General features: G+C 64.7%; 55 protein-coding genes, 3 tRNA genes and 2 pseudogenes (1 of these 60 cut by a window edge). 31 read left to right on the plus strand and 29 right to left on the minus strand.

Translation table 11 applies throughout. The annotated features are described in order from the left end of the window. Positions 1–161 precede the first annotated feature (161 nt). The 3 genes from N5C28_RS20300 to N5C28_RS20310 are packed head-to-tail and all read left to right on the plus strand — an operon-like array spanning position 162 to position 3,730. Positions 162–824 carry a paraquat-inducible protein A gene (locus N5C28_RS20300; protein WP_279825081.1) on the plus strand — a complete coding sequence of 221 codons (663 nt, stop codon included), beginning with the start codon at positions 162–164 and terminating at the stop codon, positions 822–824. Beyond that, positions 811–1,434, plus strand: a complete 624-nt coding sequence (locus N5C28_RS20305) for a paraquat-inducible protein A (protein ID WP_279825082.1) — start codon at positions 811–813, stop codon at positions 1,432–1,434. The genes N5C28_RS20300 and N5C28_RS20305 overlap by 14 nt, the downstream gene beginning before the upstream one ends. After that, entirely contained in the window at positions 1,427–3,730 is a 2,304-nt protein-coding gene (locus tag N5C28_RS20310) for an MlaD family protein (RefSeq protein ID WP_279825083.1), read from the plus strand. The genes N5C28_RS20305 and N5C28_RS20310 overlap by 8 nt, the downstream gene beginning before the upstream one ends. A gap of 193 nt (positions 3,731–3,923) precedes the next feature. Here N5C28_RS20310 and mksF read toward each other — a convergent pair whose 3' ends face one another. From mksF to mksB, 3 genes are all read right to left on the minus strand, one after another. Further along, positions 3,924–6,761, minus strand: coding sequence for an Mks condensin complex protein MksF (mksF, locus tag N5C28_RS20315; RefSeq protein ID WP_279825085.1), 2,838 nt, complete (start codon positions 6,759–6,761; stop codon positions 3,924–3,926). After that, complete coding sequence (gene mksE, locus N5C28_RS20320) at positions 6,758–7,462, minus strand: Mks condensin complex protein MksE (RefSeq protein WP_279825087.1); 705 nt, start codon at positions 7,460–7,462, stop codon at positions 6,758–6,760. Before mksE ends, mksF begins: the two co-directional genes overlap by 4 nt. Before the next feature lie 96 nt (positions 7,463–7,558). Continuing rightward, positions 7,559–8,800 carry an Mks condensin complex protein MksB gene (gene mksB / locus N5C28_RS20325; RefSeq protein WP_279825089.1) on the minus strand — a complete coding sequence of 414 codons (1,242 nt, stop codon included), beginning with the start codon at positions 8,798–8,800 and terminating at the stop codon, positions 7,559–7,561. Between the two features lie 239 nt (positions 8,801–9,039). Between mksB and N5C28_RS20330 the strand changes: the two genes are divergently transcribed. From N5C28_RS20330 to N5C28_RS20425, 20 genes and pseudogenes are all read left to right on the plus strand, one after another. Further along, entirely contained in the window at positions 9,040–9,648 is a 609-nt protein-coding gene (locus tag N5C28_RS20330; RefSeq protein WP_279825090.1) for a hypothetical protein, read from the plus strand. Between the two features lie 351 nt (positions 9,649–9,999). Next, entirely contained in the window at positions 10,000–11,097 is a 1,098-nt protein-coding gene (locus N5C28_RS20335; RefSeq protein ID WP_279825091.1) for a carboxynorspermidine decarboxylase, read from the plus strand. 136 nt (positions 11,098–11,233) lie between these two features. Beyond that, positions 11,234–12,478 carry a saccharopine dehydrogenase family protein gene (locus tag N5C28_RS20340; RefSeq protein ID WP_279825092.1) on the plus strand — a complete coding sequence of 415 codons (1,245 nt, stop codon included), beginning with the start codon at positions 11,234–11,236 and terminating at the stop codon, positions 12,476–12,478. Positions 12,479–12,751: 273 nt separating this feature from the next. Beyond that, positions 12,752–13,552, plus strand: a complete 801-nt coding sequence (locus tag N5C28_RS20345) for an energy transducer TonB (RefSeq protein ID WP_279825093.1) — start codon at positions 12,752–12,754, stop codon at positions 13,550–13,552. Between the two features lie 78 nt (positions 13,553–13,630). Further along, positions 13,631–14,083, plus strand: coding sequence for a ribosomal protein S18-alanine N-acetyltransferase (gene rimI, locus N5C28_RS20350; RefSeq protein ID WP_279825095.1), 453 nt, complete (start codon positions 13,631–13,633; stop codon positions 14,081–14,083). A 214-nt stretch (positions 14,084–14,297) separates the two neighbouring features. Further along, positions 14,298–16,226, plus strand: a complete 1,929-nt coding sequence (locus N5C28_RS20355; RefSeq protein WP_279825096.1) for a bifunctional UDP-sugar hydrolase/5'-nucleotidase — start codon at positions 14,298–14,300, stop codon at positions 16,224–16,226. A 10-nt stretch (positions 16,227–16,236) separates the two neighbouring features. Then, positions 16,237–17,481: a C69 family dipeptidase gene (locus N5C28_RS20360; RefSeq protein ID WP_279825098.1), complete on the plus strand. Its 1,245-nt coding sequence runs from the start codon at positions 16,237–16,239 to the stop codon at positions 17,479–17,481. 75 nt (positions 17,482–17,556) lie between these two features. Then, positions 17,557–18,201, plus strand: coding sequence for a carbonate dehydratase (gene can / locus N5C28_RS20365; RefSeq protein ID WP_279825099.1), 645 nt, complete (start codon positions 17,557–17,559; stop codon positions 18,199–18,201). Between the two features lie 9 nt (positions 18,202–18,210). Next, complete coding sequence (locus tag N5C28_RS20370) at positions 18,211–19,116, plus strand: DMT family transporter (RefSeq protein ID WP_279825100.1); 906 nt, start codon at positions 18,211–18,213, stop codon at positions 19,114–19,116. 150 nt (positions 19,117–19,266) lie between these two features. Beyond that, positions 19,267–19,545 carry a type II toxin-antitoxin system RelE/ParE family toxin gene (locus N5C28_RS20375; RefSeq protein WP_037002684.1) on the plus strand — a complete coding sequence of 93 codons (279 nt, stop codon included), beginning with the start codon at positions 19,267–19,269 and terminating at the stop codon, positions 19,543–19,545. After that, complete coding sequence (locus N5C28_RS20380; RefSeq protein WP_279825103.1) at positions 19,545–19,832, plus strand: HigA family addiction module antitoxin; 288 nt, start codon at positions 19,545–19,547, stop codon at positions 19,830–19,832. Before N5C28_RS20375 ends, N5C28_RS20380 begins: the two co-directional genes overlap by 1 nt. A 103-nt stretch (positions 19,833–19,935) precedes the next feature. Further along, complete coding sequence (locus N5C28_RS20385; RefSeq protein ID WP_279825105.1) at positions 19,936–20,472, plus strand: CbrC family protein; 537 nt, start codon at positions 19,936–19,938, stop codon at positions 20,470–20,472. Between the two features lie 126 nt (positions 20,473–20,598). Next, complete coding sequence (locus N5C28_RS20390; RefSeq protein ID WP_279825106.1) at positions 20,599–20,913, plus strand: hypothetical protein; 315 nt, start codon at positions 20,599–20,601, stop codon at positions 20,911–20,913. 84 nt (positions 20,914–20,997) lie between these two features. Continuing rightward, positions 20,998–21,237 carry a hypothetical protein gene (locus N5C28_RS20395; RefSeq protein WP_279825107.1) on the plus strand — a complete coding sequence of 80 codons (240 nt, stop codon included), beginning with the start codon at positions 20,998–21,000 and terminating at the stop codon, positions 21,235–21,237. Between the two features lie 81 nt (positions 21,238–21,318). Next, a complete protein-coding gene (locus tag N5C28_RS20400) occupies positions 21,319–21,645 on the plus strand; it encodes an excalibur calcium-binding domain-containing protein (protein WP_279825109.1) in 327 nt (108 codons plus the stop codon). Between the two features lie 131 nt (positions 21,646–21,776). Continuing rightward, complete coding sequence (locus tag N5C28_RS20405; RefSeq protein WP_279825110.1) at positions 21,777–22,175, plus strand: VOC family protein; 399 nt, start codon at positions 21,777–21,779, stop codon at positions 22,173–22,175. 204 nt (positions 22,176–22,379) lie between these two features. After that, positions 22,380–22,670 (plus strand): annotated as a pseudogene (locus tag N5C28_RS20410) (hypothetical protein); the annotation flags it as partial. Next, positions 22,667–23,698: pseudogene (locus tag N5C28_RS20415) on the plus strand (tyrosine-type recombinase/integrase). The pseudogenes N5C28_RS20410 and N5C28_RS20415, both read left to right, overlap by 4 nt. Then, a complete protein-coding gene (locus tag N5C28_RS20420) occupies positions 23,695–23,865 on the plus strand; it encodes a YhfG family protein (RefSeq protein WP_156152798.1) in 171 nt (56 codons plus the stop codon). Before N5C28_RS20415 ends, N5C28_RS20420 begins: the two are co-directional and overlap by 4 nt. Continuing rightward, complete coding sequence (locus tag N5C28_RS20425; protein ID WP_279825111.1) at positions 23,865–24,461, plus strand: putative adenosine monophosphate-protein transferase Fic; 597 nt, start codon at positions 23,865–23,867, stop codon at positions 24,459–24,461. Before N5C28_RS20420 ends, N5C28_RS20425 begins: the two co-directional genes overlap by 1 nt. A gap of 83 nt (positions 24,462–24,544) precedes the next feature. On the opposite strand, the gene N5C28_RS20430 is transcribed toward N5C28_RS20425, so the two are convergent. After that, positions 24,545–24,621, minus strand: a tRNA-Met gene (locus tag N5C28_RS20430). A 620-nt stretch (positions 24,622–25,241) separates the two neighbouring features. On the opposite strand from N5C28_RS20430, the gene N5C28_RS20435 reads away from it, so the two are divergent. Together N5C28_RS20435 and N5C28_RS20440 are read left to right on the plus strand one after the other, a co-directional pair. Next, complete coding sequence (locus N5C28_RS20435; RefSeq protein WP_279825112.1) at positions 25,242–27,344, plus strand: heavy metal translocating P-type ATPase; 2,103 nt, start codon at positions 25,242–25,244, stop codon at positions 27,342–27,344. Positions 27,345–27,375: 31 nt separating this feature from the next. Continuing rightward, on the plus strand, positions 27,376–27,831 hold the full coding sequence (locus tag N5C28_RS20440) for an isoprenylcysteine carboxylmethyltransferase family protein (RefSeq protein WP_279825113.1): 456 nt from the start codon (positions 27,376–27,378) through the stop codon (positions 27,829–27,831). A 90-nt stretch (positions 27,832–27,921) separates the two neighbouring features. Here the strand turns inward: N5C28_RS20440 and ychF are convergent, their stop codons facing one another. The 9 genes from ychF to N5C28_RS20485 form a co-directional block, all read right to left on the minus strand. Next, entirely contained in the window at positions 27,922–29,022 is a 1,101-nt protein-coding gene (gene ychF, locus N5C28_RS20445; protein ID WP_279825115.1) for a redox-regulated ATPase YchF, read from the minus strand. Between the two features lie 33 nt (positions 29,023–29,055). After that, the gene (gene pth, locus N5C28_RS20450) at positions 29,056–29,646 is read right to left on the minus strand and encodes an aminoacyl-tRNA hydrolase (protein WP_279825116.1); all 591 of its coding nucleotides are present in this window, start codon (positions 29,644–29,646) and stop codon (positions 29,056–29,058) included. 59 nt (positions 29,647–29,705) lie between these two features. Further along, positions 29,706–30,320, minus strand: coding sequence for a 50S ribosomal protein L25/general stress protein Ctc (locus N5C28_RS20455; protein WP_279825117.1), 615 nt, complete (start codon positions 30,318–30,320; stop codon positions 29,706–29,708). A 115-nt stretch (positions 30,321–30,435) separates the two neighbouring features. Then, a complete protein-coding gene (locus tag N5C28_RS20460) occupies positions 30,436–31,377 on the minus strand; it encodes a ribose-phosphate pyrophosphokinase (RefSeq protein ID WP_279825118.1) in 942 nt (313 codons plus the stop codon). A gap of 46 nt (positions 31,378–31,423) precedes the next feature. Then, a tRNA-Gln gene (locus N5C28_RS20465) sits at positions 31,424–31,498 on the minus strand. A 50-nt stretch (positions 31,499–31,548) separates the two neighbouring features. Further along, positions 31,549–31,623 (minus strand) — tRNA-Gln (locus N5C28_RS20470). Positions 31,624–31,645: 22 nt separating this feature from the next. Then, positions 31,646–32,521 (minus strand): 4-(cytidine 5'-diphospho)-2-C-methyl-D-erythritol kinase, encoded by an 876-nt coding sequence (gene ispE, locus N5C28_RS20475; protein WP_279825120.1) that lies wholly within the window; start codon positions 32,519–32,521, stop codon positions 31,646–31,648. Continuing rightward, complete coding sequence (lolB, locus tag N5C28_RS20480) at positions 32,518–33,135, minus strand: lipoprotein insertase outer membrane protein LolB (protein WP_279825121.1); 618 nt, start codon at positions 33,133–33,135, stop codon at positions 32,518–32,520. The genes ispE and lolB overlap by 4 nt, the downstream gene beginning before the upstream one ends. Then, complete coding sequence (locus tag N5C28_RS20485; protein WP_279825122.1) at positions 33,135–34,862, minus strand: tetratricopeptide repeat protein; 1,728 nt, start codon at positions 34,860–34,862, stop codon at positions 33,135–33,137. Before N5C28_RS20485 ends, lolB begins: the two co-directional genes overlap by 1 nt. A 188-nt stretch (positions 34,863–35,050) precedes the next feature. Here N5C28_RS20485 and hemA point away from each other — a divergent pair, with 188 nt between their 5' ends. The 6 genes from hemA (at position 35,051) to N5C28_RS20515 (ending at position 40,520) form a co-directional block, all read left to right on the plus strand. Further along, entirely contained in the window at positions 35,051–36,331 is a 1,281-nt protein-coding gene (gene hemA, locus N5C28_RS20490) for a glutamyl-tRNA reductase (protein ID WP_279825123.1), read from the plus strand. Next, entirely contained in the window at positions 36,328–37,410 is a 1,083-nt protein-coding gene (gene prfA / locus N5C28_RS20495) for a peptide chain release factor 1 (RefSeq protein ID WP_279825125.1), read from the plus strand. Before hemA ends, prfA begins: the two co-directional genes overlap by 4 nt. Before the next feature lie 101 nt (positions 37,411–37,511). Then, positions 37,512–38,345, plus strand: a complete 834-nt coding sequence (gene prmC, locus N5C28_RS20500) for a peptide chain release factor N(5)-glutamine methyltransferase (RefSeq protein ID WP_279825126.1) — start codon at positions 37,512–37,514, stop codon at positions 38,343–38,345. A 7-nt stretch (positions 38,346–38,352) separates the two neighbouring features. Further along, positions 38,353–39,111 (plus strand): molybdopterin-synthase adenylyltransferase MoeB, encoded by a 759-nt coding sequence (locus N5C28_RS20505; RefSeq protein WP_279825232.1) that lies wholly within the window; start codon positions 38,353–38,355, stop codon positions 39,109–39,111. Next, a complete protein-coding gene (gene murI / locus N5C28_RS20510) occupies positions 39,101–39,889 on the plus strand; it encodes a glutamate racemase (protein ID WP_279825127.1) in 789 nt (262 codons plus the stop codon). Before N5C28_RS20505 ends, murI begins: the two co-directional genes overlap by 11 nt. Positions 39,890–40,004: 115 nt before the next feature. Further along, the gene (locus N5C28_RS20515; RefSeq protein ID WP_279825128.1) at positions 40,005–40,520 is read left to right on the plus strand and encodes an acyloxyacyl hydrolase; all 516 of its coding nucleotides are present in this window, start codon (positions 40,005–40,007) and stop codon (positions 40,518–40,520) included. Between the two features lie 54 nt (positions 40,521–40,574). Here N5C28_RS20515 and N5C28_RS20520 read toward each other — a convergent pair whose 3' ends face one another. From N5C28_RS20520 to N5C28_RS20595, 16 genes are all read right to left on the minus strand, one after another. Next, positions 40,575–41,435, minus strand: a complete 861-nt coding sequence (locus tag N5C28_RS20520; RefSeq protein ID WP_279825234.1) for a LysR family transcriptional regulator — start codon at positions 41,433–41,435, stop codon at positions 40,575–40,577. A gap of 75 nt (positions 41,436–41,510) precedes the next feature. Next, a complete protein-coding gene (locus tag N5C28_RS20525) occupies positions 41,511–42,638 on the minus strand; it encodes a CBS domain-containing protein (RefSeq protein ID WP_279825129.1) in 1,128 nt (375 codons plus the stop codon). 94 nt (positions 42,639–42,732) lie between these two features. Next, the gene (locus N5C28_RS20530) at positions 42,733–42,951 is read right to left on the minus strand and encodes a hypothetical protein (RefSeq protein WP_279825130.1); all 219 of its coding nucleotides are present in this window, start codon (positions 42,949–42,951) and stop codon (positions 42,733–42,735) included. Beyond that, positions 42,944–44,392, minus strand: coding sequence for a cytochrome-c oxidase, cbb3-type subunit I (gene ccoN / locus N5C28_RS20535; protein WP_279825131.1), 1,449 nt, complete (start codon positions 44,390–44,392; stop codon positions 42,944–42,946). The genes N5C28_RS20530 and ccoN overlap by 8 nt, the downstream gene beginning before the upstream one ends. Positions 44,393–44,706: 314 nt before the next feature. Beyond that, a complete protein-coding gene (locus N5C28_RS20540; RefSeq protein WP_279825132.1) occupies positions 44,707–45,018 on the minus strand; it encodes a YkgJ family cysteine cluster protein in 312 nt (103 codons plus the stop codon). Positions 45,019–45,077: 59 nt separating this feature from the next. Further along, a complete protein-coding gene (locus tag N5C28_RS20545) occupies positions 45,078–45,584 on the minus strand; it encodes a DUF2878 domain-containing protein (protein WP_279825133.1) in 507 nt (168 codons plus the stop codon). Next, positions 45,577–46,851: a cyclopropane-fatty-acyl-phospholipid synthase gene (locus N5C28_RS20550; protein ID WP_279825134.1), complete on the minus strand. Its 1,275-nt coding sequence runs from the start codon at positions 46,849–46,851 to the stop codon at positions 45,577–45,579. The genes N5C28_RS20545 and N5C28_RS20550 overlap by 8 nt, the downstream gene beginning before the upstream one ends. Beyond that, positions 46,838–47,638, minus strand: coding sequence for a DUF1365 domain-containing protein (locus N5C28_RS20555; RefSeq protein ID WP_279825136.1), 801 nt, complete (start codon positions 47,636–47,638; stop codon positions 46,838–46,840). The genes N5C28_RS20550 and N5C28_RS20555 overlap by 14 nt, the downstream gene beginning before the upstream one ends. Next, a complete protein-coding gene (locus N5C28_RS20560; protein ID WP_279825137.1) occupies positions 47,638–48,885 on the minus strand; it encodes an FAD-dependent oxidoreductase in 1,248 nt (415 codons plus the stop codon). Before N5C28_RS20560 ends, N5C28_RS20555 begins: the two co-directional genes overlap by 1 nt. A 4-nt stretch (positions 48,886–48,889) precedes the next feature. Then, on the minus strand, positions 48,890–49,663 hold the full coding sequence (locus N5C28_RS20565) for an SDR family NAD(P)-dependent oxidoreductase (protein WP_279825139.1): 774 nt from the start codon (positions 49,661–49,663) through the stop codon (positions 48,890–48,892). Continuing rightward, positions 49,660–50,085 carry a nuclear transport factor 2 family protein gene (locus tag N5C28_RS20570; protein ID WP_279825140.1) on the minus strand — a complete coding sequence of 142 codons (426 nt, stop codon included), beginning with the start codon at positions 50,083–50,085 and terminating at the stop codon, positions 49,660–49,662. Before N5C28_RS20570 ends, N5C28_RS20565 begins: the two co-directional genes overlap by 4 nt. Next, positions 50,078–51,523 carry a deoxyribodipyrimidine photo-lyase gene (gene phrB / locus N5C28_RS20575; RefSeq protein WP_279825141.1) on the minus strand — a complete coding sequence of 482 codons (1,446 nt, stop codon included), beginning with the start codon at positions 51,521–51,523 and terminating at the stop codon, positions 50,078–50,080. The genes N5C28_RS20570 and phrB overlap by 8 nt, the downstream gene beginning before the upstream one ends. Positions 51,524–51,535: 12 nt before the next feature. Further along, a complete protein-coding gene (locus N5C28_RS20580; protein ID WP_279825143.1) occupies positions 51,536–52,477 on the minus strand; it encodes a MerR family transcriptional regulator in 942 nt (313 codons plus the stop codon). Continuing rightward, the gene (locus N5C28_RS20585; protein ID WP_279825145.1) at positions 52,474–53,436 is read right to left on the minus strand and encodes a DUF523 and DUF1722 domain-containing protein; all 963 of its coding nucleotides are present in this window, start codon (positions 53,434–53,436) and stop codon (positions 52,474–52,476) included. The genes N5C28_RS20580 and N5C28_RS20585 overlap by 4 nt, the downstream gene beginning before the upstream one ends. Positions 53,437–53,573: 137 nt before the next feature. After that, the gene (locus N5C28_RS20590; RefSeq protein ID WP_279825147.1) at positions 53,574–53,801 is read right to left on the minus strand and encodes a TIGR02450 family Trp-rich protein; all 228 of its coding nucleotides are present in this window, start codon (positions 53,799–53,801) and stop codon (positions 53,574–53,576) included. After that, on the minus strand, positions 53,798–54,541 hold the 3' portion of the coding sequence (locus N5C28_RS20595; protein WP_279825148.1) for an NAD(P)/FAD-dependent oxidoreductase. Its footprint extends 249 nt past the window's final position; 744 of the gene's 993 nt are visible here — the last part of the coding sequence; its start codon lies off the right edge, out of view; the stop codon is at positions 53,798–53,800. The genes N5C28_RS20590 and N5C28_RS20595 overlap by 4 nt, the downstream gene beginning before the upstream one ends.

Here is a 54,541-nt window from a genome sequence, read left to right on the forward strand (position 1 = left end):
CGGCGGAAAAAGCAGCAGGGCGGAATGGACCTTTTCACGTGCCCTCAAACCCGTACTGTCCCCCGCAACCTTTGCCTACCAGGCTGCTCAAATATGCGGCCTCTGGTTTATTCGAATCAGGGCTCGACTAGAATAAGCGGATATTTTCGAGAGCATGCTCCATGCCTGATTCGGCTGCCCCCACTCCGTTGGCGGAACTGCCTTTGGAGGACCTGATCGCTTGTCATGAGTGCGACCTGCTGATGCGCAAGCCTCAGCTTGTCGATCATGGTGAGCGGGTCGAATGCCCGCGCTGCGGCTACGAACTCTATACCCATCGGCATCAGGTCGTCCGTCGCAGCTTGGCCCTGGTGATTGCAGCGCTGCTGCTGTACGCGCCGGCCAACTTCCTGCCGATCATGCAGCTCAATCTCTTGGGGCAAACCAGCAGCGACACTGTCTGGAGTGGTGTGTTGGGCCTCTATGACAGTGGCATGCAGGGCATCGCCGTGGTGGTGTTCCTGTGCAGCATGGCGGTGCCCCTGCTTAAGTTGTTGTGCCAGTTTGCGGTGTTAATGAGTATCCGGCTGGATATCGGTCGCAGCTACGGCCTGCTCCTGTACCGCATTTACCACCACATGCGTGAATGGGGGATGCTGGAGGTTTACCTGATGGGCACTCTGGTGGCTCTGGTCAAGCTGGTCGACATCGCCGATGTCAGCCTGGGACTGGGATTGGTCTGTTTCATTGCCCTGCTGCTGTTGCAGGTCTGGCTCGAGGTGACGATGTCGCCGCACCAGATATGGGAAGCGCTCTCCGGGGAGGATATTCATGCGGGCGATTGATGCGGGGCTGCTGATTTGCCACGAATGCCACCAGCTCAACCGTCAGGAGGAGAGCAGCGGGCACCAGTACTGCACGCGTTGCGGTGGCATGTTGCACGCCCGCCGTCCCAACAGCCTGGTGCGTACCTGGGCACTGCTGATCACGGCCGCGATTCTCTATATCCCGGCGAACATGCTGCCGATCATGACGGTCAATTCGCTCGGCCGTGGGCAGTCCGATACCATCATGTCGGGCGTCATCGAGCTGGTTAACTACGGCATGCTGCCCATCGCTGCCGTGGTCTTCATCGCCAGTATCCTGGTGCCCACTTTCAAGTTGGTGGGTATCGCTCTGTTGCTTTATTCCGTCCAGCGCCACCAGCCGATGTCGGCGCGCCAGCGGAATCTGATGTACCGCTTCATCGAATGGATCGGACGCTGGTCGATGCTCGATATCTTCGTCATCGCGATCCTGGTGGCTGTCGTCAATTTCGGCAGCCTGGCGAGCATCGAGCCCGGTATGGGTGGTGCCGCATTCGCCAGCGTGGTGATCCTCACCATGCTGGCCGCTTTGACCTTTGACCCTCGTCTGATCTGGGATAACACGGAGTCGGCTGACGTCCATGAATGAGCTTCCCCTGGCTAAAACCCGCCCCGCGTCCAACTGGTCGGCCATCTGGGTCCTGCCGCTGATTGCCCTGCTGATTGGCGGCTGGCTGGCCTGGCGCGCCTACAGCGAAGCGGGTATCGAGATTCAGGTGATCTTCGAGAGTGGCGAAGGGATCCAGGCCGGTAAGACCGAGGTCATCTACAAAGGCATGTCGATCGGCAAGGTCGTGGCCATGGCCCTGGACGATACCGGTGAGCGCCGAGGCGTCATCGCGACCATTGAAATGAAGCAGGAGGTCGAGCCTCACCTGCGCGAAAACACCCGTTTCTGGCTGGTCAAACCCAGCGTCAGCCTGGCGGGCATCACCGGTCTGGAGACGCTGGTCTCGGGCAACTACATTGCCGTCAGCCCGGGCGACGGCGAGTCGGTCTTGAAGTTCAAGGCGCTGCCCGAGGCGCCACCGCTGTCGGATGATCGACCGGGCCTGCACCTGGTGCTGAAGGCCGAGCGCCTTGGCTCCCTGGACCGCGACAGCCCGGTGTTCTACAAGCAGATCCAGGTCGGTCGGGTGAAGAGCTACAGCCTGGCCAGCGACCAGAAAACCGTGGAAGTGAAGGTCTTCATCGAGCCGGCCTACACCGATCTCGTGCGCAAACACACGCGCTTCTGGAATGCCAGCGGCATCACGGTCAATGCCGACTTCTCCGGCTTCAAACTGCGCAGCGAGTCCTTGGCGAGTATCGTCGCCGGCGGTATCGCTTTCGCCACGCCCGAGCACCGCAAGGACAGTCCGCCGACCGATCCGAACATCCCGTTCCGGCTGTACGAGGATTTCGATGCGGCCCAGGCCGGTATCCGCGTACAGGTCAAATTCCCGGATTTCGAAGGCCTGCAGGCTGGCCGTACGCCTGTGATGTACAACGGTATCCAGGCCGGCACGCTGAAAGACCTCAAGGTCAACGATGACCTCACTGGTGCCGTTGCCGAGCTGGCCCTGGATCCGCGGACAGAGGATTACCTGGTCGAGGGAACCCAGTTCTGGGTGGTCAAACCGTCGATTTCCCTGGCAGGCATCACCGGGCTGGAAGCCTTGGTGAAGGGCAACTACATCGCCATACGCCCAGGCGAAAAAGGTGCTGTTGCTACGCGCGAATTCGAAGCCCGCTCCAAGGCGCCGCCGCTGAATCTGGATGCGCCAGGCTTGCACCTGGTGCTGTTCAGCGACACGCGCGGTTCGCTCGAGGTTGGCAGTCCCGTGCTCTACCGGCAGGTCAAGGTCGGTTCGGTCCAGAGCTTCCAGCTGTCGCGTGATGACCAGCAGGTGGTGCTCGGCGTGCACATCGAGCCGGACTACGCGCACCTGGTGAACCGCACCACCCGTTTCTGGAACGCCAGCGGTGTCACGCTCAAGGGCGGCCTGTCTGGTGTCGAGGTGAAGAGTGAGTCGCTGCAGACGCTGTTGGCCGGTGGCATCACCTTCGAGACGCCTGATCTCAAAGCGACGTCGTCCGGTAAACGCGTGCAGCGTTTTGCCCTGTATGGCAGCCGTGATGACGCGATTCAGAGTGGGCAGCGCATCACCATTCAGCTGCCCAGCGGCGACGGCCTGAGTCCTGGCACCGCCATCCGCTACAAGGGGCTGGAAGTGGGCAAGGTCGAAAGCATTGCGCTGACCGACGATCTGCAGGCGGTCATCCTCAACGCGCGGATCAACCAGGCGGCCAAGCAGATCGCCCGTGTCGGCACGCAGTTCTGGGTGGTCAAGCCTGAGGTCAGCCTCAGCGGTGCGGCCAACCTGGAAACCCTGGTCACTGGTCAGTACCTGGAGGTGCTGCCGTCCAGCAAGGAGGGCGCGGCTCAGAGTCATTTCACCGCGATTCCCGCACCGCCCAATGTCAGTGCCCGCGAAGAAGGATTGCGCCTCGTGCTGAGTGCCGCACGGCGCGGCTCGATCAAGCCGGGAGTGATCGTCAGTTACCGTGAAGTGCCGGTGGGCAAGGTCACCGATTTCGAACTGGGGCCGACCGCGGACCGTGTGCTGATCCATGTGCTTATCGAGCCGCGTTATGCGCCGCTGGTTCGCAGTGGCAGCCGGTTCTGGAACGCCAGCGGTATTGGGGTGGATGCCAGCCTGTTCAGTGGCGTGAAGGTGCGCACCGAGTCCCTGGAGGCAGTCATTGGTGGCGGCATTGCCTTTGCCACGCCAAACAATGCGGACATGGGCGGGCCCGCTCTGCCGCAGCAGACCTTCGCCCTGCATGACGATGTGAATGAGGAATGGCTGCGCTGGGCGCCGAAGATCGCGTTGAAGCCCTGACGTGTGGCCCGGGGTGTTGCCGGGCCATGTCTTTCAAGTACAGGTTCGCTGCCGTATCGCCGTTAAGGGGTACGGCTTTTTTATGGCTCCCGAAAACGCTCGCGGCTAAAGCCCCTCCCACACCGGTCGGATTGTGGGAGGGGCTTAAGCCGCGAGGTGTGTACCCGATAGAACGGCGCGAGTGCGCCGGGCCTCAGGCCGGCTCGGCCGCTTCTGCCTGCTGAGGCGCTTCCTGCCCCTTGGCACTCTCCCGCGGCTTGATGAACTTCCAGTCCGCTTCGTCGATGTAGATGCCGTTCGGGCCGCTGCCGCCTTCCAGGTCGATGGCCACGTGGGCGGAAACCTGCGGCTTTACCGAAGCCAGAATCGGCACGAAGCCCAGCTGCAGGCTGGTTTCGATCAGCGCCTGCTGGTTGCGTTCGTCGATGTCCGCCGCCTCGTCCAGGTAGTACGGCAGGCGCACCCGTCCGGCCTGCTCACGGTCCATCAGGTGCAGCAACAGGTACATGTTGGTCAGCGCCTTGATGGTCATGGTCGTGCCGTTACTGGCCGCCCCATCGATGTCGGTGTGAATGACCGGCTGGCCGTGCACCTTGGTGATCTCGAACGCCAGCTCGAACAGGTCCTTGAGGCCCAGCTGGTTCTGGTTGGCAGCCACCAGGCGGGCCAGGTACTCCTTGGCTTCCTCGTTCTTCGCGTCCTGGTCGCTGCTTTGCTGCAGATCGAACACCGACAGGGTTTCGCCTTCCTCGTACTGGCCGGCGCTGTGGATGATCTGGTCGATGTGCTTGAGCGCGTCCTTGTTCGGTGCCAGGACGATGCGGAAGCTCTCCAGGTTGGAGACCTGGCGCTTGTTGATCTCGCGGTTGAACAGCGCCAGCTGGTGTTCCAGGTTGTCGTAGTCGCTGCGGATATTGCGCAGGGTACGGGCGATATCGGTAACGGCGGCACGGCGCGCCTTGGCCAGCGTCAGGGCTTCGTCCTGGCGGTGGGCATAGGCGTTGACCAGCAGGTGCAGGCGACGTTCGACGTCGTCTTCGCTGTCGAACTTGGCCACGCCCTTGAGGCGCACCTGGGCGTACAGCGCGTCGATCTGGCCGTCGACCCGTTGCAGGCCCTGCCAGGCGTCCTGGTAATCGTTGAGCAGCGGCAGCAGGTTGTCCAGGCTGTCGTCTACCGGGTCCATGAACGGCGTGCCGAAGGGCAGGTCGGCCGGTAGCAGCTGGCGACGGCGCAGGGCGTCTTCCAAGGTGCGTTCCTTGGCTTCCAGGTCGGCCAGTTGGCGACCCACCAGTTGCAGCTTGGCGGACAGCTGCTGCACGCGCTCGGCGAAGGCATCGCTGGCACGCTTGAGCTCGTCCTGGGCGGCTTCCAGCTGCGCCAGTTGCTCCAGCTTCAGCGGCTCTTCCACGGTCAGGGTCTGGCTGCGGCGGAAGTCTTCCAGGGCCTTCTGCGCATCCAGCACGGCCTGGTACAGCTGCTCGGCCTGGGCCTTGCTCGCGGCACGGTCGGCGGCGACCGCCTGCTGGGTCTTGAGCTGCTTGTACTCGCGGTCGAGGCGGTCCTTCTGGTCGCGCAGGGCGGCGCGGTCGGCCAGGGCCTGCAATGCTGGCGGCTCGATGTGCGACAGGTCGATGGTCAGGCCGGGCACGTGGAACTGCTCGCCCTTGAAGCCATCCAGCACGGCTTCTAGGGATTTCACCCAGGCCTCGCCATCGTCCAGTTGAATGCCTTTTTCACCCAGTGGCAGGCTGAACAGCTGGCCGTTGAACAGGCGCATCAGGCGGTCGACATCGGCCTGGGAAAATTCTTCACGCAGGCGCGAGTAGCTGTTGTTGTCTGCATGGTCGAGCTGCTGCTTGACCGACTTCAGGCGTTTTTCCAGGTCACGCAGGCGTTCGTCCAGGTCTTCGCTGGAGAACTGCCGCGACTGGGCCAGGGCTCCGGCCAGTTCGTCGTGAGCGTCCTTGGCGGCCAGCAGTTGCGCTTCCAGGACCTGAACGTCCTCGACCAGCGCGAAGCGGTTCTTCAGCACTGACAGCTCGCCCAGCCAGCGCTGGATTTCGCTGATCTCGCGCTCCATGCGCATCAGTTCCTGGGTGCCGCCGCGTTGTTCCTGTTGCAGGCCGTCCTGTTCACCGCGGTAGTGCTCGGCCTGGATCACCAGTTCTTCGCGGCGTGCGCCGGCGTAGTCCTGCCAGGTACCCAGCAGCGAGTCGAGCAGCGGCGAGAGGCGGTGCAGCTTGCCGCGCAGTTGTTCGCGCTGGGCTACCCCGCCGGACAGGGCCTCGATCAGCGGGCCGGCGGTGACCAGCGCCTGGTAGTCCTGCTCCATGCGGCGCACGTCGCGGAAGGCTTCCTCGGTGGCGGCGATGTAATCCACGCTGCCCGAACGCAGGCTGTGCTCGAAGGCGTCGAGGAACAGCTGCTTGAGCTTGGCGGCGGTGATCTCGCGCATGTGCAGCAGGTTGATGAACAGTGCGCGGAAGGTCTTCAGGCTCTGCTCGCTGGTGGAGCGCAGCGGGATCAGCGTCAGGTCCAGCGGGATCGAGGTGTGGCCACCGACCAGCAGGCGGCGCAGTTCATCCGGCTTTAGCTCGTAGGCCTTGATACCTTCGCGCTCGAGGTTGGCGAACAGCTCGCGCTGGCGCAGGCAGGTACCGTTCTTCTGGTAGTGGTCCAGGTCCAGCGTGCCCTGGTAGGCGAAGAACTGGTGACCGAAACCACCACCCGGGCCGCGTCCGGCCACGCCGATCACATGGGGGCCGTGGGGCAGGGCGACTTCCACCAGGATGTAGCTGGTGTCGGTGGCGAAGTAGAACTTGCGCGACTGCTCCAGGCTGTACTTGCCGAAGCTCATGTCCGACATGCGCGCCAGGATCGGGAACTGCAGGGCGTTGATCGAGGCCGACTTGCCGAGGTTGTTGGCGCCGTAGACCGACAGCGGGTTTTCCAGCGGGAACAGGCCCAGGCTGTAGCCGGCGGTGTTCAGCAGGGCAAAACGGCGGATGCCGTAGCGTTCCTGGCTCATGCGTCCATCTCCTGGGAAGCGCGTTCTTCGGCCATGGCGCGGGCCAGGGCATCGTCTTCGGATTCTTCTGTTTCTTCGTCGCTACCGTCCAGGGCGATGATCGGCTCGCCGCTGTCGTCGTCGATCAGCACGGGGGCTGGCAGCGACAGGTCACTGCTGTAGAGGTTGGCGGCCAGGTCGCGGTCGTGCTGCACCGACAGGCACACGTCGAGGAAGCGGTGCATCGGCGGCAGGAAGCGGTACACGCCGTTGCTGTCCTCGGCAAAACCCAGCTGGGTCAGGCGGCGGATGATCTTGTCTTCCAGCTCTTCATGGGTGGTCACTTCTGCCTGCAGGAACAGGTCGCGGTACTTGTCCAGCAGGGCTGGCAGCTCGTCACGGCCGATGCTGCCGCCGTCGAGCACCGACAGCGGGTCGCGGCCCTGGTCGGCCAAGTGCTCGACCAGGATGAAGGTGAAAAGCGCCAGGCGCTGGGCAGTCTTATTGACCTGGGCGCCCATCTGCTCAGGCACGAAGTAATAGAAGCCGCGCGGGTCGCAGACCAGCTCGAAGCCCAGGGCCTTGAACAGCGCTCGGTACTGGTCCTGCATGCTGGACAGCTGGGCGTAGCATTCCGGCTCGCTGCGGGAGATGTGGTAGCCCTTGAACAGCTCGCGGAAGGCGGCTGAAAGCTGGGTCATTTCTTTCAGATCAATATTCATGCGTGATGCTCACAGGCAGTCGTAGGGTGGGAAGCCGCAAAGCGTTTCCCACCTGAGCGTTCGGTACGGCGGAGCGTTGTCCGCCCGGCAAAAAAATCAGGCATTGGGGCGGCCCACCAGTGCGTAGGAGCTCAGGCTCACTTCGTGTTCGCGGGTCAGGTACTGGCGGCGCTCCAGGCGCTCGCGCTGGAAGCGGCCATCACGTGACAGGCGCGAGAACCAGTACAACAGTTCGTCGGTGGCGCCTTCCGGCTCCTGTTCCAGCAGCCAGACCATCAGGTCCGGCAGCGGCAGGGCCTGTTCGCAGCGCTCGATCATCTCGCGGGCGGTCTTCGGCGCCTTGGGCGTGCCGCCCTTGCGGCTGCCACTGGCCTTGGGGAAGTGCGCCGGCTTGGCTTCGAAGCGCGCCAGGGCATAGACATACGCCTCGACCTGCGACGCGCTGCCAAGGAAGGTGCTCTGCGGGCGGGTGAACAGCGGCATCGCGGCTTGCGGCACGGCGTCCAGGCCTTTCTTGCGGATCACCGACAGGGCCAGCGCCGCGCCGCGGGTCACGGCGTTGTGCCGGCGCGCTTCTTCGCGCAGCGGCAGCAGCAGTTCGCGGGCCTTGCGCAGGGTCAGCTGGGCGGTGGTCTGCATTTCCAGGATGCGTGCATGGGTGCGCAGCAGCAGGTCGTCGTCGACCAGTTGGCCGAGGCGCTGCTGTTCGCCGAGCAGACGCAGCAGCACGTGTTCGACACGGTAGACGCCCTGTTCGAACGCCCCGTCGGCAGCCACCAGCTGGATCATCGGCTCGACGTATTCGTCCCACGTGGCCAGGACTTCGGCGTAGCGCTGGCGCAGGGGAATCTGCCGGTCGCTGGTCTTGGCCCGTTCGGCCACGGCGACCAGTGCCTGCTCGTCGTTGCCGAGTTTTTTCAGCACGTCGCGCACGCGCATGTCGAGCAGGCGCAGCTGGCGGGCCAGGTCGTTGCCATCGCGCACCTCGAAGGCGTCCTGGATGTAGCCGGCCAGGCGTTCGAGGTGGCGCAGGTACGCCTCGATCTCCAGGCACAGGCCCAGGCGGTGTTCGCGGCGCAGGTAGGCCAGGAAGTCATGGATCTGGGCGTTCAGCTCGAAGCGATTCGGGCTCTTGGCCACGGGCACCAGGATATCCAGGCGGATCCACTGGTCGAGCAGGGCGGTAATGTCCACCGCCGTGCTGTCCGGCAGTTGCGCAGCCAACTGGTTGCGCAGCTCGACCAGGCTCAGGGTGCCGGCATCGAAACGCTCGCAGAGCGGTTCGAGCAACGTCCAGTGTTCGGCAAGGGCGCGCAGTACGCGCTTGGGGTCGATCATCGAAGGGCCGGTCGCTCAATCTGGAAAAACGGCGATTGTACTGCATCGTTCGGCAATCGACGGAGCCCCAGTCGATCAGAGGCCGGGCAGGTGACCTAATGCGGCAGTTTGCGACTGTGAGGGCCGGCCGAATACGTACTGAAGCGGCCTTGTCGCCCCATTCAAGTACCTGAATTCATTGGCATGTTTTCTGCGAAGGGTTTGGTCGACAGATAAATGAATCCGACGTGAGCGAGCCCATGTCCGCTACTTCTTCCGTGTATGTCGATGCCCGCTGGACCGAGTTGCAGGGGCAGCGAGACCTGGCCTGGGACCTGGATGCCATTACCAATCGCCGGGAAGCGATCGCCTTTCTGCAGCGGTTCGAGAACCGCCTGTGCATCTATTCGGGCTATGTGGAGAAGCTCTACAGCAACTACAGCTTCGTGGTGCCCCAGGCCGACCATGGCGACATCACCATCCTGCCGGACGAGCAGGCCTGGCATGACACCTTTCACGACATCCCGCCCAACGCGGTGGAGCCCACCGGCATTCATATCCTGCCGGGGGAAACCATGGGCCACGCCGGGCTCTACCTGAAGATCCCCAGCGCCAATCGCCTGGTCGCCTCCAAGGAACTGCCGTTCCAGGACGGCTTGCGGCTGCTCATCGAACACTACCGGGCCAAGGGCGAATACTTCCTGCCGGTGCTGATCAAGGGGGACCTGCGTGAGTACGAGGCCCGCATGCCGTCGCTGCACCTGCACCGCATCGTCACCTCGCGCCTGGGGCACTGCTCCAAACTCGCCATCCATGCCATCGAAGGCGCCATCGCCGATCACTTGCTCGGCCTGTTCCGCCAGGGCTGAGCAGGGCGCCTATCGTTTTGCAGCATGTTTCGTCTGCCTGTCCCTGTGATACCGGCGCGAAGCCTTTGCGTAACGTGCGGCTTCTATAAAGGATGAGCGCTGCATCGGCCGACCTCACCGGCAACCCGCCCCATAGACCGCCCGGCGGCGTCATGCCCCTGTCATCCGTCATCGGCATGCTCGGCGCAAACCGATGGCACCTTGTGCTTTTGGCGTGGCGCCCAGGACCAACGAACGGACGAAATACCCCCCTCGCTCTTTCGATATGTGTCGGTTATCGGCACAATTCGCGTCCACTTTTTTCCGGGGGCTGAATCGAGCCCCCATCGGCCGACCTTCATGGGGTTCGAGATGATCAAGACGCCGTACTACCTCATCGACAAGCAGAAGCTGCTGGGCAACCTGGAAAAGATCGCCTACGTGCGCGAGCAATCCGGCGCCAAGGCGCTGCTGGCGCTCAAGTGCTTCGCCACCTGGTCGGTGTTCGACCTGATGCAGCAGTACATGGATGGCACCACGTCTTCGTCGCTCTACGAACTCAAGCTCGGCCGCCAGAAGTTCGCTGGCGAGACCCACGCCTACAGCGTGGCCTGGGCCGACGATGAAGTCGAAGAGATGGTCGCCAACTGCGACAAGATCATCTTCAACACCATCGGCCAGCTGGAGCGTTTCGAGGCGGCCACCGAAGGCACCATCCGCGGCCTGCGCGTGAACCCGCAGGTGAGCAGCTCCGACTACCTGCTGGCCGACCCGGCGCGTCCGTTCAGCCGCCTTGGCGAATGGGACCCGGAGAAGATCGGTGCGGTGATCGGCAAGATCTCCGGCTTCATGTTCCACAACAACTGCGAGAACGGCAGCTTCGAGCTGTTCGACAAGATGCTGGGCACCATCGAGGAGCGCTTCGGCCACCTGCTGCAGCAGGTCGAGTGGGTCAGCCTCGGCGGCGGCATCCACTTCACCGGCGAGGGCTATCCGATCGATGCCTTCTGCGCACGCCTCAAGGCGTTCTCCGAAAAATACGGTGTGCAGGTCTACCTGGAGCCGGGCGAAGCGGCCATCACCCTCAGCGCCTCGCTGGAAGTGACCGTGCTCGACACCCTGTACAACGGCAAGCACCTGGCGGTGGTCGACAGCTCCATCGAAGCGCACATGCTCGACCTGCTGATCTACCGCCTCAACGCCAAGATGGCCCCCAACAACGGCGAACACACCTACATGGTGTGCGGCAAATCCTGCCTGGCCGGCGACATCTTCGGCGAGTACCAGTTCGATAAGCCGCTGCAGATCGGCGATCGCCTGTCGTTCATCGACGCGGCCGGTTACACCATGGTCAAGAAGAACTGGTTCAACGGCCTGAAAATGCCGTCCATCGTGGTCAAGCAGCTCGACGGCAGTGTCGAGGTGGTCCGTAACTTCGAGTTCGACGACTACCTGTCCAGCCTGTCCTGAGACCGTGGTGGTGGACTGAAGCCCACCCTACCTCGTGCACCGCTGGGGCGGATGGTGATCCGCTTCAACCGTAGGGTGGGCTTCAGCCCACATCACTAAACGCTTTCAACAACGCAGTACCCTGGAGGTGAAACAATTGAAGAAGAACGTCCTAATCATTGGTGCAGGAGGTGTCGCCAAGGTGGTGGCCCACAAGTGTGCGCAGCATAACGACGAGCTCGGTCGTATTGCGATTGCGTCACGGAACATCTCCAAATGCCAGGCCATCATCGCCAGCGTGCAAGCCAAGGGGAGCCTCAAGCAACCCGCCGACATCAAGGCATACGCGCTGAACGCCCTGGACGTGGAAGCGACCAAGGCACTGATCCGCGAGACCGAATCGCAGATCGTCATCAACGTGGGTTCCGCATTCCTCAACATGTCGGTGCTGCGCGCCTGCATCGAGACCGGCGCCGCGTACCTGGACACCGCTATCCACGAAGAGCCAGGCAAGATCTGCGAGACCCCGCCGTGGTATGGCAACTACGAATGGAAACACCTGGCCGAGTGCGAGGAAAAGGGCGTCACCGCCATCCTCGGCGTCGGTTTCGACCCGGGCGTGGTCAACGCCTATGCTGCCCTGGCGCAGCAACAGTACTTCGACAAGATCGAGTCGATCGACATCCTCGACGTCAACGCCGGTTCCCACGGCAAGTACTTCGCCACCAATTTCGACCCGGAAATCAATTTCCGTGAATTCACCGGTCAGGTCTGGAGCTGGCAGAACAGCCAGTGGACCAGCAACACCATGTTCGAGGTCAAGCGCACCGACGACCTGCCGGTCGTGGGCGAGCAGAACCTCTACCTGACCGGCCACGACGAAGTGCATTCGCTGTCCAAGCACCTGGACGTACCCAACGTACGGTTCTGGATGAGCTTCGGCGAGCACTACATCAACGTATTCACCGTGCTGAAGAACCTTGGCCTGCTCTCCGAGCAACCGGTCAAGACCGCCGAAGGCCTGGAGGTGGTACCGCTCAAGGTGGTCAAGGCCGTGCTGCCGGACCCGGCGTCGCTGGCGCCTGGCTACAGCGGCAAGACCTGCATCGGCGACCTGGTCAAAGGCAGCAAGGATGGCCAGCCGCGCGAGCTGTTCATCTACAACGTAGCCGACCACAAGGACGCCTATGTCGAGACCGACAGCCAGGGCATCTCCTACACCGCCGGTGTCCCGCCGGTCGCCGCCGCCCTGCTGGTGGCCCGTGGCGAGTGGGATGCGCAGCGCATGGTCAACGTCGAGCAACTGCCGGCCGAACCGTTCCTCAAGCTCCTGGATGTGATGGGCCTGCCCACCCGCATCAAGGACGAGCACGGTGACCGCCCCTGGGATCAGTCGATCTGACCCACCCACAAGGCCCGCCATTCGGCGGGCCTTGTTCGTTCTGGCGCCTGGTTACCCTGTCGCGGCTAAAGCCCCTCCCACAGGTCCCCCGGGGCACACAATCTCGTGAGAGGCGCTTCAGCGGCGAGCTTTTCAGCCCCAAGGACCGACACCTTCCCGCTTAATCCGACCACAGCGCTTCCCGCTCCGGCCATTTCACGCGACAATCCGCCTTTGCGCCGACCCCGCTGCCAAGCGCCGGCAAACCCGAACCAGCCTTCCCATGGAGCGCGTGTGATCCCCGAACTCCGCCGTCGTGCCTACCTGGGCGCCATGCAGGTCGCCAGTTGGCTGCCGCGTACCGTACTGCCCTTCGCCGCGCCGTCGCGCCCGGCGTTGCTGGCACCGCCTGCGCCGGAGCCCGAGGTCGAGACGGCCATTGAAACCGAGCTGGCGCCTGCCGTGGCGAGGGAGTCGGCGCCCGTGCCGGTCCAGGTCCCCAGCGAGCGGCCGAAGATCGAGGTGCCACGCCCCACGCAGACCTCGCGCCTGGCCAAGCCAGAACCGCAAGACGAGCCGGTCGAAGCCCAGGCCCCGCGCGAAGCGCCCGTCGCGCCGCCGCGTTTCTCCCTGCAATTGCTGCGTGCCGGCGCCTGTGTGCTGCTGGTCGAGTTGCCTACCGGCGAGCCGCTGCAAAGCCGCGACCCGGCCTACCTGTTGCTCAAGGACCTGCTGCGCGCCGCCGGACTGCCCGACAGCCCGCAGCTGATCGGCGAACCGGTGCGCTGGCCGCTGCTGGTGCGCGGCAACATGGATCAGGGCCCGCAAGCCGCCCTGGAGTTCCTGCAGAGCTTCATCGCCGCCCGCCTGGAAGAACAGGAGCCCTGCGCCTGCCTGTGGCTGGTCGGCCTGCCGGCCATTCGTTTCGCCGGCGATGCCGATGCGGATGCCTACAACCGCGAATTGCAGGTCGAAGACCTGGGTGCCGCCTGGGCGGTACCAGGGCTGGAACTGCTGATGGATGAGCCCGAGCGCAAGGCCGCGCTGTGGGACGCCATGCGCCGGGTGCGGCAACGCTGGAGCAGCCCGGTGTGAACCTGCTGCGTACCGAGATTGGCCCCTGGCCATGTGATCCAAGGCCCTTCGAGCCCATCTGAGCGAGTTCACCCCACCATGAGTGATGCGATTTCCTTCCGCCCCATGACCGAGGCGGATATCGAGACCGTGCTGAAAATCGAGTACGCCGCGTTCAGCCACCCGTGGACCCGTGGCATCTTCCTCGACAGCATCAAGTCCTACGACTGTTGGCTGATGTTCGAAGGCGAGCAGCAGGTCGGCCATGGCGTGATCAACGTGATCATCGATGAAGCGCACCTGCTCAACATCACCGTCAAGCCGGAAAGCCAGGGGCGCGGCCTGGGCCTGCGTCTGCTGGAGCGCCTGATGCAGCGTGCCATGGAACTCAAAGCCGGCGAGTGCTTCCTCGAGGTACGCGCCAGCAACCAGAGCGCCTACCGCCTCTACGAGCGCTACGGCTTCAATGAAATCGGCCGCCGCCGCGATTACTACCCGGCTGCCGGCGGGCGCGAAGACGCCCTGGTCATGGCCTGCACCCTGATCGACTGATCCCGCGCGGCAGGCACCGTCCCGCCTGCCCGCCAGGGTAGCCTCCAGCCTTCCGACCAACGCCCGGAAATCCGCTGCGCCCCCGGCAGCAATGCCTGACATCATCGGCTACAGTGCTCGACGTCATTCGCCGCTGCCGCCCGCATCGCCTTGTCGCATACTGCGTGCCAACGGCCCTCCAGAGGTCGCTCTGCCCACTGCTCAAGGATGTGCCATGCGTTTGCTACGCCCTCTGCTTGCCCTTGCCTGCCTGCTCGTCGCGTCCGAGGCCTACAGTGCCGACCGCGAATTCACCATCCTGCACACCAACGACTGGCAATCGCGCCTGCTCGGCTTCGGCCCCAATAACGAATACACCCCGGCCACCGTCAATGACGACGACACGGTCGGCGGTGTCGCGCGCCTGGCGACCCTGCTCAAGGCGCGCCGGGAGGCGGCGGGGGAGCGGCCGGTGCTGGTGCTCGACGGCGGCGATTTCAGCATGGGCACGCTGTTCCACACCGTCACCCGGGAGATCGGCGGCGAGCTGCGGCTGCTGACCGAGCTGGGGTATGACGCCGCGACCCTGGGCAACCACGAATTCGATTTCCGCCCGGCCGGGCTTGCCGCGATGATCAGTTCGGCCTACCGCGCCAAGGGCGATGACCTGCTGCCGCTGCTGTCGAGCAACATCCTGTTCGACCCGGACCGTAAGGAAGACGACAGCCTGCAGGCCCATGCCGATGTCGGTCGCATCCGCCCCTACACGGTGATCGAGCGCGGCGGCATCCGCTTCGGCCTGTTTGGCCTGCTCGGCAACAACGCCGTGGCGGTCAGCCCGATGATCAAGCCGGTGGCGTTCGCCGACCCGCTGGCCACCGCCAGGGACATGGTGCAGATCCTGCGCGAGAAGGAGGAGGTCGACGTGGTCATCCTGCTCTCGCACATGGGCGTCAGCCAGCAGGCCGACGGCTCCTGGCGCGGCGAGGAAGTCGAGCTGGTGGAACAGGTGCCTGGCATCGACATCGTCGTCGGCGGTCATTCCCACAGCGCGCTGCCGCAGCCGGTGCTGGTCAACGGCAAGACGCCGGTGATGCAGGCCGGTTCGGAAATCCAGTACCTGGGCGAGTTGCGCATGCGCATCGACGAGGCTGGCAAGCCCCACGTCGTCGACTACCAGCTGCACCCGCTGAACGACCAGACCCCCGGCGATGCAGCGATCACCGCCCGGGTCGAGGATTTCAAGAACGTGGTCAGCGAACGCATGCTGGCGCCCAAGGGCTATCGCTTCGACCAGCCGCTGGCCAAGGTCGACCGCACCCTGACCCGTGCCTTCGACGACCCGATTCTCGGCAACCTGGTCACCGACGCCCTGCGTTACGCCACCGGCAGCGACCTGTCGTTCACCGGCAACGGCACCATCCGCGACAACATGATCCAGGGCCGCCACGGCATCCAGGATGTCTCCGACCTGTTCCGCATCGCGCCGCTGGGCATCGGCGAGTTCGACCAGGCGCCGGGGTATCCGCTGATCAAGGTCTACGTCACCGGGCAGGAGGTGAAGAACCTGCTGGAAGTGCTGCTGCTCGCCTACCAGATGCGCGACAGCAAGAGTTACTACCCGCGGGTGTCCGGCCTGCGCTTCAGCTACAACCCGCTGCGCGTGCCGTTCGACCGGGTCAGCCGCATCGAGATCGGCGACGCCGTGCGCGGCTACCAGCCCCTCGACCTCAAGGACGACCGCCTCTACAGCATCGGCGCCACCAGCTACGTGGGCAGCTTCACCTGGCTGGTGTCCGACCTGACCAAGGGCCTGCTCAGCGTGCAGCCCAAGGATGCCCAGGGCCAGCCGCTGCCCGAGATCAAGGCGGCGATCATCGACACCGACCCAGACCGGCCCGGCGTGCAGGAGTACAAGGAGTGGCAGGGCCTGCTCGACTACATCAGCAGCCTGCCGGATACAGATGGCGACGGACTGGCCGATATACCCACCACGGGCGCCGCCACCGAGCAACGTATGCTGCGTGAGCCGAGCCTGCACCCCGCCGAGCTGTACCGGTACGCGGGGACGTTGCAGTGGGGCGTGAGCGTCGTGTTGCTCGCCGGCCTGCTGCTGATTGCCTGGTTGCTCCGTCGCCTCGTGCGCCAGCGGAGAACTCGATAAGGACAGAGCGATGTGCGACACCCTGGTACTGCGCCAACACGGCCACACCTGGTTTGCCAAGAACAGTGACCGCGAGGCCGCCGAGCCGCAGCGCCTGATCCGCATCCCGGCCGTGCGCGGCGATCGCGTACCCACGGTGCTCGCCAGCTACCTGCAGATTCCCCAGGTGTCCGAGCGCTTCGACGTGATTCTCAGCCAGCCGAGCTGGTTGTGGGGCGGCGAAATGGGGGTGAACGAGCGGGGCGTGGCCATCGGTAACGAGGCGGTGTTCACCCGCCTGACCCTGAAGAAGGGCGAAGCCTTGCTCGGCACGGACCTGGTGCGCCTGGGCCTGGAACGTGGTGCCAGCGCGCGCGAGGCGCTGGAGGTGATCACCCAGCACCTGCAGGCGTTTGGGCAGGGCGGCCCGTCCGGCTACCGCAACAAAGGCTTTCGCCACGACAACAGCTTTCTCATCGCCGACCCCGACGAAGCCTGGGTGCTGGAAACCGCCGGCCACCTGTGGGTGGCCAAGCGCGTCGAGCGCTGGGCGATTTCCAATGCGCTGACGCTGGGCCATGATTTCGACCTGCACAGCCCGCACCTGCACGACCAGGCCCGGCGCCTGGAGTGCTGGGACGGCAAGGGCGACTTCCACTTCGCCCGGGCCTTCGACACCCGCCTGCTGCCCTGGATCGGCGGTGCCCACTGTCGTCAGAGCCATAACCAGCAGGTACTGGACGCCTGTGCCGGGCACACCGGCTTCGCCACCCTGAGCGCCATGCTGCGTGACCACGGCAGCTGCGGCGACCACTTCGACCACCACAACAACCGCCAGGTGTGCATGCATGCCGGGCGTTTCTGGCGGCCCATGCAAACCACCGCCAGCCTGATCGCCCACCTGCGTGCCGGCGACCCGCTGCTGGCCGCCACCGGCACCTCGGCCCCCTGCATGAGCCTGTTCCAGCCGCTGAGCTTCGATGACGAGGCGGGCGCCGCGCTGCTCACCGACCCGCTTGCCGCCATCGAGGACAGCCTCTGGTGGCGTTTCGAACCGGCGCACCGGCGCAGCCTGGTCGATGCCGACTTCCGTCACGCCCTGCGTGCCAGCCGCGATCAGCTGGAGCCGCAGCTGATGCAGGCTCTGGACACCCTGATCCCCGATTGGGCCCACCTGGCCAGCCAAGCTGCCGACTGGCACCGGCACTGGCAGCGTGAGGCGCCCCGTGCCGAGATCCAGCTCGGGCGCTGGTGGCAACGCAGCGGGCACCTCTGATCGCGACGTAAAGAACCTTGTCAAAGGCGGCAACCGCTACGTATGGTGCGCAACGGCACTTTCGGAGCGAACCGCATGAGCGATCTACAACACCTGTTCGACAACAATGCGCGCTGGGCCGAAGCGATCAAGGAAGATGACCCGGACTTCTTCGCCAAACTGGCCAAGCAGCAGGTACCCGAATACCTGTGGATCGGCTGCTCCGACGCCCGTGTACCCGCCAACGAGATCGTCGGCCTGCTGCCGGGCGATCTGTTCGTTCACCGCAACGTCGCCAACGTGGTGCTGCACACCGACCTCAACTGCCTGTCGGTCATCCAGTACGCGGTCGACGTGCTCAAGGTCAAACACATCCTGGTCACCGGCCACTACGGTTGCGGCGGCGTCCGGGCCTCCATGAACGACACCCAGTTCGGCCTGATCGACGGCTGGCTGCGCTCCATCCGCGACCTCTACTACGAGCACCGCGAGCACCTGGCGCAACTGCCCGGCGAAGAGCAGCGGGTCGATCGCCTGTGCGAACTCAACGTCATCCAGCAGGTGGCCAACGTCAGCCACACCACCATCGTGCAGAACGCCTGGCACCGTAGTCAGGCGCTGTCGGTGCATGGCTGCATCTATGGCATTCAGGATGGCCGCTGGAAAAACCTCAACGTCACCGTCAGCGGCCTGGAACAGGTGCCGCCGCAGTACCGCTTGCGTCCTCTGGAGCAACGCTAAGGATTCTGGATGTCTGATCGCTCCCGCCAACTGGCCATCGCCGGTGTCCTGTTGGCTGTGCTTTGCTGGGCCGGCAATGCCCTGGTGGCCCGTGCCTTCGCCGGGGAAATCCCGCCCTTTGCCCTGGCGTTCTGGCGCTGGAGCACGGCCCTGGTGATCGTGTTGCCCTTCGTCGTCAAGCCGCTGTGGCACCACCGCCGCGACCTGTTGCACGCCGGCTGGCGCCTGCCGCTGATCGCCGGTATCGGCATCGCCGGCTACAACACCCTGCTGTACAGCGCCGCGCAAACCACCGCGGCCATCAACATCACCCTGGTCAACACCTGCATCCCGCTGATGACCTTCATCTGCGCCGGCCTGCTGCTCGGCGAATGGCCGGCCCGCCGCGCCTGGTGGGGCATGGGCGTGGCCGTGCTGGGGCTGCTGGTGCTGATCAGCCAGGGGCAGTGGAGCACCCTGGCCAGCCTGTCGTTCAACCAGGGCGACATGATCATGCTGCTCGCTGTCACCGACTGGGCGCTGTACACCGTCCTGCTGCGCCGCTGGTCCCGCTACCTCACGCCCATTCCGCCGTTGGCGATGCTCGGCATCTTCATCATCCTCGGTGTGCCGCTGATCCTGCCGCTGTACCTCTACGAACTGTCCACCGGGGCGCACATGGCGCTGATCCCGGCCAACTTCGCGGCCATCGGCTACACCGCCGTCTTCGCCTCGCTGGTCGCCTACCTCGGCTGGAACCACGCCGTGAAAGTCCTCGGCGCCGCCAAGGCCTCCATGGCCAACTACCTGATGCCGGTCTTCACCGCCATCCTCGGCTGGCTGCTGCTGGGCGAAGGCCTGCAGGTGTTCCACTGGGTGGGCGGGGCGATGATCTTCTGCGGGCTGATCCTGGCGACGCGGCCGGGGAGGGTGTGAACGCCGCGTGCATCCGTAGGATGGGTTGAAGCGCGAAGCACTGATACAACTATCTGTCTCCCACCGCACCTTTGGGTGGCGTTGATGTGGCTTATCGCGCTTGAGTCTCCTTGCGTTGTTGCGTGTTGCGCAACATGCTAGGCTCTGGCGATGATCAAGTCTTTCCAGCACAAGGGGCTGCGCAAACTCTTCGAAACGGGCAGCACTGCCGGTGTGCAGCCTGCCCATGCCAAGCGCTTGCGAATGCAACTGGCAGCCCTGGATACGGCCATGACGGTCGACGACATGGATATCCCAGGCTTTCGCCTGCATCCGCTCAAGGGCGAAATGCGTGGGCGTTGGTCAATCATGGTGAACGGCAACTGGCGGCTGACGTTCGAATTTCGTGACGGAAACGCTTATGTCCTGGACTATGAGGATTACCACTGATGAGCATGCACAACCCTCCCCACCCTGGTGAGTTCATCACCGAGATCTACCTCGAGCCAAATGGCTTCAGCGGTCGCGAGCTGGCGGAGAAACTCGGCGTGGCTCCCTCGACCCTGAGTCGTGTGCTGAAAGGCACCAGCCGCGTGACACCCGAAATGGCACTGCGCCTGTCGGTAGCACTTGGCCGCTCGCCTGAGAGCTGGCTGGCCATGCAGGATGCCTACGATCTGTGGGTCGCTCGCCAGCATGTGGATTTGCAGCAGGTCGGCAAGTTGATGCTCGCCTGACGCATGTGCAGCGTGAGCCCCACTTCGTACGTGCCAACGTAGCCGACTCAACGAGGTCCGTTTCTTTTCTTCGTCAGGTGTACCCCGTTACTTCAGGAGCTTCATGGCCATGGAACTGCCCCATTTCCGTTACTACAAGGACCCCGTCGCCGCCGGGGTCATCAAGCCAAGCGATGCCGTTTGCCTGTGCTGTGAGCGCGCTCGCGGGCATATCTATGTGGGCCCGGTGTATTCGGTGGAGGACCTGAGCGAGCGCCTCTGCCCATGGTGCATAGCGGATGGGCGTGCTGCCGAGCGCTTCCAGGCTTCGTTCATCGGCTATCACGCGCTGGACGAAGCCGGCGCTGCACCTTCCGTCATCGAAGAAATCGACCGGCGTACCCCGGGTTATTTCACATGGCAGGAAGCGACCTGGCTCGCTCATTGTGGGAATGCCTGCGTGTTTCACGGTGATGCATCCGAGCAGGATGTACGCGACGCGAGCGTCGCCGCACGTCAGCAATGGATGCAGGACTATGAGCTGGCAGAGAAAGACTGGGAGTGGGCGAGCAAGGGCTACAAGCCCGCAGGCGACTCGGCCTTCTACAAGTTCGTTTGCGTGCATTGCCAGCAGGTCGTCCTGGCGTGGGACCTGAGTTAGGCACCGGCTTATCCCCAGCTACGGCCATGGCGGTTAGCGCTGTAAAGCGCGCATCAGGCACGGTTTCCCATTGGGGCTTCTGGCAGACTGAGCACGCCATCCCAGCAGGAACACGGACGACCCGCGATGCGTGCAGACAGCTTCGAACTCTACCTGGCCGCCGCCCTGGCCCTGATGGTGTTGGCCATCTGTTTCACCGGGCTGCTGCGTTTCTCCATCCGTCACGATGAAAGGCTATCCAGCCTGCTGTTACGCCGAGGCCAAGGCGTCAACAGCACCGTCACCACCCTCGATGCACGCTATCTGCTGCCATGGGTTTCCCTGCCAGCTTCCAGCCCGCTCAGCGGCGCGCCGTTCACGCTGTTCTGGTGTGCGCGCCTCTCGGCATGGGGCGCTGTGGCGGCGGTGATGGTGGGCTTGGTGATCAGCGTGGTGAGATAGGGCCTGGGCTGAAAGAACGTACAACGAGTGTGAGGGAGAAACACATGCGCAAGGAATTGGCTCGCCGGCTGCGGATGACGCGCCATGGATGATCTGCTTGGCCTGCTTCTGCGCGGCATCGGCTATGTGCTGGCCGAAATCCTCTTCAAGATCGTCTTCTATTTCATCGGCTGGCCTTTCGTCAAAGCCGCCACCCTCGGGCGCTACCCGCGCAAGTTCTGGCCGGGCACCACCCACCAGGAAACCTATGTGTGCGTCGTCGGGCTCGCCGTGCTGGTGTTCGGCGGGTTGATCATCCTGGCGGTGGTGACCTCTACGCCGTAATAGATGGCTGTGGATAACCGCGAGTTGCCAGGCGCCCAGTTCCCGCTATCGTGCACCTACACAGGGATAGCGAGGTGAACCATGAAGAAGCTGCTGATCGTCGCCATAGGCGTTGCCGTCTGGCAGTACTACCTCAAACCCGCCGACAGTCCGGTGGTCACCAACATCGGCAGCGATGGCAGCACCCTGACCACGCCGGTCACCAGCCAGCCCTTTTCCAAGCCCGTCGCCCAGCCCTTCACGACCCCCACCGCACTTGCGCAGGCCGCCTACCGCTGTGACGGCCGCACCCATTGCTCACAAATGCGCTCCTGCGAGGAGGCCACATACTTCCTGCGTAACTGCCCCGGCACCAAGATGGATGGCAACCATGATGGCGTGCCCTGCGAGCGGCAGTGGTGCCGATAGCGAGGGGCGAGAAGGGCGCGCAACGGCCATGGGCCGATCAGTAGGAACCTTGCGTGGCTCGCGGCCTCAGTTGTTAGGCACATGCCGCTGGCGCCCATCCGTCATGGCGCCCAACACGCAGGAGACTCCCGATGACCACCGCCACCCCCTTTCTGATGTTCGAAGGCCACGCGCAGGACGCCATGAACCTCTACGTCACCACCTTCCCGCATTCCGAAATCGAGCACGTCGAACGCTACGCCCAAGGCGAGCCCGGGCCGGAAGGCACGGTAAAGGTCGCCGCGTTCTCCCTCTGCGGCCAACGCTTCATGTGCTCGGACAGCCCCGCCAAACACAACTTCACCTTCACCCCGGCCAACTCCATCTTCATCGACTGCGACACCGCCGAAGAGCTGGAACAGGTCTTCAACCTGCTGTCAGAAGACGGCCAGGTCCTTATGCCGCTGGACAACTACGGCTTCAGCCAGCGTTTTGGTTGGGTTAATGACCGGTTCGGCGTGTCGTGGCAGTTGAATTTGCCGAATGGGTGAGGGGCGGCAACGCGCTGAGGGGGCTGCATCGAGCAAAGGGCAGTTCTTCGCCTAACTCAGAATCTTCCAGATCACGAACGCCACAAGGGGCGAAAGCAGCACCACGCCGCCTATCACCTCGGCAAAGCCGGACTGGTACCCCGATTCGCCCGTAAACCGGCCAGCCGAAACGGCCCGGAGAATCTTCTTTCCGATCCAGTGTGCGTCGATCTGCCGGTGGATTCGCTCCTTGAAGAGACCGAATACAAGCGCTACCACAAGACGTCCCGTGGCTTCTCGGGCAAGAACGTGGAGCTGTTCCTGGGAAACTTCATCAGCCTGCTGGCAAGGGAGCGGGTTGGCGCAAAAAAGGCGTTTGAGACCCTCCAGCAATGGGACTGCTGGCCGCTCATCCGCGATCACTACGCGGCCAAAGAAATGAGCGAGCGGGATCTGTACAAGCACATCAAAGACCTCTTGCAAGATTGTCATGTGCGGTGGGGCAGGGCCGTATGATCACCAAGGGGTGCCAACGGTTGGGACGTCGATTTCTGCTGGATAAGGCAGCGGGTATCCGCAAGCGTAAACGTAGCTTTCGCACCAAATCCGAGGCTGAGCGTTGGGTGTCCGACATGCGTCGTGAATACAGCCAGCGTGGCCGTGACCCTGGTGAGCGTCTGCTGGATCTGGTCGACGTCTGGTATGAGCTACACGGCTCAACCTTGAAAGACCCATCGCGCGACTCGCGTACCAAGGCGATCGCCGTCGCGCTGGGTAACCCGATCGCTACCAGCTTCACAGCCCTGGATTTCGGTCGCTACCGTACCGAGCGTTTGAAGACCTGCCCCCCGGCCACCGTGAACCATGAGCACCGCTACCTGAAATTCGTCTTCAATGAGCTGATTCGCCTCGGCGTGTGGAATGAGCCGAACCCGATTTGCGCCATTCGCCGGCTCAAGGTCGATGAGGCCGAGCGATCCTATCTCACCCTAGAGCAATGCCGTTTGCTGCTCGAGGAGTGCGAAGCATCTAGCAACAGCCACACGCTGCCAGTCGCCAGGATCTGCCTTGCTGCCGTGGCGCGCTGGGATGAAGCCGAAAGCCTTGCTCGAGCAGAGGTGCGCATTGGCCGGTGCGTTTCGTGCGTACCAAGAATGGGAAGGGGCGATCAGTGCCTATCCCGGCTGAGCTTGAAAAGCTGATATTGGAGCGCGGTTACCCAGGATCTGGCCGGCTGTTCACCCCTGCCGTGGCGCTTTCCGCAAAGCCTATGAGCGCACCGGGTTTGATACGCCTGGGCAACTCACTGACATCCTGCTGCGCACGTTCGCCAGCCACTACATGATGCAGGGCGTGAACATCCTCACGTTGCAGCGCATCCTGGGTCATGGCGATATCAAGATGACCATGCGCTATTCTATTTGCATCTGGCGCCTGATCACTTTGCCACTGCCTTGACCCTTTCACCGCTTGGGTTACTGAGCCAGAATGAGGGGCAATCCGCTATAATGATCGCTGGCGAAACGAACGAGGCAATCCTGTGACAGGTGTATCTCTGCAAGCCAAGAAGGCTTACTGCGCTAAGGCCCGCCGGTCGAACTACGCGGCCAGCCTGCGCCTTGAAGGGTTCAACACGACGCAGGCCGATGCCGAGCGTAAGCTCCCGACTCGTGAGGCTGCTCTGAACGCTGCGCGGTCTAGTCAGGCCTGATGCTCGACAAGTACGGCGTCGGGCAGGATCCTTACTGCTACCCAGGCACCGATGTTCTACGTAATCGTCTAGGCCTGACTGACGATAGCGCTCTCCATCAGGCTGAGCGCAATCTTTCTGAAATCGCAGCTAGCCAGTTGGACTTCGACCTCCCTCCCTACGATCTCGCTTACCTGCAGCGTATACACCGGCATCTGTTCGGCGACGTTTACGATTGGGCGGGTGAGTTGCGCACAGTTGATATCTCGAAGGGTGGAACGCATTTCTGCAACGTGACCCGTATCGGGGCTGAATCCACCAAGCTGTTCAAGCGAGTAGCTTCAGCTGGCTGGTTCGAGGCAATGGCTCGCCCGGATCTGGTCATTGCGGCTGCAGAGCTGTACGGCGATCTGAATATCATCCACCCGTTTCGTGAGGGCAATGGCAGGGCTCAGCGGATCCTGTTCGAGCATCTGATCATCAACGCCGGCTATCAGGTCGACTGGTGGGGCGTAGGTGAGGCTGAGTGGATTCAGGCAAACATCGATTCAGTGGTTTGCGACTATCGCGCAATGACCGCCATTTTCGAGCGCTGCATCGGTGACCTCATCGCTTGATGTGGGCGGGACAAGAAAGGGACAGTTTGGGGACACCCTAGAAACAAAAAAGGGCTTACCTTTCGGTAAACCCTTGTTTTGTTTGGTGGCTACGCAGGGACTTGAACCCCGGACCCCAGCATTATGAATGCTATGCTCTAACCAGCTGAGCTACGTAGCCGAGTGGCGCGCATTATTCTCGTCTGGTGGCTGGCTGTCAAGCCTGTCTCTCCATAAATTTTATGCACTTTCAAACGCTTAGGGTCTGTCGCCAGGGTGGCAGGCGGCTAGGGCGCTGCATCCGCATGCATGTTCCCTTTCTCTGGATACCTGAAGGCACCATGCCTGCGTTCCGCATTCTGTCGGGGCTACTCCAGAGGCCCTGGAAAAAATCGAAGGGAATCGCTTGACCTTGTAGTCGCTACAGGGTTTTCACTCCACCTATGCATGTGGGAGGTGTGAGTGATGAAGCGTTGCTGTGGCGGTGAATCGGGCCCTGATGGGCGGGCCAGCGTGGAGGTGTTCGACCCCAAGGCGAGCCAGGGCGGTGGTGTGCAAGCCGTGGAGCCTGAGTGCAAAAGCGCAGGGTGCTGTGCGTCGCAGGCTGAGTCCGAAGCCGTTCCGGCTGAGGGCGCTGGCTGTTGTTCCTCCACCGCCGGTTGCGCAACAACGGTTCCTGCCCCCAGCAGCCTATACGCCATCACGGAGCCTGGGCAGTCGGTTGCCGAGCCGACAGGCCATGCCGCGTTTGCAGCCACCGACACTTCGGCATCGCGCCTCAGCCGCTTCCGCATTGGTGAGATGTGCTGCCCCACCGAGCAGATGATGATCGAGTCCCGCCTCGGCAAGCATGGCGGTATCCAGAAGCTCGAATTCAACCTGATGAACCGCACGCTGGGGGTCTGGCACAGCCTGGCAGACGCCCGTGAGATCGAGCGCGAGGTCGCAGCCCTCGGCATGCGTGCCGAACCGCTGGATGCTCAGGATTCCGCCGCGCCGGCCCAGGGCGACCACCACGGGCACGACCATGACCACGGCAGCCTCAGCATGCGCGGCAAATGGCTGTTGGCGCTGTCCGGTATCTCTGCCGCGGGGGCCGAGGTGCTGCATTTCACCGAGGCTGCCCCGGAGTGGGTGGTGGCGGCCGTCGCGCTGCTGGCCATCCTCCTGTGCGGCCCGACCACCTACAAGAAGGGCTGGATAGCGCTCAGGAACCTTAACCTGAACATCAATGCGCTGATGAGCATCGCTGTGACTGGCGCGGTGCTCATTGGCCAATGGCCGGAGGCGGCCATGGTGATGTTCCTCTTCACCCTGGCGGAAATGATCGAGGCCCGCTCCCTGGACCGGGCGCGCAATGCGATCCGCGGCCTGATGGACCTGGCGCCCGAGCGGGCGACAGTGCGGCAGGCGGATGGCGAGTGGCTGGAGGTCGACGTCAAGACCGTCGTGATCGGCGCCCTGGTGCGGGTGCGCCCGGGGGAGCGGATCGGCCTGGATGGCGAGATCCAGCGCGGCAGCTCGGCGGTGAACCAGGCGCCTATTACCGGGGAGAGTCTTCCCGTCGAAAAGTCGGTCGGCGACCCGGTATTCGCCGGCACGATCAACGAAAACGGCTCGTTCGAGTACCAGGTCACGGCCGAGGCCGGTAACACCACGCTGGCGCGGATCATCCACGCCGTGGAGGAGGCCCAGAACTCCCGGGCACCCACCCAGCGCTTTATCGATCAGTTCTCCCGGGTCTATACGCCGGCGGTGTTCTTCTTCGCACTGGCCGTCGCGCTGGTGCCGCCGCTGCTGATGGGCGGGACGTGGACGGAGTGGATCTACCGGGCGCTGGTGCTGCTGGTGGTGGCGTGCCCCTGCGCGCTGGTGATCTCCACTCCGGTGTCTATTGTCAGCGGCCTGGCTGCCGCGGCGCGCAAAGGGATTCTGGTCAAGGGCGGGGTGTACCTGGAAAGCGGGGCCAAGCTGAGTTTCATCACCCTCGACAAGACCGGCACCATCACCCACGGCAAGCCGGAGCAGACCGATTACGTGGCGTGGGTGAGTGATTCAGGCGTCGATGTACCGCGTGTAGCGGCCAGCCTGGCTGGGCGTTCGGATCACCCGGTCTCGCTGGCCATCGCCAAGCGGGCAGCGTTGGATGAGAGTGCGCTGCTGGCCGTCGATGAATTCGAGGCGTTGCCGGGGCGTGGCGTCCGGGGTGTGGTCGAGGGCGAGCGCCATTACCTGGGCAACCAGCGCCTGATCGAGGAATTAGGGTTGGGCTCGTCGGCGCTCGATGCGGCGATGGGCGATCTGGAACGCCAGGGTAAAACCGTGGTGGCCTTGGCCACCGAGGCGCGGGTCGTCGCCTTGTTCGCGGTGGCCGATACGGTCAAGGCTTCCAGCCAGGCCGCCATCGAAGCCCTGCACCGGTTGGGTATCAAGACCATGATGCTGACCGGCGACAACGCCCATACGGCGCAGGCGATCGCCAGCCAGGTGGGTATCGACGAGGTGCGCGGCAACCTGCTGCCTGCGGACAAGCTGGCGGCCATCGGCGAGTTGCAAAGCCGGGGGCATGTGGTGGGCATGGTCGGTGACGGTATCAACGATGCGCCGGCCCTGGCCAGCGCCCAGGTCGGTTTCGCCATGGCCGCTGCCGGCACGGGAACGGCCATCGAGACGGCGGATGTCGCGCTGATGGACGATGACCTGCGCAAGCTGCCGGCCTTTATCCAGCTGTCGCGCAGCACGACGGCGATCCTGCGGCAGAACATCGGCTTCGCCCTGGGGATCAAGGCGATCTTCCTGGTGTTCACCTTGCTGGGATGGGCCACCATGTGGATGGCGGTGTTCGCGGATGTAGGCGTGAGCCTGCTGGTGGTGCTGAACGGGCTGCGACTGCTCAAGAAGTAGGGATTGGCTGGGGCGAGAGGGAGTAACGCCGATGGGATTGGATCATCGTGTACCGCCGGTGCTGGTCGTGCTGTTGTGGGCGCTGCTGATGGCATTTCTGGCCTGGCCCGAAGGCCTGGCAACGCCTCCGCTCTGGCGGCTGGGCATCGCCGGCCTGGTGGCGTTGCTGGGTGGTGCGCTGTGCCTGGCGGGGGTATTGAGCTTTCGCCGGGCGCAGACCACGGTCAACCCGCTGGCGCCGTCGAACGCCTCCGCGCTGGTGGCGTCCGGGGTCTACCGCTACAGCCGCAACCCCATGTACCTGGGCTTCGCCATCATGCTGCTGGCCTGGGCGATCTTCCTGGGTGTGCCCCAGGCGGTGTTGGGTGTGGTCGGGTTCGTGATCTACATGAACCGCTTCCAGATCGCCCCCGAGGAACAGGCGCTGCAGCAGCGGTTCGGGGAGGCGTTCAGCCGCTACCGGCAGCAGGTCCGGCGCTGGCTCTAGCTTTCGTGACGGGTTTTAACGAAAAAGCCCCTTGAGCGTCGCAGCTCAAGGGGCTTTCGTTCATCGAGGCCGTATGGGCCTGACGCGGGCTTAGACGTTGAAGCGGAAGTGCATCACGTCGCCATCCTTGACGATGTATTCCTTGCCTTCCAGGCGCCATTTGCCGGCTTCCTTGGCGCCGGCTTCACCCTTGTACTGGATGAAGTCGTCATAGGCGATGACTTCGGCGCGGATGAAGCCTTTCTCGAAGTCGGTGTGGATGGCGGCGGCCGATTGCGGGGCAGTGGCGCCGACCTTGACGGTCCAGGCACGCACTTCCTTCACGCCGGCGGTGAAGTAGGTCTGCAGGTTGAGCAGCGAGTAACCGGCGCGGATCACGCGGTTTAGGCCCGGCTCTTCCATGCCCATGGTCTCGAGGAACATCTGCATTTCTTCCAGGTCGCCCAGCTCGGCGATCTCGGCCTCGATCTTGTTGCACACCGGCACCACGATGGCGCCCTCGGCGTCGGCGATGGCCTGGACCACGTCGAGCAGCGGGTTGTTCTCGAAGCCGTCTTCGGCGACGTTGGCGATGTACATCACCGGCTTGGTGGTCAGCAGGTGGAAGGTCTTGGCCAGGCGCTTCTCGTCGTCACCCAGGTCTTTGAGCAGGCTGCGGGCCGGCTTGCCTTCGGTGAAGTGGGGGATGAGCTTCTCCAGCAGCGCCTTCTGCGCCACGGACTCCTTGTCGCCGCCCTTGGCGGTACGGGCCACGCGCTGCAGTTGTTTCTCGCAGCTGTCGAGGTCGGCCATGATCAGTTCGAGGTCGATGATCTCGATGTCACGCTTGGGGTCGACGCTGTTGGCGACGTGGATGACGTTCTCGTCTTCGAAGCAGCGCACCACGTGGGCAATGGCGTCGGTCTCGCGGATGTTGGCGAGGAACTTGTTGCCCAGGCCTTCACCCTTGGAGGCACCGGCCACCAGGCCGGCGATGTCGACGAACTCCATGGTGGTGGGGATCACGCGCTCCGGCTTGACGATTTCCGCCAGGGCGTCGAGGCGTGGGTCGGGCATCGGCACGATGCCGCTGTTCGGCTCGATGGTGCAGAACGGAAAGTTCTCTGCCGCGATACCGGATTTGGTGAGGGCGTTGAACAGGGTGGACTTGCCGACGTTGGGCAGGCCGACGATGCCGCAGTTGAATCCCATGGTGTTGTCCCTCGCGCGGATGGCGGTAAAGAGTTAAGAGGTGGCTTTCTGGCTGTGCAGCTTGTGCATCGCCTTGCTCCAGTCGCCTGCGAGCATTTCCGGCAGCACGCCGAGTGCGAAGTCGATGCTGGTGTCCAGCAGCTCCTGCTCGCTGCGCGGGGCGCGGCCTAGCACGAAGTTGGAGACCATGCTGCTGTGCCCGGGATGGCCAATGCCAAGCCGCAGGCGGTAGAAATTATTCTGGTTGCCGAGCTGGGCGATGATGTCGCGCAGCCCGTTATGCCCACCGTGCCCGCCACCCTGTTTGAGTTTGGCGACGCCTGGCGGCATGTCGAGTTCGTCGTGGGCCACCAGGATTTCTTCGGGCTTGAGCTTGAAGAAATTCGCCAAGGCCGCCACGGACTGGCCGCTGCGGTTCATGAACGTGGTGGGGATCAGTAAACGGACTTCGCGTCCCTGGTGGTTGAACTTGCCCACCAGGCCGAAATACTTGCGATCGACGCTGAGGTTGACGCGCTGGCTGTCTGCCAGGCGCTCAACGAAAAGGGCCCCTGCATTGTGCCGGGTCTGGTCGTATTCGGGGCCGGGGTTACCCAGGCCAACGATCAGTTGTACGGCAGTCATACAGGAGCCCTTTTTGTGAAGCTGGCGCGCACCGCCAGGCGGTGCGCAGCCCGACGATATTACTCGGCGGTGCTTTCGCCTTCGCCTTCTTCTGCACGAACGCGCGGCATGTGGATGCTGGCAACCGGCAGATCGCTGCCGTGGGCCAAAGCAACCAGCTCAACGCCTTTCGGCAGTTTGATGTCGGACAGGTGGACGGTCTGGTCGACCTCGACCTTGGCCATGTCGACTTCGATGAACTCCGGCAGGTCTTTCGGCAGGCAGGAGACTTCGACTTCGCTGAGGCTGTGCAGCACTTCGCCGCCTTTCTTCACGCCAACGGAGGTAGCTTCGTTGATGAAGTGCAGGGGAGCGTGGGCGGTCAGCTTCTGGCCGGCAACGACGCGGATGAAGTCAGCGTGCAGAACGAAACCCTTGGCCGGGTGGCGCTGCAGGGCCTTGATCAGAACGTCTTCTTTCTTGCCGTCGACGCTCAGGCTCAGCACGTGGCTGAACGCAGCTTCGTTTTCCAGCAATTTGGCGAGGTCCTTGGCGATCAGGCTGATCGATACAGGGGCTTTCTCGCCACCGTAGATAACGGCCGGAACCAGGTTGGCGTTACGACGCAGGCGGCGGCTCGCACCTTTCCCCAGGTCGGAACGCGCTTCGGCATTCAGGGCAAATTCAACAGTCATTTCACTTCTCCAAAATAACCAAACCGTCCTTCACGCTTGCGACCAGCGACCGGGACGGTAAGGTAAAAAAGCCCCGCAAAGAGCGAGGCGCATTACGTTCAGCGAATGTTCCGGGTTAACGGAACATCGCGCTGATCGATTCTTCATTGCTGATGCGGCGTACCGCTTCAGCGACAACCGGTGCGATATCCAGCTGGCGAATGCGCGAGCAGGATTGCGCGGCGGCGGACAACGGGATGGTGTTGGTCACCACCAGTTCGTCCAGCACCGATTTTTCGATGTTCTCGATTGCACGGCCCGACAGTACCGGGTGGGTGCAATAGGCGAAGACCTTGGCAGCGCCGTGTTCTTTCAGCGCCTTGGCCGCGTGGCACAGGGTGCCGGCGGTGTCGACCATGTCATCGACCAGGATGCAGGTACGGCCTTCGACGTCACCGATGATGTGCATCACTTCGGAGTGGTTGGCCTTTTCGCGGCGCTTATCGATGATCGCCAGGTCTACACCCAGGGATTTGGCGACAGCACGGGCACGAACGACGCCACCGATGTCCGGGGAGACGATCATCAGGTTATCGAAACGCTGGTCTTCGATGTCGTCCACCAGAACGGGGGAGCCGTAGATGTTATCTACCGGAATATCGAAGAAACCCTGGATCTGATCCGCGTGCAGGTCGACGGTGAGTACACGGTCGATGCCTACAACGGTGAGCATGTCAGCCACGACCTTGGCGCTGATTGCCACGCGGGCGGAGCGCGGACGGCGATCCTGGCGGGCATAGCCGAAGTAGGGAATGACAGCGGTGATTCGAGTCGCCGAGGAGCGGCGGAAGGCATCGGCCATCACCACCAGTTCCATCAGGTTGTCGTTGGTTGGCGCGCACGTCGGTTGAATCAGGAAGACGTCTTTACCGCGAACGTTTTCGTTGATTTCGATGCTGATTTCGCCGTCGGAAAACTTACCGACAGAGGCATCGCCGAGGGGGATGTGCAGCTGACGTACGATACGTCGCGCCAGATCGGGGTTAGCATTCCCCGTGAAGACCATCATCTTGGACACGCGCAGTACCTGCCGGCTGAGGGTATACCTGGATGAGTATAGAAAATGGCAGGGGCGGCTGGATTCGAACCAACGCATGGCAGGATCAAAACCTGCTGCCTTACCGCTTGGCGACGCCCCTGTATCGTGTGTTCCCGAATGCGTTTAGTCGTTAAAGCCCGAAGGCGTTAATGGCAGGGGCGGCTGGATTCGAACCAACGCATGGCAGGATCAAAACCTGCTGCCTTACCGCTTGGCGACGCCCCTACTGCGACTAACTCTCTTGCATTCACTTCCTGGCCAGTGTTTCGAGCTTGCGGTGCAACATCGAAACGTTGCGCCCTTGAGCGACGAAGCTCGGCAAAGTGGCTGGAAGTTGGCGGGCGACTTTATCAGCATCGACCTTGTTTGGGAAGCTCCCAAACACACAAGCTCCAGTGCCGGTCAATCTGGTTGGAACAAAATTGTTCAACAAGATCAGAGCGTTACGAACTTCTGGATAACGCTTCTGGACAACCGGCTGACAGTCGTTACGACCGCCCCCCTCAAGAAGGCTGCGAACTTTAATGGGCGGCGTATCCCGTGTCAACTCGGGGTCGGAGAAAACTTCCGCTGTGCTGACAAGGACTTGCGGAATGGCGACGAGAAACCAGGGTTCTTCCAGTTCGACCGGGGTGAGGCGCTCGCCAACGCCTTCGGCAAAGGCGGCGCGCCCGCGCACAAATACCGGCACGTCGGCGCCCAGTCCCAGGCCCAGTGCGGCCAGGCGATCTTCGTCCCAGCCCAGTTGCCAGAGGTGGTTGAGGCCGAGCAGGGTGGTGGCGGCATCCGAGCTGCCGCCGCCGATGCCGCCGCCCATGGGCAGGCGTTTGTCCAGCCAGATGTCGGCGCCCAGCGGGCAACCGGCTTCGGCCTGCAGGCGGCGGGCGGCCCGCACGATCAGGTTGCTGTCGTGGGGCACATCGGCGATCTCGGTGTGCAGGCGGATTTCGCCGTCATCGCGCAGGGCGAAGCCCAGTTCGTCGCCGTGGTCGAGAAACTGGAACAGCGTCTGCAGCTCGTGGTACCCGTCGGGACGGCGCCCGAGAATGTGCAGCATGAGGTTGAGCTTGGCCGGGGCCGGCAGGATGAGCGCGGCGCCAGCGGGTATTGCCGGTGCGGTCATTGGCCCAGCTGGCGGGGCTGCCAGTCCTTGATCACCAGGGTCACCTGCAGGTCGTGACCTTCCAGCTTGAGGCGCTCGGGCAGCCAGTAGCCGTTCTGCTCGGCGTAGCGGGTGTATTCCACGTCCCAGCCATCCTGGCTCAGCTGCGCCAGGCGGCTGTCGCCATCGAGGGTGACCCGGCTCTTGCTGTCAGGTGCCGGCAGGCCACGGATCCACCAGAGCAGGTGCGACACCGGCAGGTTCAGGCCGAGCTGTTGTTGCAGCAGTTCTTCGGGGGATTCGGCTTCGTAGCGGCCCTGGTTGGCCACTTCCAGCAGGATTTTCCCCGGGCGGCCCGTCAGACGCGCGGCGCCGCGCCCCAGCGGGCCGGACAGGCGAATGTCGTAGTAGTCCTGGCGCTGCAGCCAGAACAGGGTGCCGCTGCCGGAGTCGCGAGGGGCGCGGATGCCGACCTTGCCGTTGATCTGCCAGGCATCGAGGGCGGTGATTCTGGCCTTGTGGGCGTTCCATTGCTCGGGGTTGCCATGACCTTCGACGGCTTCGCGGGAGGTCAGGCCGGCGCAGCCGGTCAATACGGCCAGCAGGCCCAAAACGAGGATGTGGCGAGTAAACATCAAAGCGTTTCTGCTCCGGTCAGGCGCAGCACGGTGCTACGCAGAATGGGGCTGTCAGGTTGTTCTTTCAGGGCGTCGCCCCAGACCTTGCGGGCTTCGCGCTGCTTGCCCTGGACCCATAGCACTTCGCCGAGGTGGGCGGCGACTTCGTGGTCGGGGAACTGTTCGAGGGCCTGGCGCAGCCAGCGCTCGGCTTCTTCCAGGTTGCCCAGGCGGTAATTGACCCAGCCCAGGCTGTCGAGGATGGCCGGGTCGCTCGGGTTGAGCTGGTGGGCCTGTTCGATCAGGGTCTTGGCTTCGTCGTAGCGCGTGGTGCGGTCGGCCAGGGTGTAGCCCAGGGCGTTGAGGGCCATGGCGTTGTCCGGCTCGCGCTCGAGGATGAAGCGCAGGTCCCGCTCGAGCTGGTCCAGGTTGTCGCGCTTCTCCGAGAGCATGGCGCGGGTGTAGAGCAGGTTGAGGTCGTCGGGGTACTGCTCCAGGGCCTGTTCGATCAGTGCCCAGGCCTGTTCGTGCTGTTGCTGCTTGGCCAGGGCTTCCGACTCGATCAGGTACAGCTGGATGGCATAGTCGGGCTGGGCCTCGCGGCTCTTGGCCAGGCGCTGCGAGGCTTCGGCGCCACGCTTGTTTTCCACCAGCAGTTCGGTCTGGCGAGCCTGGGCGGGCAGGTAGTCACTGCCGGCGCCGACCAGGCCGTACTCCATCAGGGCGCTGTCGATGTCGTCCAGGGCCTCGTAGGCGCGCGCCAGGTTGTAGTGGGCAGCGTCGACGTGGGCGCCACGGGCGACCAGGTCTTCCAGGTAGACGATCGCCTCGTGCCAGGCCTCGGCTTCCATGCAGACCAGGGCCAGGGAGAAGCGCAGGTCGTCATCGTCGGGGAACTGCTGAACCAGGGTGGTGAACTCGCCACGGGCGTCGTCCATCCGGCCCTGCTCCACCAGTAGGCGGGCGTAGGTCAGGCGCAGGCGCTTGTCGTTGGGCTGGCGCTCCAGGCCGTCTTCCAGCAACGGCAGGGCTTCCTTGCCGCGGCCAAGGCTTTGCAGCAGGCGGGCGCGGAGCAGCAGCGGGGTGACTTCTTCGGACGGCTCGGTGTGCCGCTCGAGTTCCTTGAGGGCCTCCTCGGGGCGCCCGTCCTGTTGCAGCAGCACGGCCTTGCCGAAGTGCAGCTGGGTGTTGTCGGGGTACTTGCCGAGCAGGCGGTCGAAGCTTTGCAAGAGCCCTGCGCGGGTGTCCGGATCGGTTTCGGCGGCCGACAGTGCCAGGAAATCGAAATGGGTGTTGCCCTGGCGTTGCAGGACCTGCTCCATGTACGACATGGATTCGTCGTAGCGGCCGGCCCGGGCCAGTTGCACGGCGGCGGCGCGCTGCGCGTCGATGTTCTGCGGGGCGTTGCTGGCCCAGATCAGGGCCGTGTCGAGCGCGGCCTGCTCGGCGCCCAGGTACTCGGCGATGCGAAAGCCGCGTTCGGCCACGCCGGCGTCCTGGGTGGCGTTGGCCTGCTGCACGTAGTTGCCCAGGGCGATGTCGAAGCGGTTGCGCTGACCGGCCAGTTCGGCGGTCAGCAGCGCCAGCAGGGTTTCCTGGCTGAACGAGCCATAGACGGTCGGTTCGGTGACCGTGACCTGATCGGCCTCTTCCACGGGCGGGGTGCCGTCCGGCGAAGACGTGACGAATGATTGGCAGCCGCCTAGAAATGCAAGGGCGGTCAGTAACGCGAAGGATTTATTCATAGGAAGAAATGCGACTAACCTGCGGGTCTGGGCATCATGACACAAGCCGTACGGCAAGCCCATGGGGCGCGGTGTAATGGTCGGGCCTCAGCGAAACCCGTCTATTAGGACAATAGCCAACGGTGGTTGTTCTCTGCCTGACGAAGTAGGACAATTGCGCGCCTCCTTATCCCTGTCAGCGACTTTGCATGGCCTTCATCGCCCTCGGCATCAACCACAAGACCGCCTCGGTGGACGTCCGCGAACGCGTGGCCTTCACTCCAGAGCAGTTGGTTGAGGCGTTGCGACAGCTCTGCCAGCAGACCGCCAGCCGCGAGGCGGCGATCCTTTCTACCTGCAACCGCAGCGAGTTGTACCTCGAACAGGACAGCCTGACCGCCGACGCGGTGCTCGCCTGGCTCGCCGATTACCACCATTTGAGCCTCGAAGAGCTGCGCGCCTGTGCCTATGTGCATGAGGACGATGCGGCAGTTCGTCACATGATGCGCGTGGCGTCCGGCCTGGATTCGATGGTCCTCGGCGAACCGCAGATCCTCGGGCAGATGAAATCCGCCTTTGCCGTGGCCCGTGAGGCCGGCACCCTGGGGCCGCTGCTCGGGCGCCTGTTCCAGGCCACGTTCAGCACCGCCAAGCAGGTGCGCACCGACACCGCGATCGGCGAGAACCCGGTCTCCGTGGCCTTCGCCGCGGTCAGCCTGGCCAAGCAGATCTTCAGCGACCTGCACCGCAGCCAGGCGCTGCTGATCGGCGCCGGCGAAACCATCAGCCTGGTGGCTCGTCACCTGCACGATCAGGGCGTGAAGCGCATCGTCGTGGCCAACCGTACCCTGGAGCGCGCCAGCAGCCTGGCCGAGCAGTTCGGCGCCCACGCCGTGCTGCTGTCGGACATTCCCCAGGAGCTGGTGCACAGCGACATCGTCATCAGTTCCACCGCCAGCCAGCTGCCGATTCTCGGCAAGGGCGCGGTGGAAAGTGCGCTCAAGCAGCGCAAGCACAAGCCGTTCTTCATGGTCGACATCGCCGTGCCGCGCGACATCGAGCCCGAGGTGGGCGAGCTGGACGACGTCTACCTCTATACCGTCGATGACCTGCACGAAGTGATCGAGGAAAACCTCAAGAGCCGCCAGGGCGCCGCCCAGGCCGCCGAAGAGCTGGTTTCCGCCGGTGCCGACGATTTCATGCAGCGCCTGCGCGAGCTGGCCGCGGTGGATGTGCTCAAGGCCTACCGCCAGCAAGCCGAGCGCGTGCGCGACGAGGAGCAGGCCAAGGCCCTGCGCATGCTGGCCAACGGCAGCCCGGCAGAAGACGTGATCGCCCAGTTGGCCCGGGGCCTGACCAACAAGCTGCTGCACGCACCCAGCGTGCAGCTGAAAAAACTCTCGGCCGACGGTCGCGTCGATGCGCTCGGCGTGGCCCAGGAACTCTTTGCCCTCGACGAGGGTGCGCCGTCCAATAAAGGCCTGCAATGAAAGCGTCACTGCTCAACAAACTCGACCTGCTGCAGGATCGTTACGAAGAACTGACGGCGCTGCTCGGCGACGCCGAGGTGATCGGCAACCAGACCCAGTTCCGTGCCTATTCCCGCGAGTACGCCGAGATCGAGCCGGTCAACCAGGCGTTCCGCGCCTTTCGCAAGGTGCAAGGTGACCTGGAAGGTGCCCAGGCACTGCTCAAAGACAGCGACCCGGACCTGCGCGAAATGGCCGAGGAAGAGGTTGCCCAGGCCAAGGAACAACTGGTCGAGCTGGAAGACCGCCTGCAGCGCATGCTCCTGCCCAAGGACCCCAATGACGGGCGCAACGTCTACCTCGAAGTGCGCGCCGGTACCGGCGGCGACGAGGCGGCGATCTTCTCCGGCGACCTGTTCCGCATGTATTCGCGCTATGCCGAGAAGCAGGGCTGGCGGGTCGAGGTGCTGTCGGCCAACGAAGGCGAGCACGGCGGCTTCAAGGAAGTGATCGCCCGCGTCGAAGGCGACAACGTCTACGCCAAGCTGAAGTTCGAGTCCGGTGCCCACCGCGTGCAGCGCGTGCCGGAAACCGAATCCCAGGGTCGCATCCATACCTCGGCCTGCACCGTGGCAGTGCTGCCCGAGCCGGACGAGCAGGCGGCCATCGAGATCAACCCGGCGGACCTGCGGGTCGACACCTACCGCTCTTCCGGCGCCGGTGGCCAGCACGTCAACACCACCGACTCGGCGATCCGCATCACCCACATCCCCACCGGGACCGTGGTCGAGTGCCAGGAAGAACGCTCGCAGCACAAGAACCGCGCCAAGGCCATGGCCTGGCTGGCGGCCAAGCTCAAGGACCAGCAGGAAGCCGCTGCGCACAAGGAAATCTCCGACACGCGCAAGCTGCTGGTGGGTTCCGGTGACCGTTCCGAGCGCATCCGCACCTACAATTTCCCCCAGGGTCGGGTCACCGATCACCGCATCAACCTGACCCTGTATTCGCTGAGTGATGTGATGGCCGGTGGTGTCGACGCCGTGATCGAGCCGCTGCTGGCCGAGTACCAGGCCGACCAGTTGGCCGCCCTGGGCGATTGATTCGCCGGTACGGTGGATGGCGCCTTTTCATTCACCCTCAGCCCCGCACGGTGGATCGATATGCGTGAGCTGCGCGCCCCGATCCACCCGACGAGATGAACATGGCCAGCATCGAATCCCTGCTCACTACCGCCGACTTGCCTGACTCGCCCACGCCGCGCCTGGACGCCGAGCTGCTGCTGGCCGCGGCGTTGGGCAAGCCGCGCAGCTACCTGCGCACCTGGCCCGAGCGTGAGCTGGATGCCGTGCAGCAGGCTGCCTTCAATGAAAGCCTCGCGCGTCGCCGAGCCGGCGAGCCGATTGCCTACATCCTCGGCCAGCAGGGCTTCTGGAGCCTGGAGCTGGAAGTCGCCCCGCACACCCTGATTCCCCGCCCCGACACCGAGCTGCTGGTGGAAACTGCCCTGGCGCTGCTGCCGGCGACTCCGGCCAGCGTGCTCGACCTGGGCACCGGCACCGGGGCCATCGCCCTGGCCCTGGCCAGCGAGCGTCCGGCCTGGCAGGTGAGCGGCGTGGACCGGGTGGCGGATGCCGTCGCCCTGGCCGAGCGCAACCGCGCGCGCCTCGGGTTGGGCAACGCCCGCTTCTGCGCCAGTCACTGGTTCAGCGCAGTAGCGGACCAGCGCTTTCAACTGATCGTCAGCAACCCGCCTTATATTGCAGCCGGCGACCGCCACCTGGCCGAGGGTGATGTGCGTTTCGAGCCGAGCAGTGCGCTGGTGGCCGGTGAGGATGGCCTGGACGACATCCGCCTGATCATCGACCAGGCCCCGACTTATCTGGAGCCGGGCGGCTGGCTGGCGCTGGAGCACGGCTTCGATCAGGCCGAGGCCGTGCGCAACCTGTTGCAGGCCCGCGGGTTCACTGCCGTGGAAAGCCGCCGTGACCTAGGCGGCCACGAACGTATCAGCCTGGGGTGCTTCAATCATGAGTGAACAGAACATGCTGAGTGACGACGAACTGCTGCGTTACAGCCGGCAGATTCTTCTGCCGCAGATCGATGTGGACGGCCAGCTGCGCCTCAAGCACAGCCGTGTGCTGATCGTCGGCCTGGGCGGCCTGGGCTCGCCGGTGGCCCTGTACCTGGCGGCGGCCGGCGTCGGTGAACTGCACCTGGCGGATTTCGACACGGTGGACCTGACCAACCTGCAGCGGCAGATCGCCCACGACACCGCCAGCGTTGGCCAGAGCAAGGTGGATTCGGCGATGCAGCGCCTCACTGCACTCAACCCCGAGGTGCGTCTGCTGGCCCACCGGCAGGCGCTGGATGAAGACTCTCTTGCGGCGGCCGTGGCCGCCGTGGACCTGGTGCTGGATTGCTCGGACAACTTCGGCACCCGCGAGGCGGTCAATGCCGCGTGCGTGGCCGCGCGCGTGCCCCTGGTCAGTGGCGCGGCGATCCGCCTGGAGGGGCAGCTCTCGGTGTTCGATCCGCGGCGTGCCGACAGCCCGTGCTACCACTGCCTGTATGGCCACGGCAGCGAAGCCGAGCTGACCTGCAGCGAGGCCGGTGTGGTCGGTGCCCTGGTCGGGTTGGTCGGCAGCCTGCAGGCGCTGGAAGCCCTGAAGCTGCTGGCGCCATTCGGCGAGCCGCTGGTTGGCCGGTTGCTGCTGATCGACGCCCTGGGCTCACGCTTCCGCGAGCTGCGGGTCAAGCGCGACCCAGCCTGTGCCGTGTGCGGGGGCCAGCATGGGCAGTAACGCGCCGATCGGTGTGTTCGATTCCGGCATTGGCGGGTTGTCGGTGCTGCACGAGATTCGCCAGGCGCTGCCCGGCGAATCGCTGCTGTATGTGGCCGACAGCGGCCACGTGCCTTATGGCGAGAAGAGCCCGGAGTACATCCGCGAGCGCTGCGTGCTGATCACCGAGCACCTGCTGGCGCAGGGCGCCAAGGCCCTGGTGCTGGCCTGCAACACCGCCACCGCGGCGGCCGGGGCCGAGTTGCGCGAACGCTACCCGAACCTGCCCATCGTCGGCATGGAGCCTGCGGTCAAGCCGGCCGCCGCGGCGACCCGCAGTGGCGTGGTCGGTGTGCTGGCCACCACTGGCACGCTGAAGAGTGCCAAGTTCGCCGCCTTGCTCGACCGTTTCGCCAGCGACGTGCGGGTCATCACTCAGCCATGCCCCGGTCTGGTGGAGCGTATCGAGGCCGGTGACCTGGACGGCGACGGCACCCGTGCCCTGTTGCAGGGCTACGTCGCACCGTTACTGGACGAAGGCTGCGACACGCTGATTCTGGGCTGCACCCATTACCCGTTCATCAAACCATTGCTGCTCACGCTGGTGCCCGAATCGGTCAGCCTGATCGATACTGGCGCAGCAGTGGCAAAACAGTTGCAACGAATCCTGAACAGCCATGGTCTGTTGGCTGAGGGCGCCTCCCGACCGGCCGAATTCTGGTCGAGTGGCGACCCCGAGCAGATGCAGCAGGTGCTGCCGCGTCTGTGGGGAGAAACAGCTGCCGTGCGGGTGCTTTGACGGCACTCCGAACTGCTGCTGTTATGCATACGTATACTTCTCTTTAGCGCGAAGATTTCTATACTGGCAACGAAACCTGGATTTCATTCCTAGGGCTAATAACAAAGGGATTCCCATGAAGAAGCTGTTTACCCTGACTGCGCTTGCTGCACTCATCGCTGGGCAAGTGGGGACTGCACAGGCTGCAGACGTTACCTTCTCGATTGGCCAGAGCGGCGACTCGACCATGGTGTACCGCGTCGGTACCCAGTTCGACTTCGGCACCAGCTGGTTCCAGAGCGATGTGGGGCGTCTGACCGGGTATTGGGATGCGGGTTATACGTTCTGGGAAGGTGACGACACCGCCAGCAACCACAGCCTGTCGTTCGCACCGGTATTCGTCTACGAATTCGCCGGCCAGACCGTCAAGCCCTACATCGAGGCCGGTATCGGCGTCGCCGCGTTCTCCAGCACCGAGCTGGAAGACAACGACCTGGGTTCGTCCTTCCAATTCGAAGACCGTATCGGTGCTGGCCTGCGCTTCGCCGGCCAGGAAGTGGGCATCCGCGCGATCCACTACTCCAACGCCGGTATCAAGAAGCCGAACGATGGCGTCGAGGCCTACAGCCTGCACTACCGCTTCGCCTTCTAAGCGGTCTCGCAGCTGCAACACCGAATCGCCCCTCCCCGGAGGGGCGTTTTCGTTTCAGATCATCGGGTCCCAGCGCTGTGACCAGTCGGTGTCCTCGGCCACCACCTCGCGCAGCAGGTCGAACGCCTGTTGCAGCACCGCCGAATCGCGCTCGCGGGAGTACACCAGGTAGGTGGGGTAGCTGAACTCCGGCGCCCGTGGCACGCGCTTGAGCACCTTCTTGTCCAGGTAGCTTTGCACCACCCGCGTACGGAAATAGCCCGAGCCGCCGTGCTCGAGGATGTACTGCAGCGCCAGCGGCCCCAGGTTGAACGACACCGGCGCCCTGGCCTTGTCCGGCAGCGCGCTGTCGTGCTGCAGGCGAAAGGCTTCGCCCCAGTCGACATAGATGTAGGGTTCGGGGTTCCTGGCCCGCACCAGAATCAGTTTTTCTTCCAGCAACTGCTCCACCTGCATGCCCGGCCAGTAGTTCGGCTGGTACACCAGCACCGCATCCAGCACCCCCAGTTCCAGTTGGCGCAGCAGCTCCTGACCGTCGCCGATGCGCGTGTGCACGGCGTACTGGTCGATGTTGGCGCGAATACGGCTGACCCAGCGCAGCATCAGCGGGTTGCACAGGCTCACCTCGCCACCGATATGAATGACGTTGTGGTAGCCGTCCGGCAGCGGCAGGTCGCGCTGCGCCGCCTCCCAGGTCTGCAGGATCTGGTTGGCGTAGGCGACGAAGGCCTCGCCGTCCGGGGTCAGACGAGCACCGGCGCGGTTGCGCACGAACAGGGTGCAGTTGAGGTGGCCTTCCAGCTTCTGGATTCGCGCGGTGATCGCCGTCTGGGTGACGTGCATGCGTTCGGCGGCGGCAATGAAGCTGCCACCGCGGACGATTTCCAGAAAGGTGCGGGTGAGGTCGATGTCCATCGCGTCAGCCAGGCTCAGGGTGAAGAAGGCCAAGTGTACGGGCTGTGGACGCGCATTTCGACGCGCGGCCGTTGTTCAGCCCAGGTGGGTCAGCAGGTCCCGGTGCAGGGCGGCGATCAGGTCGGTCTGGGTGATGACCCCCACCAGCCTCCCCGCCTCCACTACCGGCAGGCAGTGCAGGCCACGGTCGGACAGCAGACCGATCAGGTCCACCACATGGCTGTCGACGTCGGTGTGCAGCACCGGGCTGCTCATCAGCTCGCCCAGGCGTGGGCGCGACTCGAACAGGCCGAAGCGTCGGGTCGGTTTGCGCCGCAGGGGATCTATCAGGTCCGCCAGGCTGACGATGCCGACCAGCCGCTGCGCCGGGTCGAGGATCGGCAGCGCCTTCAGGTGATGATGACGGAGCAGGTGCAGGCCGCGTTTGAGCGTGGTCGTCGGTGTGGCGGTGACAACGTCGCGGGACATCACCTGCCGAACCCGGATATCACCCATGCTGCGCCGCAGCGCATGACGTTCGGTGCTCTTCACGATCAGCTCGAGGTCTTCACGGGTCACGTCGACGAAGGCACCCAGTTCGTCGAGCGCCTGGTCCAGGTCGGTGCCGCGAATGCCCACGCGTTCACCCGGCAGCGGGTCGCGGGTGTGGTGTGGGTCCTGGGCAGGCGCGCTCTGGCGCGGGTAACGCATGCCGGTCAGGTTGTTGTAGAACAGCGCACAGGCGAGCAGGCCCAGGGCGCCGGTCCATGCCGCCGCAGCCGGGTGCCACGGCGGCAGCGACGGGTCGAGCGGGGCGAATACCACGCAGAAGGCGATGGCCCCACCCGGCGGGTGCAGGCAGCGCAGCGGGCACATCAGCAACAGGCTCACGCCGGTGGCCAGTGCCGCCGCAGGCAGGCTGTGGTCGGCGGCCTGGCCGATCACCAGGCCCACCAGGCTGGCACACAGGTAGCTGCCGACGATCGACCAGGGCTGCGCCAGTGCCCCGGAGGATACGGCGAACAGCAGCACTGCGGAGGCGGCCAGCGGGCCGGAGAAATGCACCGCCAGGTGTAGGCCGAACAGGTGGCTGCACAGCCAGGTGGCGAGCGCGAAACCCAGGGCGGCGCCGAGCGCGGCGCGCAGCCACTCGTGCAGGTGGGTATGCGGGGCTTCCGGCATGAAGGCCAGGAGCCAGGGGCGAAGGCGAGACGATGTTTTCATGGTGACCAGAAAAAGGCAGGGCCCCGCATCGCTGAAGAGCCCGCAAAGGTGCCGCGAACGGCACGCGGGAGTATCCGTCCATGGATGAAGGAAATCAGGCGAGCAGGTGAGGCCCGGGCTCAGGCGCATCGAGCGGTTGGGTGGTGACCTTGCAGGGCACCCCCGTCGCCTGCGTCATGCGGGCCGCCGCCTGCGGGTCGTCGGCGAAGGGCAGCACGCTGGCCTGCTCGAACCCGGCCGGTCGTGAGCAACACAGCCAGCAGCCGAGCAGGCAACCGAGGGTGGTAAGGACTGCCAGCAGCAACTCAGGCATGGGCCGCCCCTTCTGCCGGGGTGTGCATCGGCACGGTATCTACGCGCTCACCGGCGCGCACCGTCAGCCAGGTGTTCCAGGCCATCAGCAGCATGCCGCTGGCGAAGATGGCACCACCGATCAGGCGCACCACGTAACCGGGATGGCTGGCCTCCAGGGCCTCGACGAAGGAGTAGGTGAGGGTGCCGTCCTCGTTGACCGCGCGCCACATCAGGCCCTGGGTGATGCCGTTGACCCACATCGAGGCGATGTACAGCACGGTGCCCATGGTGGCGAGCCAGAAGTGCGCGTTGATCAGACCGACGCTGTACATCCGCTCGCGGCCGTAGAGCCGGGGCAGCATGTGGTACAGCGCGCCGATGGAGATCATCGCCACCCAGCCCAGCGCCCCGGCATGCACGTGGCCAATGGTCCAGTCGGTGTAGTGGGACAGGGCGTTGACGGTCTTGATCGCCATCATCGGCCCTTCGAAGGTCGACATGCCGTAGAACGCCAGGGACACCACCAGGAAGCGCAGCACCGGGTCGGTGCGCAACTTATGCCAGGCGCCGGACAGGCTCATCATGCCGTTGATCATGCCGCCCCAGCTGGGCGCCAGGAGGATGATCGACATCGCCATGCCCAGGGTCTGCGCCCAGTCCGGCAGGGCGGTGTAGTGCAGGTGGTGCGGGCCGGCCCAGATGTACAGGGTGATGATCGCCCAGAAGTGCACGATGGACAGGCGATAGGAGTAGATCGGCCGCTCGGCCTGCTTGGGCACGAAGTAGTACATCATCCCCAGGAAGCCCACGGAGAGGATGAAGCCGACCACGCTGTGGCCGTACCACCACTGGATCATCGCGTCGGTGGCGCCGGAGTAGGCCGAGTACGACTTGAGCAGCGAGACCGGCACCGCGATGTGATTCACCACGTGCACCATGCCGGTGACGATGATGAAGGCGCCGTAGAACCAGTTGCCCACGTAGATATGGCGCACCTGGCGGCGGGCGATGGTACCGAAGAACAGGTAGGCGTAGATCAGCCAGAGCACGGTGACCCACAGCGCGATCGGCCACTCCATCTCGGCGTACTCCTTGGAGTAGGTGATGCCCAGCGGGTAGCTGAGCACCATCGCCACCACCGCTGCCTGCCAGCCCCAGAACAGAAAGTTGGCCAGGCCGTCGCTGATCACCCGCACCCGGCAGGTGCGTTGCAGCACGTAGAACGAGGTGGCGAACAGCGCGCCGCCACCGAAGGCGAATATCACCAGGTTGGTGTGCACCGGGCGGATGCGCCCGAAGCTGAGCCAGGGGATGCCGAAATTCAGTTCCGGCCACACCAGCTGGGCGGCGATGAATACGCCCATCCCCATGCCGAGGATGCCCCAGAACAGGGTGGTGAGGGTGAACCGGCGGACGATTTCGTAGTTGTAGCGGGTGGGGGCAGTCGCAAGGGTGGCCATCGTTATTCCGTCTTCTCGGGATTTCAGGCGCAACCCTCCTGCCGCTCGGGTACGGGTCGACCGGGCCGCGAGCGAAGGGGAGGTAGGAGGGAGCAGAGAAAGTCTGCGGGATGACGATGGATGCGACTAATTAATAATAAATGCGGTTTTATTCTATTTTTTTGATATCAAAAGTCGTTCGCCAGACCAAGCGCCCTGTCCCGGGGGTTGCAGGCAGCTGTCGGCGAGCCCTTCGGCTGGACGATCCCAGCCAGGGCGTTATTTGATATTCGGAAAATTGCACGATCGAATCATTAAAATTCATCGTTTCGATGTCACTGCCGGTAGGCCGTGGCAATGCCGCGGCGTTCCTCCAGGCACTCGGCCGCGCCCAGCTCGAACTCGCGGCAGATCAGCGGGCGTACGTCGTAGATGGTGCAGCGCATGCTGTCGCGGTCCAGGGCGGCGCACCAGCCGTCATCGAGGCGGCGCATCACCTCGCCGCCCCAGTCATCCGTGTCGATGAAACGCTGGGGCACACCGGTGTCGCCGATCAGCATGACTTCCAGCTGGCAGCAGCAAGCCGCGCAGGTGCTGCAACTGACACGGGGTTCGTCGGGTAACTGGCGGTGCGCGATAGTTGTCATGGGGGCGCAGTGTACGCGAGCGATGCCGGCCCCAGGCGCACTTCGTCGGGGAATGTGCCCTAGGCGGGCGAGTACTGGCTGCGGTAGAGCCGGGCGAAGCCGTGCAGCACCGGCATTACCACGGCCCAGATCACCGCCAGCAGGCCCAGGGTCGGCACGGTGCCCAGGGGCAGGCCGACGCCGCCCAGCTCTGCGCCGGCGTAGTAGGCCAGCGGCGCGCCGATGGCGCCCAGCAGGCTGGCGCGCCACCAGGGCTGTGCGCTCCAGGCCAGGCAGTGGTTCAGGGTGGTGCCCAGCAACAGCCAGAGCAGGGCCAGCCACAGCGGGATCAGCGTGCGCGGCTCGCCGAAGTCGAAGACCCCCAGGTGCATCAGAAAACTGTCCACCGCACTGCCGCACAGCAGGACGCTGATCAGCAGCTTGCCTTCGCGCGCCCAACTGCTGACCCAGAACAGGTGCACCGCCAGCACCGCGCCCACCACCAGCAGCCAGGGGCCGTCGCCGCCGAGCACGCAGGCGAACCAGCCGAGCTGGAAGAGAAGGGCGTTGGCGATGAGTCTAGGCATTGAAACGTCCGAGCAGGGGCTGTGGTTGGGCCGCCGGTTTGGTCAGCAGCAACTGGGCGGTGCCGATGGTGCGCTCGATGAAGCCGCCCTCGCAATAGCAGAGGTAGAACTCCCACAGCCGGAAGAAGTACTCGTCGTAGCCCAGCTGTTCGAGCGTATGCCGCGCCTGGCGCAAGTTGTCGTGCCAGAAGCGCAGGGTGCGGGCGTAGTGCAGGCCGAAGTCTTCCATGTGGTGCAGGTTCATGTCGGTGCGGGCGTTAATGACCTCCAGCATCTTCTGCACCGATGGCAAAGCGCCGCCGGGGAAGATGTAGCGCTGGATGAAGTCCACGCTGTTCTTCGCCTGCTCGTAGCGCTGGTCGCGGATGGTGATGGCCTGCAGCAGCATCAGGCCGTCGTCCTTGAGTAGACGCGCGCAGCATTCGAAGTAGGTCGGCAGGTAGCGGTGGCCGACGGCTTCGATCATTTCGATGGACACCAGCTTGTCGTAGTGCCCGGTCAGGTCGCGGTAGTCCTTGAGCAGCAGGGTGATGCGGTCCTGCAGGCCCAGCTCGCGCACGCGCCGCTCGGTGTAGGCGTACTGCTCCTTTGACAGGGTGGTGGTGGTCACCCGGCAGCCGTAGTGGGTCGCCGCGTGGATCGCCATGCTCCCCCAGCCCGTGCCGATCTCCAGCAGGTGGTCGTCAGGGGTGAGGGCGAGCTTCTGGCAGATGCGCTCCAGCTTGTTCACCTGGCCCTGTTCCAGGGTGTCGTCGGGTCCGGTGAACATGGCGGCGGAGTACATCATGGTCGGGTCGAGGAACTGCTCGAACAGGTCGTTGCCCAGGTCGTAATGGGCGGCGATGTTGCGGCGCGAGCCCTTGCGTGTGTTGCGGTTGAGCCAGTGCAGGCCTTGCAGGAATGGCCGGCTGAATCGTGCCAGGCCACCTTCCATGGCGTCGAGCACCTCCAGGTTGCTGACGAACACGCGGACCACCGCCGTCAGGTCCGGCGAGCTCCAGTAACCGTGGATGTACGCCTCGCCCGAGCCGATCGAACCGTTGGCGGCCACCAGGCCCCAGACCGCGCCGTCGTGCACCACGATTTCGGCATGCAGGCTGGCGTGGGCGTCGCCGAACTCCAGGCGTTCGCCGCCTTCGACGATGACCAGGCGGCCATGGCGCAGGCCGCTCAGCTGGCGCAGCACACCTCGGCGCAACAGGTTGGCGCCCAAACCGTTGCCGGCGAGGACCGTGTGCTTGGCGGAGGTCAGGCTAGGGCTTTTCATGGGGAAATTCCTTGGGGGCCGGGTGAGCCACGCGCACGGTGCCGTCGGCTGGCTGGTGGTTGAACAGGGGGATGCGTTTGAGCAGCAGGCGCAGCGCCTGCCAGTAGATGGCCGCCAGGGTCTTGCCGGTCATCCAGGGAAAGGTCAGCAGGTAGCGGTGCAGGCTGCCGCGGTCCAGCGGCTGGCGGCGCAGGGCGAGGCTGGCGTCGAACAGCTTGACGTCGCCCTGCCAGTCGGCCATGTGGATGCCCAGGCGCTCGTCGACCGGGCTGAAGCGCATGCGGTACTCCAGCTCTCGCGGCAGGAAGGGCGACACGTGAAAGGCCTTGGTCACGGTGACCTGCTGGTGCCCGTTGCCGCTGCACGGCAGGACGTACTGGTAGCGTTCGCGCCACGGCGTGTTGCTGACTTCACAGAGGATCGCCACCAACTGCCCGGCCGCGTCGTGGCAATAGAAGAAGCTCGCCGGGTTGAAGGACAGGCCCCAGCTGCGTGGTTGCGTCAGCAGGCAGATGCGGCCGGCCGGGCGTTGCCCCAGGGCGTCGCCGACCAGCTGGCGCACCGCGTCACTCAGGCGCATGCCGGTGCGGGTGAGGTGCGGCAGGTAATCGCACTCACGAAAGGCGAATGGCGCCCAGCGCCCCCGCCCGGCCAGGGGCGAGAGCGCCAGCACCTCGTCCTGCTCGGCCAGGTCCAGGTACAACAGTCCCATGCGGTAGTGGAAGTCATGCGCGCGCGGCGCGAAGCGCCGGTGCTGCACCCAGCCGCTGTACAGGGCGCTGTTCATCAGAGCACCTCACCGAAGGCCCGGGCCACGCGCAGGGCGCTGACCACGCCGTCTTCATGGAAGCCGTTGGCCCAGTACGCTCCGCAGAAGTAGCTGTGGTTGGCCCCGAGCAGCTCTTCCCAGCGTGCCTGGGCGGCCATGCCGGCCAGGCTGTATTGCGGGTGGGCGTAGGTGTAGCGCGCCAGGATCCGCTGCGGGTCGATGGCGGCGGTCTGGTTCAGGCTGACGCAGAAGGTGCTCTCGCTGTCGATGCCCTGGAGGATGTTCATGTTGTAGGTCACGGCGGCGGCCCGGGCCTCGTCGTGGCCCAGGCGGTAGTTCCAGCTGGCCCAGGCCAGGCGCCGCTGCGGCAGCAGGCGGGTGTCGGTGTGCAGCACCACGTCGTTGTCGGCGTAGGGCAGGGCGCCGAGGATCTCCTGTTCCGCCACGCTGGGCCGGGCCAGCAGCGCCAGGGCCTGGTCGCTGTGGCAGGCGAAGATCACCTTGTCGAAGCGCTCGCTGCCGGCCGCGCTGTGCAGGGTCACACCCTGGGCATCGCGCTCGACCCGCTGCACCGGGCAGTTCAGGCGAATCCGTTCGCCGAAGGCCGCAGTCAGCGGGGCGACGTAGCTGCGCGAACCGCCCTCGACCACGCACCACTGCGGGCGGTCGCTGACCGACAGCAGGCCGTGGTTCTTGAAGAAGCGCACGAAGAACTGCAGCGGGAAGTCGAGCATGTCGGCCAGCGACATCGACCAGATCGCCGCGCCCATGGGCACGATGTAGTGCTCGACGAAGCGGTCGCCGTAGCCGCACAACCGCAGGTAGTCGCCCAGGGTGGTGGTCGCGGCGATGCGGTTGTGGTTGAGGTCGTCCAGTGCCTCGCGGTTGAAGCGCAGGATGTCGCGCACCATGCCGATGAAGGCCGGCGACAGCAGGTTGCGGCGCTGGGCGAACAGGGTGTTGAGGTTGTGCCCGTTGTACTCGACGCCGCGCACCGCATCGCTGACCGAAAAGCTCATTTCGGTCGGCTTGAAGCCCACACCCAACTGGGTCATCAGGCGAATGAAGTTGGGGTAGGTCCAGTCGTTGAACACGATGAACCCGGTGTCGATGGCGTAGCGGCGCCCCGCGACCTCAACGTCCACGGTGTGGGTATGGCCACCGATCCAGTCGCCGGCCTCGAACAGGGTGATGTCGTGGCGGCGGTTGAGCAGGTAGGCGCTGGTCAGCCCGGAAATGCCGCTGCCGATGATGGCGATCTTCATGATCTCAGGGATTCTCTTGGTGAGGGGCGGACGCCTGGCTGCGGCTCAGGCGTTTACCGAGCGCCACCTGCAGGCCAGTGGGAAGGCAGCCGAGCAGCCGCAGTACGGCAATGAACGGGCCGGGAAAGGCGATTTCGTAGGGGCGTTTTTCGAGGCGCCCGGCGATATGCCGGGCGGCCTTGTCCACGGGCCAGCGCATGGGCATGGGGAAGTCATTCTGCTGCGTCAGCGGGGTGTCGACGAAGCCGGGGCTGACCAGGGTGACGTCGATGCCCTCGGCGGCCAGGTCCAGGCGCAGCGCTTCGAGCAGGTAGCGCAACGCCGCCTTCGAGGCGCCGTAGGCCTCGGCCCGGGGCAGCGGCAGGTAGCTCACCGAACTGCCGATACCCACCAGGTGCGGGCGTTGGCCGCTTCGCAGCAGGGGCAAGGCGGTCTCGATGCAATGGCCGGTGGACAGCAGGTTGGCGCTCACCACGCGGTCGATCAGCGCGGCCTCGAAGTGCTGCGCGTCCATGTACTCGCAGGTGCCGGCATTGAGGATCGCGGTGTCCAGCGCGCCCCAGGTGGCGGCGATGCGCTCGCCGATGGCCTGGACCTGGAGCGGATCGCGCAGGTCGCCGGGGGCCACCAGCACCTGGCCGGGAAAGCGGGTCGCCAGCGCCTCAAGCGGCGCCACGGTGCGCGCGCTCAGCGCCAGGTGGTCGCCCGCGTGCAGCAACTGTTCCGCCAGGGCGGCGCCAATGCCGCTGCTGGCGCCGGTCAGCCAGATGCGCCTCATGCCAGTCGCCCCTTCAGCCAGCGGATGATCCGTCCCATCACGGGCAGGTGTTCGTAGAGCAGGTTGCCGGCGTCGAAGTAGTCGCGGTGCTGGTGCACCTTGTGGTTGTGCCACATCAGGTGCGAGCAGCCCGCGACCTGGATCAGCTCGCCACCGGCCAGGCGCGGGTGGCGGTAGCTCATGGTCCAGCGCAGGTAGCCCTCGCCGTCGCGTACCTGGTCCATGCCGTGAAACTGGAAATTCAGGTCGCTGACGTTGGCGTACAGCTCGGTGAAGTACTGGTGCACTCCGGCCAGGCCATAGACCTCGTGCAGTGGGTCGCGAAACAGCACGTCATCGGCGTACAGCTCGCCCAGACGGTCGAGGTTGTCCTTGTCGAGGGCGGCGAAGTCCCGGGCGAAACGTCTCAGGAAGTCACTCATGGGGCGTCTCCGGATTCAGCTTGGGCAGGTGCTTGAAGGCGTCCAGGGCGCGGGCGCGGCTCTTGCCCAGGTCGACGATGGGCCGCGGGTAGTCGGGGCCACCGAACAGGTCATCGAGGGCCGCCGGGTTGTGCACGTCCTTTTTGTTCAGGTTCGCCAGCTCCGGCAGCCAGTGGCGGATGAAGCGACCGTCGGGGTCGAAGCGCGTCGACTGGCTAAGCGGATTGAAGATGCGGAAGTAGGGCACGGCATCGGTGCCGGTGGAGGCGCTCCATTGCCAACCGCCATTGTTGGCTGCCAGGTCGCCATCGATCAGGTGGCGCATGAAGAAGCGCTCGCCTTCGCGCCAGTCGATCAGCAGGTTCTTGGTCAGGAACATGGCCACCACCATGCGCAGGCGGTTGTGCATCCAGCCGGTGGCGAGCAACTGGCGCATCGCCGCGTCGATGATCGGCAGGCCGGTCTCGCCGCGCTGCCAGGCTGCTAGTTCATCCGGCGCGTGGCGCCACGGCAGGGCCTCGGTTTCGGCGCGGAAGGCGCGGTGCATGGACACCCGCGGGTAGCCCACCAGGATGTGCTTGTAGAACTCGCGCCACAGCAACTCGTTGATCCAGGTGCTGGCACCCTGGTTGCCGCTGTCGAACTCACCGCGATTGAATTGCAGCGCCGCGTGCAGGCACTGCCGGGGCGACAGCACGCCGGCCGCCAGGTAAGTGGACAGCTGGCTGGTGCCGGGCTTGGCCGGGAAATCCCGCTCGTTGTGGTAGTAGCCGATCTGCTCGTCGGCGAAGGCCTCGAGCCGCGCCTGGGCGGCGTCCTCGCCGGTCGGCCAGAGCTGGCGCAGCGCCTCGCTCGGCGCGTCGAAGCCGGGCACCTCGGTCGGGATCGCATCGCTGGGTATGCCCAGTGGCGCCTGTGCGACAGGCAGGCGAACCAGGCCGGGCAGGGCGCTGTGCAGGCGCTGGTAGCAGACCTTGCGGAACTGGCTGTAGACCTGGAAGTAGCCGCCGCTCTTGGTCAGGATGCTGCCGGGGGCGAAGAACAGCTGGTCCAGGTGGCTGCTGAAGGCGATGCCCTGTTCGGCGAGCCGAGCTTTCACTGCCTGGTCGCGGCGGCTTTCATGCACGCCGTACTCCTCGTTGACCTGCACGCGCTCGATCTGCAGCTCCTGGCACAGGCTGGCGATCACCTTGGGCGCCGCGTCCCAGTGCTCGGCCACCCGGATCAGCAGCGGCACGTTGAGCGTGGCCAGGCGGGCCGACAGGGTGTGCAGGTTGCGCAGCCAGAAGTCGACCTTGCACGGGGCATCGTCGTGGGCGAGCCACTGGCCGGGGCTGATCAGGTAGACGGCCAGGGTCGGACCGGCCTCCATGGCGGCGCTCAGTGCGCTGTTGTCCTGTATCCGCAAGTCGGTGCGGAACCACATCAGTTGACGCATGGGAATCCTTGTTCAGCTGTCGAGCAGGTTCAGGTCGGTGAGCATCTGCAGCGCCGTCAGCGGGCTGTCCGCCAGGCGCGGGCTGTTCTCGCCCTCCATCAATACCCGCAAGGCCTGACGCTGGATGTGCGCGGTCGGCACGATAATCAGGCTGGGGCAGTCGTAACCGGCGACCAGGTGCGGCAGGTGGGCGATCTTCAGCGCCTGGCTGGAATACAGCAGCAGTCCCCGGGGCCGGATGTGCTCCACGGACAGCGCCAGCTCCGTGGGCGGAACGGGCCAGTCGAACACGGTGACCGGGTAGCCGGCATAGCTGGCCAGCCAGGCGGTCAGCCACAGGCCGGGTTCCATCGGGCGGTCCGAGAGGTTGATCAGCAGCAGCGGCCTGCCGTTGTGCTGACGGTTGCAGTGATACACCCGGGCGCCGAGTTTGCTGCGCAGCCAGGACTGGAAGAACACCCGTTCGGCCTGGGCGCCGAACTGGCCGCGCCAGCGCAGTTCCAGTTGGTCGAGCAACGGCAGCAGCAGTTGCTGGCACAGGGTATGGGGCGGGTACAGCGCCAGGGCACTGTTGAAGCCGTCGTCCAGGCGGCGTTCGTCCAGGTTGCTGATGGCTTCGATCAGGCTCTGGCGCTTGTCGCCCCAGAGCGAAGGGATTTCGAGGGTGGTCGGTTGCTCGTCGCGCAGCAGGCCCTTGACCTGGCCGATGGCCACGCCGCGGTCGATCCAGGTGAGGATGGCCTGGATCTTCGCCACGTGTTCGGCGTCGTACAGGCGATGCCCCTTGGGCGTGCGGTGCGGCACGATCAGGCCGTAGCGCCGCTCCCAGGCGCGCAGGGTCACGGCGTTGACCCCGGTGAGGCGGGCGACTTCACGAATCGGCAGGCGTCCGGGGAGGGCGCCTTCATCGTCGTCCTCGGCCGCCGGGTCGTGGTGCGGGGCGTGCGGGTTCATAGGCGGTTACGCAAGGCAAGGTTTTCCGGGTGCGGCTGCAGGTACACCTGCCGCGCGAGGTACGCGTCGGGGTGATGGCGCAGGTGGTGTTTGAGCAGGGTCAGGGGCACCACCAGGGGGATGATGCCCTCGCGGTACTGGTCGATCAGGCGTTGCAGCTCGTGGCGGTCGTCGCGGCTCATGGAGCGCTTGAAGTAGCCACTCAGGTGCTGCAGCACGTTGCTGTGGGTGCCGCGGGTGGCGCAGCGTCCCAGGGCGGTCATCAGGGTGCTGAAGTAGCGGGGCGCCAGGGTCTGCAGGTCCTCGCCGGCGAGGTTGCCGAGCATGCGCCCGAGTGTCTTGTAGCGCCGGGGATCGGTGGCCATCAGCAGGTACTTGTGACGGGCGTGGAAGTCGATCAGCGCCTTGCGCGTCAGGCCGTCGCGCAGCAGAGCCTGCCACTGCGCGTAGGCGAACACGCGGGCCAGGAAGTTCTCGCGCAATGCGGGGTCGTTGAGCCTGCCGTCCTCCTCCACCGGCAGGTCCGGGTGCAGCCGGCAGAACGCTTCGGCGAAGATGCCCCGGCCTTTTGGCTCGCTGGGGCGACCGTTGTCCTGGTAGACCTTGACCCGGTGCAGCCCGCAGGACGGCGACTGCTGCATGAAGATGAACCCGCACAGGTCATCCAGCTCGCCAGCCATTCGTTCGCCATACGCCGCCAGATCCTCGGTGACATCCAGCGAGCGCTCGACGCTGCCCACCGCCCGGGGCGCCGCCGGGTCACCGACCAGGCGAATCGGCGCCCGGGGGATGCCCAGGCCGATGGCCACTTCGGGGCAGACCGGCACGAATTCGACGTAAGCGGCCAGGCTGTCCATGCACAGCGCCGAGGCCTTGTGCCCGCCGTTGAAGCGCACTTCGGCCCCCAGTAGGCAGGCGCTGATACCGATTCGAGGCTTGGCGGGTTGGGACGGATTCATGGACAGGCTCGGGCATAAAGTTGTACGTGATGTATTTCATGTACAAGTTTTGTCCATGATAGGCGCGAAGTTGTACAAGTCAATTGGCTTGTACAGGTTTTGCATCGCGATATCGGATTGGCCCTGAGCCGGGCGGGTCACTGCCAGCCCATGCGCCAGCGGCTGCTGTCCTGCAGGGCGCGCCAGTTCAGGCGCTGGTTGCGTTGACTGAGCACGGCCTGGAGTTCGATCTCCAGCACCGTGCCGTCTTCGTCGCAGAACAGTTGGGTCACCAGAAAGTGCTTTTCGCGGTTCTGCGGCTGGGCTGCCGTCCATTTGGACAGCAGCAGCTTGCGGGGATTGAGGCGGTGGGGCGTGGTGCTCATTGCAGGTGCTGGAGCAGTTTGCGCGCGACCTCCTGGCCGCTCAGCCAGGCGCCTTCGACCCGGCCGGAGAGGCACCAGTCGCCGCAGGCGTAGAGGCCCAGGTCGGCGTCAGCCAGGGCGCCCCACTGGTGCGCGGTGGCGGGGCGGGCGTACAGCCAGCGGTGCGCCAGGCTGAAGGCCGGCGCTGGCACGGCGCAGCCGATCAGCTCGGCGAAGGCGCCGTGCAGGTGTTCGATCACCGCCTCCTTCGGCAGGTCCAGGTGCTGTTTGCTCCAGGTGCTGCTGGCGTGCAGCACCCAGGTGTCCAGGGTGGTTTCGCGCCCGGGCTTGCTGCGGTTGCGCGCCACCCAGTCGAGCGGGCTGTCCTGCACGAAGCAGCCCTCGACGGGGCTGTCGAGCGGCGTGTCGAAGGCCAGCGCCACCGCCCAGGTGGGGTCCATGCTGACGCTGGCGGCGGCACCGGCCAGCTTGGGCGCGGCGGCCAGCAGGGCAGTGGCCTGGGGCGCCGGCGTGGCGATCACCACATGGCTGAACGGGCCGTGGCTCTGGCCTTCCGCATCCTGCAGGCCCCAGTGCTGCTCGCCTCGGAAGACCTCGGTGATGCGGCAGGAGAAATGCACCGGGAGCGCGCCGAGCAGGGCGCGGGTGATAGCGCTCATGCGCGGGCTGCCGACCCAGCGCACCTGCTCGTCCGGCGACGCGCTCAGGCGGCCGTCCTGATAATTGAACAGGGTCGGGGT

It is taken from the genome of Pseudomonas sp. GD03944 (assembly GCF_029839275.1).
GTDB lineage: Bacteria > Pseudomonadota > Gammaproteobacteria > Pseudomonadales > Pseudomonadaceae > Aquipseudomonas.

Excerpts from the sequence above, each read along its gene's own strand:
- N5C28_RS20300 (WP_279825081.1), top strand. The coding sequence starts at position 162 with ATGCCTGATTCGGCTGCCCCCACTCCGTTGGCGGAACTGCCTTTGGAG.
- N5C28_RS20305 (WP_279825082.1), top strand. The coding sequence starts at position 811 with ATGCGGGCGATTGATGCGGGGCTGCTGATTTGCCACGAATGCCACCAG.
- N5C28_RS20310 (WP_279825083.1), top strand. The coding sequence starts at position 1,427 with ATGAATGAGCTTCCCCTGGCTAAAACCCGCCCCGCGTCCAACTGGTCG.
- mksF (WP_279825085.1), bottom strand. The coding sequence starts at position 6,761 with ATGAGCCAGGAACGCTACGGCATCCGCCGTTTTGCCCTGCTGAACACC.
- mksE (WP_279825087.1), bottom strand. The coding sequence starts at position 7,462 with ATGAATATTGATCTGAAAGAAATGACCCAGCTTTCAGCCGCCTTCCGC.
- mksB (WP_279825089.1), bottom strand. The coding sequence starts at position 8,800 with ATGATCGACCCCAAGCGCGTACTGCGCGCCCTTGCCGAACACTGGACG.
- N5C28_RS20330 (WP_279825090.1), top strand. The coding sequence starts at position 9,040 with ATGTCCGCTACTTCTTCCGTGTATGTCGATGCCCGCTGGACCGAGTTG.
- N5C28_RS20335 (WP_279825091.1), top strand. The coding sequence starts at position 10,000 with ATGATCAAGACGCCGTACTACCTCATCGACAAGCAGAAGCTGCTGGGC.
- rimI (WP_279825095.1), top strand. The coding sequence starts at position 13,631 with ATGAGTGATGCGATTTCCTTCCGCCCCATGACCGAGGCGGATATCGAG.
- N5C28_RS20355 (WP_279825096.1), top strand. The coding sequence starts at position 14,298 with ATGCGTTTGCTACGCCCTCTGCTTGCCCTTGCCTGCCTGCTCGTCGCG.
- N5C28_RS20360 (WP_279825098.1), top strand. The coding sequence starts at position 16,237 with ATGTGCGACACCCTGGTACTGCGCCAACACGGCCACACCTGGTTTGCC.
- can (WP_279825099.1), top strand. The coding sequence starts at position 17,557 with ATGAGCGATCTACAACACCTGTTCGACAACAATGCGCGCTGGGCCGAA.
- N5C28_RS20370 (WP_279825100.1), top strand. The coding sequence starts at position 18,211 with ATGTCTGATCGCTCCCGCCAACTGGCCATCGCCGGTGTCCTGTTGGCT.
- N5C28_RS20375 (WP_037002684.1), top strand. The coding sequence starts at position 19,267 with ATGATCAAGTCTTTCCAGCACAAGGGGCTGCGCAAACTCTTCGAAACG.
- N5C28_RS20380 (WP_279825103.1), top strand. The coding sequence starts at position 19,545 with ATGAGCATGCACAACCCTCCCCACCCTGGTGAGTTCATCACCGAGATC.
- N5C28_RS20385 (WP_279825105.1), top strand. The coding sequence starts at position 19,936 with ATGGCCATGGAACTGCCCCATTTCCGTTACTACAAGGACCCCGTCGCC.
- N5C28_RS20390 (WP_279825106.1), top strand. The coding sequence starts at position 20,599 with ATGCGTGCAGACAGCTTCGAACTCTACCTGGCCGCCGCCCTGGCCCTG.
- N5C28_RS20395 (WP_279825107.1), top strand. The coding sequence starts at position 20,998 with ATGGATGATCTGCTTGGCCTGCTTCTGCGCGGCATCGGCTATGTGCTG.
- N5C28_RS20400 (WP_279825109.1), top strand. The coding sequence starts at position 21,319 with ATGAAGAAGCTGCTGATCGTCGCCATAGGCGTTGCCGTCTGGCAGTAC.
- N5C28_RS20405 (WP_279825110.1), top strand. The coding sequence starts at position 21,777 with ATGACCACCGCCACCCCCTTTCTGATGTTCGAAGGCCACGCGCAGGAC.
- N5C28_RS20425 (WP_279825111.1), top strand. The coding sequence starts at position 23,865 with ATGCTCGACAAGTACGGCGTCGGGCAGGATCCTTACTGCTACCCAGGC.
- N5C28_RS20435 (WP_279825112.1), top strand. The coding sequence starts at position 25,242 with ATGTGCTGCCCCACCGAGCAGATGATGATCGAGTCCCGCCTCGGCAAG.
- N5C28_RS20440 (WP_279825113.1), top strand. The coding sequence starts at position 27,376 with ATGGGATTGGATCATCGTGTACCGCCGGTGCTGGTCGTGCTGTTGTGG.
- ychF (WP_279825115.1), bottom strand. The coding sequence starts at position 29,022 with ATGGGATTCAACTGCGGCATCGTCGGCCTGCCCAACGTCGGCAAGTCC.
- pth (WP_279825116.1), bottom strand. The coding sequence starts at position 29,646 with ATGACTGCCGTACAACTGATCGTTGGCCTGGGTAACCCCGGCCCCGAA.
- N5C28_RS20455 (WP_279825117.1), bottom strand. The coding sequence starts at position 30,320 with ATGACTGTTGAATTTGCCCTGAATGCCGAAGCGCGTTCCGACCTGGGG.
- ispE (WP_279825120.1), bottom strand. The coding sequence starts at position 32,521 with ATGACCGCACCGGCAATACCCGCTGGCGCCGCGCTCATCCTGCCGGCC.
- lolB (WP_279825121.1), bottom strand. The coding sequence starts at position 33,135 with ATGTTTACTCGCCACATCCTCGTTTTGGGCCTGCTGGCCGTATTGACC.
- N5C28_RS20485 (WP_279825122.1), bottom strand. The coding sequence starts at position 34,862 with ATGAATAAATCCTTCGCGTTACTGACCGCCCTTGCATTTCTAGGCGGC.
- hemA (WP_279825123.1), top strand. The coding sequence starts at position 35,051 with ATGGCCTTCATCGCCCTCGGCATCAACCACAAGACCGCCTCGGTGGAC.
- prfA (WP_279825125.1), top strand. The coding sequence starts at position 36,328 with ATGAAAGCGTCACTGCTCAACAAACTCGACCTGCTGCAGGATCGTTAC.
- prmC (WP_279825126.1), top strand. The coding sequence starts at position 37,512 with ATGGCCAGCATCGAATCCCTGCTCACTACCGCCGACTTGCCTGACTCG.
- N5C28_RS20505 (WP_279825232.1), top strand. The coding sequence starts at position 38,353 with ATGCTGAGTGACGACGAACTGCTGCGTTACAGCCGGCAGATTCTTCTG.
- murI (WP_279825127.1), top strand. The coding sequence starts at position 39,101 with ATGGGCAGTAACGCGCCGATCGGTGTGTTCGATTCCGGCATTGGCGGG.
- N5C28_RS20515 (WP_279825128.1), top strand. The coding sequence starts at position 40,005 with ATGAAGAAGCTGTTTACCCTGACTGCGCTTGCTGCACTCATCGCTGGG.
- N5C28_RS20520 (WP_279825234.1), bottom strand. The coding sequence starts at position 41,435 with ATGGACATCGACCTCACCCGCACCTTTCTGGAAATCGTCCGCGGTGGC.
- N5C28_RS20525 (WP_279825129.1), bottom strand. The coding sequence starts at position 42,638 with ATGAAAACATCGTCTCGCCTTCGCCCCTGGCTCCTGGCCTTCATGCCG.
- N5C28_RS20530 (WP_279825130.1), bottom strand. The coding sequence starts at position 42,951 with ATGCCTGAGTTGCTGCTGGCAGTCCTTACCACCCTCGGTTGCCTGCTC.
- ccoN (WP_279825131.1), bottom strand. The coding sequence starts at position 44,392 with ATGGCCACCCTTGCGACTGCCCCCACCCGCTACAACTACGAAATCGTC.
- N5C28_RS20540 (WP_279825132.1), bottom strand. The coding sequence starts at position 45,018 with ATGACAACTATCGCGCACCGCCAGTTACCCGACGAACCCCGTGTCAGT.
- N5C28_RS20545 (WP_279825133.1), bottom strand. The coding sequence starts at position 45,584 with ATGCCTAGACTCATCGCCAACGCCCTTCTCTTCCAGCTCGGCTGGTTC.
- N5C28_RS20550 (WP_279825134.1), bottom strand. The coding sequence starts at position 46,851 with ATGAAAAGCCCTAGCCTGACCTCCGCCAAGCACACGGTCCTCGCCGGC.
- N5C28_RS20555 (WP_279825136.1), bottom strand. The coding sequence starts at position 47,638 with ATGAACAGCGCCCTGTACAGCGGCTGGGTGCAGCACCGGCGCTTCGCG.
- N5C28_RS20560 (WP_279825137.1), bottom strand. The coding sequence starts at position 48,885 with ATGAAGATCGCCATCATCGGCAGCGGCATTTCCGGGCTGACCAGCGCC.
- N5C28_RS20565 (WP_279825139.1), bottom strand. The coding sequence starts at position 49,663 with ATGAGGCGCATCTGGCTGACCGGCGCCAGCAGCGGCATTGGCGCCGCC.
- N5C28_RS20570 (WP_279825140.1), bottom strand. The coding sequence starts at position 50,085 with ATGAGTGACTTCCTGAGACGTTTCGCCCGGGACTTCGCCGCCCTCGAC.
- phrB (WP_279825141.1), bottom strand. The coding sequence starts at position 51,523 with ATGCGTCAACTGATGTGGTTCCGCACCGACTTGCGGATACAGGACAAC.
- N5C28_RS20580 (WP_279825143.1), bottom strand. The coding sequence starts at position 52,477 with ATGAACCCGCACGCCCCGCACCACGACCCGGCGGCCGAGGACGACGAT.
- N5C28_RS20585 (WP_279825145.1), bottom strand. The coding sequence starts at position 53,436 with ATGAATCCGTCCCAACCCGCCAAGCCTCGAATCGGTATCAGCGCCTGC.
- N5C28_RS20590 (WP_279825147.1), bottom strand. The coding sequence starts at position 53,801 with ATGAGCACCACGCCCCACCGCCTCAATCCCCGCAAGCTGCTGCTGTCC.